Annotated in this window: 58 protein-coding genes (1 of these 58 only partly in view); 21 read left to right on the top strand and 37 right to left on the bottom strand. The window is 67.1% G+C overall.

The window, feature by feature from the left end:
• Positions 1 to 486: 486 nt before the first annotated feature.
• The 9 genes from I8J34_RS15775 to I8J34_RS15815 form a co-directional block, all read right to left on the bottom strand.
• A complete protein-coding gene (locus I8J34_RS15775) occupies positions 487 to 843 on the bottom strand; it encodes a HepT-like ribonuclease domain-containing protein (RefSeq protein ID WP_214362590.1) in 357 nt (118 codons plus the stop codon).
• Between the two features lie 9 nt (positions 844 to 852).
• Positions 853 to 1,137 carry a nucleotidyltransferase family protein gene (locus tag I8J34_RS15780; protein WP_214362591.1) on the bottom strand — a complete coding sequence of 95 codons (285 nt, stop codon included), beginning with the start codon at positions 1,135 to 1,137 and terminating at the stop codon, positions 853 to 855.
• 274 nt (positions 1,138 to 1,411) lie between these two features.
• The gene (locus tag I8J34_RS15785) at positions 1,412 to 3,766 is read right to left on the bottom strand and encodes a GspE/PulE family protein (RefSeq protein ID WP_214362592.1); all 2,355 of its coding nucleotides are present in this window, start codon (positions 3,764 to 3,766) and stop codon (positions 1,412 to 1,414) included.
• Between the two features lie 103 nt (positions 3,767 to 3,869).
• On the bottom strand, positions 3,870 to 4,637 hold the full coding sequence (locus I8J34_RS15790) for a 3',5'-cyclic-nucleotide phosphodiesterase (protein ID WP_214362593.1): 768 nt from the start codon (positions 4,635 to 4,637) through the stop codon (positions 3,870 to 3,872).
• Positions 4,638 to 4,771: 134 nt separating this feature from the next.
• Positions 4,772 to 5,563, bottom strand: coding sequence for an FHA domain-containing protein (locus tag I8J34_RS15795; RefSeq protein WP_214362594.1), 792 nt, complete (start codon positions 5,561 to 5,563; stop codon positions 4,772 to 4,774).
• A 28-nt stretch (positions 5,564 to 5,591) separates the two neighbouring features.
• Positions 5,592 to 6,332 (bottom strand): Stp1/IreP family PP2C-type Ser/Thr phosphatase, encoded by a 741-nt coding sequence (locus I8J34_RS15800; protein ID WP_230411869.1) that lies wholly within the window; start codon positions 6,330 to 6,332, stop codon positions 5,592 to 5,594.
• A gap of 284 nt (positions 6,333 to 6,616) precedes the next feature.
• Entirely contained in the window at positions 6,617 to 7,510 is an 894-nt protein-coding gene (gene sucD, locus I8J34_RS15805) for a succinate--CoA ligase subunit alpha (protein ID WP_214362596.1), read from the bottom strand.
• Positions 7,511 to 7,522: 12 nt separating this feature from the next.
• On the bottom strand, positions 7,523 to 8,689 hold the full coding sequence (gene sucC, locus I8J34_RS15810) for an ADP-forming succinate--CoA ligase subunit beta (protein WP_214362597.1): 1,167 nt from the start codon (positions 8,687 to 8,689) through the stop codon (positions 7,523 to 7,525).
• A 274-nt stretch (positions 8,690 to 8,963) separates the two neighbouring features.
• Positions 8,964 to 9,536: a DUF2889 domain-containing protein gene (locus I8J34_RS15815; protein WP_214362598.1), complete on the bottom strand. Its 573-nt coding sequence runs from the start codon at positions 9,534 to 9,536 to the stop codon at positions 8,964 to 8,966.
• 270 nt (positions 9,537 to 9,806) lie between these two features.
• Here I8J34_RS15815 and I8J34_RS15820 point away from each other — a divergent pair, with 270 nt between their 5' ends.
• A complete protein-coding gene (locus tag I8J34_RS15820; protein WP_214362599.1) occupies positions 9,807 to 11,912 on the top strand; it encodes a type IV pilus assembly protein FimV in 2,106 nt (701 codons plus the stop codon).
• Positions 11,913 to 11,925: 13 nt separating this feature from the next.
• On the opposite strand, the gene I8J34_RS15825 is transcribed toward I8J34_RS15820, so the two are convergent.
• A complete protein-coding gene (locus tag I8J34_RS15825) occupies positions 11,926 to 12,669 on the bottom strand; it encodes a Nif3-like dinuclear metal center hexameric protein (RefSeq protein ID WP_214362600.1) in 744 nt (247 codons plus the stop codon).
• Between the two features lie 53 nt (positions 12,670 to 12,722).
• On the opposite strand from I8J34_RS15825, the gene I8J34_RS15830 reads away from it, so the two are divergent.
• Positions 12,723 to 13,886, top strand: a complete 1,164-nt coding sequence (locus I8J34_RS15830) for a Do family serine endopeptidase (protein WP_214362682.1) — start codon at positions 12,723 to 12,725, stop codon at positions 13,884 to 13,886.
• Positions 13,887 to 13,898: 12 nt separating this feature from the next.
• Here I8J34_RS15830 and tatC read toward each other — a convergent pair whose 3' ends face one another.
• From tatC to hisB, 10 genes are all read right to left on the bottom strand, one after another.
• The gene (tatC, locus tag I8J34_RS15835) at positions 13,899 to 14,663 is read right to left on the bottom strand and encodes a twin-arginine translocase subunit TatC (RefSeq protein WP_214362601.1); all 765 of its coding nucleotides are present in this window, start codon (positions 14,661 to 14,663) and stop codon (positions 13,899 to 13,901) included.
• A complete protein-coding gene (tatB, locus tag I8J34_RS15840; RefSeq protein ID WP_214362602.1) occupies positions 14,660 to 15,157 on the bottom strand; it encodes a Sec-independent protein translocase protein TatB in 498 nt (165 codons plus the stop codon). The genes tatC and tatB overlap by 4 nt, the downstream gene beginning before the upstream one ends.
• Before the next feature lie 74 nt (positions 15,158 to 15,231).
• Positions 15,232 to 15,456: a Sec-independent protein translocase subunit TatA gene (gene tatA, locus I8J34_RS15845; RefSeq protein ID WP_214362603.1), complete on the bottom strand. Its 225-nt coding sequence runs from the start codon at positions 15,454 to 15,456 to the stop codon at positions 15,232 to 15,234.
• Positions 15,457 to 15,466: 10 nt separating this feature from the next.
• Positions 15,467 to 15,814 carry a histidine triad nucleotide-binding protein gene (locus tag I8J34_RS15850; protein WP_214362604.1) on the bottom strand — a complete coding sequence of 116 codons (348 nt, stop codon included), beginning with the start codon at positions 15,812 to 15,814 and terminating at the stop codon, positions 15,467 to 15,469.
• A gap of 9 nt (positions 15,815 to 15,823) precedes the next feature.
• On the bottom strand, positions 15,824 to 16,150 hold the full coding sequence (locus tag I8J34_RS15855; protein ID WP_214362605.1) for a phosphoribosyl-ATP diphosphatase: 327 nt from the start codon (positions 16,148 to 16,150) through the stop codon (positions 15,824 to 15,826).
• The gene (gene hisI, locus I8J34_RS15860; RefSeq protein WP_214362606.1) at positions 16,147 to 16,545 is read right to left on the bottom strand and encodes a phosphoribosyl-AMP cyclohydrolase; all 399 of its coding nucleotides are present in this window, start codon (positions 16,543 to 16,545) and stop codon (positions 16,147 to 16,149) included. Before hisI ends, I8J34_RS15855 begins: the two co-directional genes overlap by 4 nt.
• Entirely contained in the window at positions 16,542 to 17,300 is a 759-nt protein-coding gene (gene hisF / locus I8J34_RS15865; protein WP_214362607.1) for an imidazole glycerol phosphate synthase subunit HisF, read from the bottom strand. Before hisF ends, hisI begins: the two co-directional genes overlap by 4 nt.
• Before the next feature lie 2 nt (positions 17,301 to 17,302).
• Positions 17,303 to 18,043 carry a 1-(5-phosphoribosyl)-5-[(5-phosphoribosylamino)methylideneamino]imidazole-4-carboxamide isomerase gene (gene hisA, locus I8J34_RS15870; RefSeq protein WP_214362608.1) on the bottom strand — a complete coding sequence of 247 codons (741 nt, stop codon included), beginning with the start codon at positions 18,041 to 18,043 and terminating at the stop codon, positions 17,303 to 17,305.
• A gap of 48 nt (positions 18,044 to 18,091) precedes the next feature.
• A complete protein-coding gene (gene hisH, locus I8J34_RS15875) occupies positions 18,092 to 18,730 on the bottom strand; it encodes an imidazole glycerol phosphate synthase subunit HisH (protein ID WP_214362609.1) in 639 nt (212 codons plus the stop codon).
• 45 nt (positions 18,731 to 18,775) lie between these two features.
• The gene (gene hisB / locus I8J34_RS15880) at positions 18,776 to 19,363 is read right to left on the bottom strand and encodes an imidazoleglycerol-phosphate dehydratase HisB (protein ID WP_214362683.1); all 588 of its coding nucleotides are present in this window, start codon (positions 19,361 to 19,363) and stop codon (positions 18,776 to 18,778) included.
• A 112-nt stretch (positions 19,364 to 19,475) separates the two neighbouring features.
• On the opposite strand from hisB, the gene hisC reads away from it, so the two are divergent.
• Positions 19,476 to 20,531: a histidinol-phosphate transaminase gene (gene hisC, locus I8J34_RS15885; RefSeq protein ID WP_214362610.1), complete on the top strand. Its 1,056-nt coding sequence runs from the start codon at positions 19,476 to 19,478 to the stop codon at positions 20,529 to 20,531.
• A 200-nt stretch (positions 20,532 to 20,731) separates the two neighbouring features.
• Here hisC and hisD read toward each other — a convergent pair whose 3' ends face one another.
• The 12 genes from hisD to I8J34_RS15945 are packed head-to-tail and all read right to left on the bottom strand — an operon-like array spanning position 20,732 to position 29,787.
• Complete coding sequence (hisD, locus tag I8J34_RS15890) at positions 20,732 to 22,039, bottom strand: histidinol dehydrogenase (RefSeq protein ID WP_214362611.1); 1,308 nt, start codon at positions 22,037 to 22,039, stop codon at positions 20,732 to 20,734.
• Positions 22,036 to 22,680 (bottom strand): ATP phosphoribosyltransferase, encoded by a 645-nt coding sequence (gene hisG / locus I8J34_RS15895; protein ID WP_214362612.1) that lies wholly within the window; start codon positions 22,678 to 22,680, stop codon positions 22,036 to 22,038. The genes hisD and hisG overlap by 4 nt, the downstream gene beginning before the upstream one ends.
• A 44-nt stretch (positions 22,681 to 22,724) precedes the next feature.
• A complete protein-coding gene (murA, locus tag I8J34_RS15900; protein ID WP_214362613.1) occupies positions 22,725 to 23,981 on the bottom strand; it encodes a UDP-N-acetylglucosamine 1-carboxyvinyltransferase in 1,257 nt (418 codons plus the stop codon).
• 6 nt (positions 23,982 to 23,987) lie between these two features.
• The gene (locus I8J34_RS15905; protein WP_214362614.1) at positions 23,988 to 24,245 is read right to left on the bottom strand and encodes a BolA family protein; all 258 of its coding nucleotides are present in this window, start codon (positions 24,243 to 24,245) and stop codon (positions 23,988 to 23,990) included.
• A gap of 54 nt (positions 24,246 to 24,299) precedes the next feature.
• Complete coding sequence (locus tag I8J34_RS15910; RefSeq protein WP_214362615.1) at positions 24,300 to 25,076, bottom strand: ABC transporter permease; 777 nt, start codon at positions 25,074 to 25,076, stop codon at positions 24,300 to 24,302.
• The gene (locus I8J34_RS15915; protein WP_214362616.1) at positions 25,066 to 25,965 is read right to left on the bottom strand and encodes an ABC transporter ATP-binding protein; all 900 of its coding nucleotides are present in this window, start codon (positions 25,963 to 25,965) and stop codon (positions 25,066 to 25,068) included. Before I8J34_RS15915 ends, I8J34_RS15910 begins: the two co-directional genes overlap by 11 nt.
• Positions 25,962 to 26,258, bottom strand: a complete 297-nt coding sequence (locus I8J34_RS15920; RefSeq protein WP_214362617.1) for an STAS domain-containing protein — start codon at positions 26,256 to 26,258, stop codon at positions 25,962 to 25,964. Before I8J34_RS15920 ends, I8J34_RS15915 begins: the two co-directional genes overlap by 4 nt.
• A complete protein-coding gene (locus I8J34_RS15925) occupies positions 26,255 to 26,869 on the bottom strand; it encodes an MlaC/ttg2D family ABC transporter substrate-binding protein (RefSeq protein WP_230411870.1) in 615 nt (204 codons plus the stop codon). The genes I8J34_RS15920 and I8J34_RS15925 overlap by 4 nt, the downstream gene beginning before the upstream one ends.
• Before the next feature lie 32 nt (positions 26,870 to 26,901).
• Positions 26,902 to 27,717, bottom strand: a complete 816-nt coding sequence (locus I8J34_RS15930) for an MlaA family lipoprotein (protein ID WP_230411871.1) — start codon at positions 27,715 to 27,717, stop codon at positions 26,902 to 26,904.
• Between the two features lie 14 nt (positions 27,718 to 27,731).
• A complete protein-coding gene (gene mlaD / locus I8J34_RS15935; protein ID WP_214362620.1) occupies positions 27,732 to 28,199 on the bottom strand; it encodes an outer membrane lipid asymmetry maintenance protein MlaD in 468 nt (155 codons plus the stop codon).
• Between the two features lie 2 nt (positions 28,200 to 28,201).
• On the bottom strand, positions 28,202 to 28,972 hold the full coding sequence (gene mlaE / locus I8J34_RS15940) for a lipid asymmetry maintenance ABC transporter permease subunit MlaE (protein WP_214362621.1): 771 nt from the start codon (positions 28,970 to 28,972) through the stop codon (positions 28,202 to 28,204).
• Positions 28,969 to 29,787: an ABC transporter ATP-binding protein gene (locus tag I8J34_RS15945; RefSeq protein WP_214362622.1), complete on the bottom strand. Its 819-nt coding sequence runs from the start codon at positions 29,785 to 29,787 to the stop codon at positions 28,969 to 28,971. Before I8J34_RS15945 ends, mlaE begins: the two co-directional genes overlap by 4 nt.
• Positions 29,788 to 29,933: 146 nt before the next feature.
• Here I8J34_RS15945 and I8J34_RS15950 point away from each other — a divergent pair, with 146 nt between their 5' ends.
• The 12 genes from I8J34_RS15950 (at position 29,934) to I8J34_RS16005 (ending at position 44,666) form a co-directional block, all read left to right on the top strand.
• Positions 29,934 to 31,376 (top strand): sigma-54-dependent transcriptional regulator, encoded by a 1,443-nt coding sequence (locus I8J34_RS15950; protein ID WP_214362623.1) that lies wholly within the window; start codon positions 29,934 to 29,936, stop codon positions 31,374 to 31,376.
• 10 nt (positions 31,377 to 31,386) lie between these two features.
• Positions 31,387 to 32,982: an ExeA family protein gene (locus I8J34_RS15955; RefSeq protein WP_214362624.1), complete on the top strand. Its 1,596-nt coding sequence runs from the start codon at positions 31,387 to 31,389 to the stop codon at positions 32,980 to 32,982.
• Between the two features lie 99 nt (positions 32,983 to 33,081).
• A complete protein-coding gene (locus tag I8J34_RS15960; protein ID WP_214362625.1) occupies positions 33,082 to 34,749 on the top strand; it encodes a secretin GspD/PilQ domain-containing protein in 1,668 nt (555 codons plus the stop codon).
• Positions 34,750 to 34,888: 139 nt separating this feature from the next.
• Positions 34,889 to 36,013 (top strand): tetratricopeptide repeat protein, encoded by a 1,125-nt coding sequence (locus I8J34_RS15965; protein ID WP_214362626.1) that lies wholly within the window; start codon positions 34,889 to 34,891, stop codon positions 36,011 to 36,013.
• Complete coding sequence (locus I8J34_RS15970) at positions 36,010 to 37,722, top strand: GspE/PulE family protein (protein ID WP_214362627.1); 1,713 nt, start codon at positions 36,010 to 36,012, stop codon at positions 37,720 to 37,722. The genes I8J34_RS15965 and I8J34_RS15970 overlap by 4 nt, the downstream gene beginning before the upstream one ends.
• Before the next feature lie 19 nt (positions 37,723 to 37,741).
• On the top strand, positions 37,742 to 38,938 hold the full coding sequence (locus tag I8J34_RS15975) for a type II secretion system F family protein (protein ID WP_230411872.1): 1,197 nt from the start codon (positions 37,742 to 37,744) through the stop codon (positions 38,936 to 38,938).
• 3 nt (positions 38,939 to 38,941) lie between these two features.
• A complete protein-coding gene (locus I8J34_RS15980) occupies positions 38,942 to 40,420 on the top strand; it encodes a hypothetical protein (RefSeq protein WP_214362629.1) in 1,479 nt (492 codons plus the stop codon).
• On the top strand, positions 40,417 to 40,992 hold the full coding sequence (locus I8J34_RS15985; RefSeq protein WP_214362630.1) for a hypothetical protein: 576 nt from the start codon (positions 40,417 to 40,419) through the stop codon (positions 40,990 to 40,992). The genes I8J34_RS15980 and I8J34_RS15985 overlap by 4 nt, the downstream gene beginning before the upstream one ends.
• Positions 40,989 to 41,348, top strand: coding sequence for a hypothetical protein (locus I8J34_RS15990; protein ID WP_214362631.1), 360 nt, complete (start codon positions 40,989 to 40,991; stop codon positions 41,346 to 41,348). Before I8J34_RS15985 ends, I8J34_RS15990 begins: the two co-directional genes overlap by 4 nt.
• Entirely contained in the window at positions 41,345 to 42,586 is a 1,242-nt protein-coding gene (locus I8J34_RS15995) for a hypothetical protein (RefSeq protein WP_214362632.1), read from the top strand. Before I8J34_RS15990 ends, I8J34_RS15995 begins: the two co-directional genes overlap by 4 nt.
• A complete protein-coding gene (locus tag I8J34_RS16000) occupies positions 42,583 to 43,311 on the top strand; it encodes a type II secretion system protein (RefSeq protein ID WP_230411873.1) in 729 nt (242 codons plus the stop codon). The genes I8J34_RS15995 and I8J34_RS16000 overlap by 4 nt, the downstream gene beginning before the upstream one ends.
• Positions 43,312 to 43,331: 20 nt before the next feature.
• The gene (locus I8J34_RS16005) at positions 43,332 to 44,666 is read left to right on the top strand and encodes an adenylate/guanylate cyclase domain-containing protein (protein ID WP_214362634.1); all 1,335 of its coding nucleotides are present in this window, start codon (positions 43,332 to 43,334) and stop codon (positions 44,664 to 44,666) included.
• On the opposite strand, the gene I8J34_RS16010 is transcribed toward I8J34_RS16005, so the two are convergent.
• On the bottom strand, positions 44,648 to 46,351 hold the full coding sequence (locus I8J34_RS16010) for an ATP-binding protein (RefSeq protein ID WP_214362635.1): 1,704 nt from the start codon (positions 46,349 to 46,351) through the stop codon (positions 44,648 to 44,650). The two genes, I8J34_RS16005 and I8J34_RS16010, sit on opposite strands and share 19 nt — an antisense overlap.
• A gap of 239 nt (positions 46,352 to 46,590) precedes the next feature.
• Here I8J34_RS16010 and I8J34_RS16015 point away from each other — a divergent pair, with 239 nt between their 5' ends.
• A complete protein-coding gene (locus I8J34_RS16015; RefSeq protein WP_214362636.1) occupies positions 46,591 to 47,250 on the top strand; it encodes a type II secretion system protein in 660 nt (219 codons plus the stop codon).
• On the opposite strand, the gene I8J34_RS16020 is transcribed toward I8J34_RS16015, so the two are convergent.
• Positions 47,247 to 49,217 carry a monovalent cation:proton antiporter family protein gene (locus tag I8J34_RS16020; RefSeq protein WP_214362637.1) on the bottom strand — a complete coding sequence of 657 codons (1,971 nt, stop codon included), beginning with the start codon at positions 49,215 to 49,217 and terminating at the stop codon, positions 47,247 to 47,249. The two genes, I8J34_RS16015 and I8J34_RS16020, sit on opposite strands and share 4 nt — an antisense overlap.
• A 109-nt stretch (positions 49,218 to 49,326) precedes the next feature.
• Here I8J34_RS16020 and I8J34_RS16025 point away from each other — a divergent pair, with 109 nt between their 5' ends.
• From I8J34_RS16025 to I8J34_RS16045, 5 genes are all read left to right on the top strand, one after another.
• Positions 49,327 to 50,316, top strand: a complete 990-nt coding sequence (locus I8J34_RS16025) for a KpsF/GutQ family sugar-phosphate isomerase (RefSeq protein ID WP_214362638.1) — start codon at positions 49,327 to 49,329, stop codon at positions 50,314 to 50,316.
• Positions 50,317 to 50,324: 8 nt separating this feature from the next.
• The gene (lptC, locus tag I8J34_RS16030; RefSeq protein ID WP_214362639.1) at positions 50,325 to 50,900 is read left to right on the top strand and encodes an LPS export ABC transporter periplasmic protein LptC; all 576 of its coding nucleotides are present in this window, start codon (positions 50,325 to 50,327) and stop codon (positions 50,898 to 50,900) included.
• Positions 50,897 to 51,421, top strand: coding sequence for a lipopolysaccharide transport periplasmic protein LptA (gene lptA, locus I8J34_RS16035; RefSeq protein WP_214362640.1), 525 nt, complete (start codon positions 50,897 to 50,899; stop codon positions 51,419 to 51,421). Before lptC ends, lptA begins: the two co-directional genes overlap by 4 nt.
• Positions 51,422 to 51,476: 55 nt before the next feature.
• Positions 51,477 to 52,253 (top strand): enoyl-CoA hydratase, encoded by a 777-nt coding sequence (locus I8J34_RS16040; protein ID WP_214362641.1) that lies wholly within the window; start codon positions 51,477 to 51,479, stop codon positions 52,251 to 52,253.
• A gap of 314 nt (positions 52,254 to 52,567) precedes the next feature.
• The gene (locus I8J34_RS16045; RefSeq protein ID WP_214362642.1) at positions 52,568 to 53,128 is read left to right on the top strand and encodes a phasin family protein; all 561 of its coding nucleotides are present in this window, start codon (positions 52,568 to 52,570) and stop codon (positions 53,126 to 53,128) included.
• 333 nt (positions 53,129 to 53,461) lie between these two features.
• Here the strand turns inward: I8J34_RS16045 and I8J34_RS16050 are convergent, their stop codons facing one another.
• The 3 genes in view from I8J34_RS16050 to glyS are tightly spaced (at most 28 nt apart) and all read right to left on the bottom strand, a layout consistent with a single transcriptional unit that may run on beyond the window.
• On the bottom strand, positions 53,462 to 54,205 hold the full coding sequence (locus tag I8J34_RS16050; RefSeq protein WP_214362643.1) for a lysophospholipid acyltransferase family protein: 744 nt from the start codon (positions 54,203 to 54,205) through the stop codon (positions 53,462 to 53,464).
• A 7-nt stretch (positions 54,206 to 54,212) separates the two neighbouring features.
• Positions 54,213 to 54,746 carry a D-glycero-beta-D-manno-heptose 1,7-bisphosphate 7-phosphatase gene (gmhB, locus tag I8J34_RS16055; protein WP_214362644.1) on the bottom strand — a complete coding sequence of 178 codons (534 nt, stop codon included), beginning with the start codon at positions 54,744 to 54,746 and terminating at the stop codon, positions 54,213 to 54,215.
• 28 nt (positions 54,747 to 54,774) lie between these two features.
• Positions 54,775 to 55,317, bottom strand: partial view of a glycine--tRNA ligase subunit beta gene (gene glyS, locus I8J34_RS16060; RefSeq protein WP_214362645.1) — the 3' end only. It continues 1,542 nt past the right edge of the window; the window shows 543 of its 2,085 coding nt (coding positions 1,543–2,085); its start codon lies off the right edge, out of view — the gene reads right to left on this strand; the stop codon is at positions 54,775 to 54,777.

Consider the following 55,317-nt stretch of genomic DNA (forward strand, 5'->3'; position numbering starts at 1 on the left):
CTTGAGAGTCTTGTTCATGGTCGTACTCCTCGGAGAGAGATTTGGTCAGTCACGGATGGGATCCGCTCGGAGATAGCTATGCACCGACCGTGCCAGTTTCTCTTTCGAAGAAAAACCACAACAAATTCAATCGATTAAAAATTCGCCCGATTTTCCGCGTGAAATGCGTCACACCCGGCCCTGCCCTCAGGTGACGTTTTCCGTCACCCACGCTGACGTCATACGTCAGCGCACGGGCACCTTACGCACCAGCTTGATGTCGGTCGCGCCCGAGAGGATCTTCTCGATCCCTCGCAGGCGTGAGGTGCACGCGACTTCGTTGGCGGCAGTAGGGGGCCGGTTCAGTCGGCCGGCGATGCTTGTACGGGGGTTGGCAGGATGAATCCCGCCCGACGGAGGCTTGATTGTTCGTCGAAAGGCCGGAGTTCTCCAGCCGTCTGCGTGGCATTCCGGGTGGCGTCGGCGCCGTAGCACCGTGGATCGAGGCTACCCCCTGCGGCTCAGGGTGTCGGCCATGCGCACCAGCGCGGCCTGGAGCGGGGCGAGTTCGACGGCAACGACTTGCCAGATGGCGCTGACATCGATGCCGAGGTAGTCGTGGACGAGAATGTTCCGGAAGCCGGAGATGGCGCGCCAGGGAATTTGCGGCTCGCCCGCCTTGATCGGCTCACTGAGGCGCTGACTCGATTCGGCCAACGTCTGTAGGTTGCGGACGACCGCATCTTGTATGAGGCGGGACTCGCGAAAGCGTTGCTCGTCACCCCCGGCATATTCCGCGATTCGGGCGATACATTCGAGCATGTGCTGAAGGTATACCTTGTCGGCCTCGTTTCCGGGTTTCACCGTTTGCCTTCAGAGCTGCCTGGCTTCGTTCAGCACTCGTGCGCGCATGGCTGGATGCAGCGCCGCCTCGGTGACGAGATCCACGTGTCTGCCGAGAATATCCTGGGCGTCCATGAGCAGTGCGCCAAGGGTAAAGCCCGAGGTGTCCGGAGCGGTTTCGACGAGCAGATCGACGTCGCTCGACGCGTCGGCATCGTCTCGCGCCATGGAACCGAATACCTTGATCGAACGAACGCCATAGCGCTCGGCCAGGGCACGAAGCTCGTCTCGATGGCGTTCGATGAGTGGATGCATGACTGACGTCTCACGGGCATCTGCCCGTTCTGTTGGATGGCTTTGAGTCTAGGCGAATCCGGGAAAAAGCAAAAGGGGCGCCCTGCACCATGCGGGTGGTCACGGCCCGATCCATCGGCGAGTCGAGGATGTCGCCGCTCTCTTTCGGCCGTTCCACAGGGGAGGTTTCAGCCGGCTGGCAATGGTTCCACGGGGGTTTGGCGGGATGAATTCGGCCCTACGGTGGCGCCGCGGGCGCTTGCCCGGGAGTTCCGCTTTTTCGGGACCGGTAACGTCAGCGCACGCACACCTTGCGCACCTGTTTGATGTCGGTCACGCCGGAGAGCACTTTCTCGATCCCGTCCTGCCGCAGCGTACGCATGCCTTCGTCGAGCGCCAGCACCAGCAGGTCGGCGACGCGGGCGTGTTCCTGGATGCGCTTCTTGGCGCCGTCGGAGCCGAGCATGAGTTCGTGCAGGCCGACGCGGCCGCGGTAGCCGTTGGTGCAGTCGGCGCAGCCAACGGCTTTGTAGAGGGTGAATTGGCCGTTCTTGTTGGCGAAGTCGCGCTGCCAGCGGTGGGCGACGGCTTTGCGGGCGGCGTCGGCGTCGGCGATGAAGGGGGGCGTGCTTTTCAGGTCGAGGCAGTATTCGTCGAGCAGGCTGGAGAGTTCGTCGCTGTCGGGGTGGTAGGCGGTCTTGCACTTGGTGCACAGCCGCTTGGCCAGGCGCTGGGCGAGGACGCCGAGCAAGGCGTCGGCGAAGTTGAAGGGGTCCATGCCCATGTCGAGCAGGCGAACGATGGACTCGGGCGCGCTGTTGGTGTGCAGGGTGGAGAACACCAAGTGGCCGGTGAGCGAGGCTTCGAGGCCGACGGCGACGGTTTCGCGATCGCGCATTTCGCCAACCATGATGACGTCGGGATCGGCGCGCAGGAAGGCGCGCATCATGGTGGCGAAGTCGATGCCGGCCTTGCGGTTGACCTGCACCTGGCGCAGGCCTTTCTGGGTGATTTCGACCGGGTCTTCGACGGTCCAGATCTTGGTCTCCGGCGTGTTGATATGGCCGAGGATGGAGTGCAGCGTGGTGGTCTTGCCGGAGCCGGTGGGGCCGCAGACGAAGAAGATGCCGTAGGGCTGGGCGATGGCGCTTTCGAGTCGCGCCAGGTTGTGCGGCGACAGGCCGAGCTGGTCGAGCGGGATGGGTTCGCTGTTGGCGAGAATGCGCATCACCACATCTTCCATGCCGCCAGCCGTGGGGATGGTGGCGACGCGTAGCTCGATGTCGAGCGCGGCGTACTTGCGAAACTTGATCTTGCCGTCCTGCGGCTTGCGGCGCTCGGAGATGTCGAGGTCGCACATGATCTTGATGCGCGTGACGAGCGGGCTGCGGTAGCTGGCCGGCACTTCGATGTAGGGCACCAGGGTGCCGTCCTTGCGGAAGCGGATAAGCGTCTTGACCTTGCCGGGGCGTGGCTCGATGTGGATATCGGAGGCGCCCTGCTTGTAGGCGTCGACGATGATCTTGTTGACCAGCTTGACCAGTTCGTTGTCGGAGGCGGCCGAGAGATCCTCGGCCACCGAGCCGTCCTGCTCTTCGTCGGCCAGGTCGGAGAGCAGGTCATCGACCGAGCCGAGGTCGAGGCTGGCCTCGAAGAACTGATCGACCGTCTTGCGGAAATCGCGATGCGTCGTGGCGCGAAAGGCGATCTTCTTGTTCGGGAAGACGTTGTGCGCCACCCGCGAGGCGCGCGTCTGCTCGGGGTCGGTGGCCATCACGATGATGCCTTCCTCGGTTTCCTCGAGGGGCAGCCAGTGGCTTTGTTCGACGAAGTCGCGCTTGATGTTCTTGAGCAGATCGACTGGTTTGATGCGATCGCCGCGGTAGGGCTCGTAGGGCACATTGAAGCAGCGGGCCACGGCGTCGCCGATGTCGGCGAGCGACAGGCCCATGTCGTCGATCAGCACATCTTCGGTGGAGACCTTCCGGTCGCGCGCCTTGAGGCCGGCGGCTTCGAGTTCCTGGGCGGACAGCTGGCCGTCGGTGACCAGCAGGTCGTAGCGCGAGCGCGGTTTGCCCTGGACGCGGACGCGTTGGGCAAACGCCACGCCCAGCGTCTGCGCCAAGCCCAGCAAGCCCTCTTCGGCAATCGGGGAGAACGGCTTGCCATCGGTGGCGTTGATGAGCTGCAACACGCCCAGCAGATCGCTGCCTTCGGGCGCGAGTATCGGCGCCACCAGCATCTGCCGGCTATGGTAGCCGGTCACCTCGTCGACTTCCTTGCGGAATTCGAGGCGGGGCGAGATGCGCTTGAGCGCGGCGGCGTCGTACACATCGGGCAGGTTCAGCATCTTCTTGGAGAAGGCCACGTAGCCGGCGATGCTGTTTTCGGAGATTGGCAGGCGGATGCTGTTGACCGTATGCAGACCGGTCTTCACCTTGGAAACGATCGCGGTGCGCGCCTCGTCGAGCGTGTAGATGGTCAGCCGCTCGGCGCCGAACAGGGCGCACAGGTCGGCCGACAGCTCGAAGATGATTTCGTCGATGTTCTGGGTGGCGTGAATCCGGTTGGTGACCGTCTGCAAGCCTTTGAAGAAGGCGAGACGGCTGCCCACATCCCCGCTCGAGGGGCTTTTGCCAGCGACTTTCATGGTGCTCGATCCCTGCACGATGTCATGGTCCCGACCGGCGCGAACGCGACGGCCCCTGTCATTCTAGCGGCATCCGGCGCGATCGCGGCAGGACCGGCGCAGCTCAGAAGCTCAGCACCTGATCGTTGGCCAGCATCGTCGGCCGCAGGTGGCCGCCGTAGACGCCGATTTCCGCCATCGTCCGCTCGGCATGTCCCGGCTTGAGATGGCTGATGTGCACCTGCGGCCGGCAGGTGAGCGCATCCAGAAAGTGGGCGAGCAGACTGGGGCAAAGGTGTCGCGAGGCCATCGCCAGGCCGTGCATCACGTCGGAAAAGGCGGTCTCGACGACCAGGTGACGCAGCGCCGGCTGGCGGTTGATGGCATCGATGAGCGGCGGATGGTAGGTGGTATCGCCGGTGTAGATCAGCTGGCCCTCGCCGCTGTCGAGGCAATAGGCTGCCGCCGGCACCGTGTGCAGCGCCGGCAGCGAGGTGATCCGGCGCCCGTCGAGCGCCACGCTCTCGCCGACCTTGAGCACCTGGAAGCGCATGAACGGCCGGTGCCGGTCCGGAATGGCGCTGAAATCCGGCCACACCAGCCAGTTGAAGATGTGGGAGCGCAGGATCCGGATGGTTTCGACCGTGCCGTACACGGTGATCGGCGCACGCCGGTCGTTGCCCACTGTGTCGACCAGCAAGGGAATGAAGCCGATGTGATCCAGGTGGGCATGGGTGATGAAGACGTGATCGATCCGCAGCAGTTCGGCATAGTCGAGCACGCCGACGCCGGTGCCGCAATCGATCAATATGTCGTCATCGACGAGAAATGCGGAAGTGCGCATCTCGTGACCGCCGATGCCGCCACTACACCCCAATACCCTGAATTTCATTGCTGAAGCCCGCGCCCGGCGGCCGTCCCGCCTATCGGGAATACCCCGGATCCATGGAGGCTAGCATCGTGGCTGCGCGCTGACCGAGAACTACGTCACGGCGCCATCCGGCATCCGGCGTCGACGCGGGAGACTCAGGTGCCGCTTTTCAGGAAAAACTCCATCTTCACCCCGGCGATCTCGATGATGTCGTGATCGTTCAGGCGATGAGCTTGCGCGCCGAGCGGCGTGCCATTGACCACCGGGAAGGTCGAGCCTTCCACATGGGTGATGAAATAGCCGTGAGGCCGACGGGTGATGACGGCCACCTGAACGCCGGGCTTGCCCAGCGTGGTCAGCGATTTTTTCAGCTCCAGTTCGCGCCCCGTGTTCGGGCCCGACAACACCTGGATCATCCCGGCCGCCGCATCATCGGCAGGCGCCGCGGAGGCAGGCTTCGGCGAGGTCCGGCTCACGGCCCCTGCCCGATCGAGGATCTGGGTCGACTCGGGATCGACCGACACCATCGCGTCATCGGTACCGACCACGGTATCGGTCGCAGGCACATCCGGCACCGACACCTCCACCTCGGGGTCGGCCATGACGGGCTTGAGCGCTGCGGTATCGACGAAGTCGGTCAGCGGGCCGGACGCGGACGCCTGTTCGACGACGAACTTGATCCGGTATTTGCCCAACTCGACCACATCATTGTTCTGCAGCGCGCATTTCTTGACCGGCTGGCCGTTCACATAGGTGCCGTTGGTGCTGTTCCGGTCTTCGAGGAACGCATCGTCCAGGATCGCGGTGATCACCGCATGCTCGCCGCTGATGGCCAGATTGTCGATCTGGATGTCGTTGTGCGGCTTGCGCCCGATCGTGGTCCGCTCCTTGGTCAGCGGGATTTCCTTGAGCACCAGCCCATCCATGCTGAGGATCAATTTCGGCATCGTGTCACGTCCTGTCCGGAGGTTCCGGCTACGTCCTGCGCGCCGGGAACGGCCGCAGCACCTTGATCAAAACTACGGTGATGTTGTCACGACCACCCCGGTCGTTGGCAAGCTGAACCAGATGATCTGCCGCCAGCGCCAGATTGGCGGACAAGGTTTCGCACACCAGGGCAATGTCTTCGTCGTCGAGCATGTCGGTCAGGCCGTCCGAGCACAGCAGGTAGACATCCCCGACCCGCGCCTCGTGCAGGGCCACATCCGGCACCACGGCAGCTTCCACGCCCAGCGCGCGGGTCAGCAGACTGCGGCCCGGTGCGACCCGAGCCGCATCGGCACTCATCATGCCGCCATCGACCTGCTCCTGCAACAAAGAATGGTCTCGCGTCAGCTGAACCAGTTCATCGGGCCGATAGCGGTACATGCGCGAGTCGCCGACATGCGAGACCAGCACGGTGTTGTCGTGAAAGCGCGTGGCCACCACGGTCGAGCCCATACCGTGAAGCGCCCGGTCCTTGCGGGCCGCGGCGATCACTTCGGTATTCGCGCGCATGGTCGCCTGGCGCAACTCGGCGAGCATCTCGGAGACACTGGCCGCCTCGCTGGCACGCAGGCGGCCGGCCACGCTATCGGCCACCAGCCGGGCGGCCACATCGCCACCCTGGTAACCGCCCATGCCATCGGCCAGCACGGCCCAGTGCGATGCTTCATCGAAGAGGCAGACGTCCTCGTTGCGCTGACGCATCCGTCCCGTGTCGGTACGCGACGCCATCTGCAACGCGCCCGTCTCCTGGTTCTGGACCTCCATCAACCCGCCTCTCTATCGGCCATTCCCGACCGTTCACCTGGTTCCGACGCAGCCGGCAACGGCTGTCACAGCTCATGACTACGGCATCGGTGCGCAAGACTTCACGTCCGCCCTTCGGCGAGGGCCACACATTTTCACATACCCCGCCCGACGGGGCAGCGAAAAACATAACGAAAGTAAGAGAACGCTCCGCACTCGGCCAAGAAAAACGCCGGCACTCGCCGGCGTTTTTCCGAGCGCAAGATCGCTCAGAGCATGGCTTTGAGCAGCTTGCCCATCTCGGAGGGGTTGCGGGTCACAGTAAAGCCGCACTCTTCCATGATGGCGAGCTTGGCATCCGCCGTGTCTTCGCCGCCGGAGATCAGCGCGCCGGCATGGCCCATGCGCTTGCCGGCCGGTGCGGTGACCCCTGCGATGAAACCGACCACCGGCTTCTTCATGTGCTCCTTGCACCAGCGCGCGGCTTCCGCCTCGTCCGGACCGCCGATCTCACCGATCATGATGACTGCATCGGTGTCGGGATCGTCGTTGAACATGCGCATCACGTCGATGTGCTTCAGGCCGTTGATGGGGTCGCCACCGATACCGACGGCAGACGACTGGCCGAGGCCGAGATCGGTCAGCTGGGCAACCGCTTCGTAGGTCAGCGTGCCGGAACGCGACACGACGCCGATACGGCCCTTGCGGTGGATGTGGCCCGGCATGATGCCGATCTTGATTTCCTCCGGCGTGATCAGACCCGGGCAGTTGGGGCCCAGCAGCAGGGTTTCCTTGCCGCCGGCGGCCACTTTCTGCTTCATCTTGTTGCGCACTTCGAGCATGTCACGAACCGGAATGCCTTCGGTGATGCAGATGGCCAGATCGAGGTCGGCCTCGCAGGCCTCCCAGATGGCAGCCGCGGCGAACGGGGGCGGCACGTAGATCACCGACACGTTCGCGCCCTGCTGCTCCTTGGCATCCTTCACGGTGCCATAGATGGGCACGCCTTCGAAGTCCTCGCCGGCGCGCTTCGGGTTCACCCCGGCCACGAAGCAGTTCTGGCCGTTGGCGTAGTCGCGGCACATGCGCGTGTGGAACTGGCCGGTCTTGCCGGTAATACCCTGCGTGACGACGCGGGTGTCCTTGTTGATGAGAATCGACATGCTTGTATCCCCTTACTTGCCCGCAACCGCGGCAACGATCTTCTCGGCAGCTTCGGCCATGGTGTCCGCAGCGATGATGGGCAGGCCGGATTCGGCCAGGATCTTCTTGCCCAGATCCTCGTTGGTGCCCTTCATGCGCACGACCAGCGGCACCGTCAGGTGCACTTCCTTGGCCGCGGCGACCACGCCGGTGGCGATGGTGTCGCAACGCATGATGCCGCCGAAGATGTTGACCAGGATGCCCTTGACCTTGGGGTTCTTGAGCATGATCTTGAAGGCTTCGGTCACCTTCTCGGTCGTCGCGCCACCACCCACGTCGAGGAAGTTGGCCGGCTCGGCGCCGTACAGCTTGATGGTGTCCATGGTCGCCATGGCCAGACCGGCGCCGTTGACCAGGCAGCCGATGTTGCCGTCGAGGCTGATGTAGGCCAGATCGTACTTGGACGCTTCGATCTCGTCGGCGTCTTCTTCGGCCAGATCGCGCAGCGCGACGATGTCGTCATGGCGATACAGCGCGTTGGAATCGAAGTTGAATTTGGCGTCCAGCGCCTTGATGTTGCCGTTGCCTTCGAGGATCAACGGGTTGATTTCCGCCAGCGAAGCATCTGTTTCCATGTAGCAGGTATACAGCTTCTTGAGCGTATCGACAGCCTTGTCGAGCGATGCGGCAGGCACGCCGATGCCATTGGCCAGCTCGGTGGCTTGCGCGTCGGTCAGGCCGACGAGCGGGTCGACGAAGACCTTGATGATCTTCTCGGGGGTCTTGGCCGCCACTTCCTCAATGTCCATGCCGCCTTCCGAAGAAGCCATCATGGCCACCTTCTGGGTCGCGCGATCGGTCAGCGCGGCCACATAGTATTCTTTCTGGATGTCGGCGCCTTCTTCGATCAGCAGACGGCGAACCTTCTGGCCTTCCGGGCCGGTCTGGTGCGTCTTCAACTGCATGCCGAGAATTTCGTCCGACAGCGCCTTCACCTCATCCACGGAGCGCGCCAGCTTCACGCCGCCGCCCTTGCCGCGGCCACCCGCGTGGATCTGCGCCTTGACGACCCACACCGGTCCGCCCAGCTCTTCGGCCGCTTTGACCGCTTCGTCCACCGAGAAACATGCGATGCCACGCGGGGTGGTCACGCCGAACTTTCTCAGCAGCTCTTTTGCCTGATACTCATGAATCTTCATGGTTGCCCTTCGATGGAAGCCGCATCTCCACACGGAGATCACGGACATTTAGGTTGAACGGGTCAATTCGGGGCCCACACCCCACGACACCCACCGATCTCCCTCGTTCGGCAGGCACCGCTGCACCGGCAAGAATGCGCCGATGCGTGCGACACACATCCGCAACGCGCACGAATTTACGCAAGGCGAAAGCCCCGGAATTATAGCCGAATTCGCGCAGGCCGCGACGCGTCACCGGGCCATGCCGCCAAGCCCCCGGTATGCCGCGCCCCGGCTAGACGTCGCCGTCGACCGCGTCGGGCGAGGGCGCGCGATACCAGGCCGGATAGTATTGCCGCACCGTCTCGCTGTCGGTCGCCAGCGCGTGGCAACGGTCCAGCTGGAACGGCTTTTCCGTATCGTTGACATTGTCTTGCATGAAGGTGGCGAAGGTCTGCACCGCCGCCGTCGGCAGGCTCAACAACAGCTCGGAGATGTGGCTGCAGCCAGCGGTCGCAAAGAAGCGGGCACGAACGGCCTCGCGAAACCCGCGCATGAGGTTCAGCCCGACCAGGGCGTCATAGGCCGGAGCGATGCGCTCGCAACTGCCCGGATACGGCACCCACTCCGATTCGGCGTGGGCGTCCAGGATGGTGAAGTTGCGGTCGATCAGCACCGATACCCGCATCCGGTGCACCGGGTCGCCCTTCTTGCGCATCCCCGACGCCAACGGATAGTCGACATCCTTGACGTCGACCAGCACCGCGTCGAGCTCGACCAAACCGTCGTCCCGGAAAAACCCCTCGATCTCGATGCGCCGCACCTGGGCGCGCTGGCGGCCAACCCCGCCGGACAATTTCGCGTTCATTATAACGTACGCAATCGTATGGAAACGCCCTCATGATACCGCGGGAACTCGGCAGTGCCGTGCCCCATGCCTCCTCCGCAGACCAAAGGCGGCGGGCCGCCATGCCGACACGCCCCGCCAAGCCCCCGCACCGGTGCCAAAAGCCCACAAAACTGTGTGCCTTTTCGTGCATCGGCGCATACAAAGGGCCCATTTGAAGGCAAGTTCATTACAATGTGCTTCAAATTAATTCGCGATCATTCGAATTCATAAGGCTTTTCCGATCGAACGATGAACTCGCCGCTTCGCCCGACCTTGCTCTTGCTGTGGACGCTGGCCGTCTTGCCGGCGACGACGCACGCCATCGGCTTCGGCGAGATCATCAGTCAGTCCGCCATCGGCGAGCCGTTTCGCGCCGAGGTCAGGCTCCACGGGCTGCGCCCCAACGAAAGTGCCAACTGCTTGCGCACTGTGCCCGGCCCCGACAGCTCGGACGGCATTCCAGCGGTGCTCAACACCCAGATCGCCATCGACATGCGCGCGGGCAATCCCGTGGCTGTCGTCACACGCCGCCAGGCGGTGCACGACCCCATCGTCCGCCTGACTCTCGAAGAAACCTGCAGCGCCCGGCTCAAACGGACCTACACCCTCCTCCTGCCCTCGCCGATCGCCGCCCCCGTCCCACCGGTCGCAGCCCGCGCGACGCCCGCCCCCTCCCCGACAGCGACCGACGCCAAACCGGCCCCGGTCACCACCGCTGCGCTCGGCGGCGCCTGGACGCTGACGGCAGACGCCTCCATCAACCAACTGGCCCGGCAGCTCTTTCCGGCGAGCCGTGAAGACCGGATCGGTTTCATCCGGGCCACCCGCGCCCTGAACCGGGCCGACCGCAGCATCCGCTCGTCCCGGCAGACGCTCGCCGCCGGCTCGACGCTGCAATTGCCGACACGCGAAGCCATCGCGGCCGCCCATCCGGCCCCCGTCGAAGCAGCCGCACCGGCCGCAGCCCCGACCCGGGCGCGACCGCCCGCCCCTGCGCCCGACACGGCACCGCCCGCCGACACGCCACCGCCCGCAGCCGCGGCGGACGCGCCGCCCAACGGCGACCGCCTCTCGCTCTCCGGCGACACCGCCGGCCTCGACGGATTCAAGCTCTCACAGCAACTGGGCGATCCGGGCCTGATCGATCGCACCACCGAGGCCGAACGCGAACTGCTCAGACGCGAGCAGCAGCTGATCATGAAGCTCGACGAGCAGATCACCGCCCGCCTCGAGCTCACCGACCGGATCGCGCGCATCGAAGAAATCCAGCGCGCCCTGGCCGCCCAACTGGGCTCGTCGGCAACGAGCGTCGCCGACGCCACCACCGCTCCGGCCGCGGCACCCGCTCCAGCACCGGCCCCGACCGAAGCCCCCTCCGCCCCCGCGACGTCCGCCTGGCAGACGCTGCTCGACTGGCTCCCCCTGGCGCTGGCCGGCCTGCTGGCAACCTTGCTTGCCGCCTGGTTAGTGCGCCGGCGCCGTAGCGCTCCGGTCGCCGACAACGCGCCGGACGAAACGCCGACCACGCCGCCCCGGGCTGAAGCGCGCGCCATGCCGGTGCCTCAGGCCGGCGAGAGCTTCGATTTTTCGCCCGTCGAATGGGACGGATCCATCCCCGCCGAACTCCAGCACAGCGTTGCGCCGATCGCCATCGAAGAGGCCGACCTGTCGGCCGAGCATGAATCGGCGGTCGAACTGGCCGACATCATGATGTCTTTCGGCCGCATCCAGGGGGCCGCCGAAACGCTGGCCGAGTTCATCCGCAGCAACCCGAAGCAGGCGGTCACCCCGTGGCTCAAGCTCCTGGAAGTCTATCGGGCGGCCGACATGCGCGACGATTTCGAGGTGATTACGCGGCAACTGAACAAGACTTTCAACGTCAAGATCGTCGGCTGGGACGAATTCGACACGGTTCGACAGACCACCGACTCGGTCGAGCAGATGGCACACATCGTCAAGATGCTCACCGACACCTGGATGACCGTCGATTGCCAAGCCTATATCCAGCGCCTGCTGCGCGATAACCGCGACGGGGCGCGACAGGGCTTCCCGATCGCGGTGGTCGACGACTTGCTGATGCTGATGGCGGTTCTGGAAGACCGTCTCGGCCCCTATCAGCATGACGACGCCGAACTCGACGAAACGCCGATCGACCTCAGCACCCCCCTCGACGACACGCCCCCCGAAGAGGCCGAGTCCCCCGCCGACACCGACGCCCCGGCGTCGAAGAACACTCCCTTGCCCGACCTCGATTTCCACCTTGATTCGGGCGACACCCCAGTCCTGGGTGACAACGACACCAATCTGTCCGAAACCCACCCGCTGGGCGAGCTCGGGCGCAAAGATCAGGAGTAGCTTCGCCCCGTCCTCACACGGGGTTGTCGACGTCGACGAATTCGCATGTCAGCCCGAGGCCCGCGAGATGTTCGCCCAGCGCCTGCACGCCGTAGCGCTCGGTCGCATGATGGCCGGCTGCGATATACGGCACCCCGGACTCCCGGGCCAGATGCACCGTCGGCTCCGAGATCTCGCCCGACACAAACAGGTCGCATCCGGCCGTGATCGCCGATTCGAACATCGACTGTGCCGCCCCGGTGCACCAGGCCACCCGCCGCACCGTCCGCGCGCCATCGCCCACCAGCAGCGCCTCGCGATTCAGGCTGCGGCTCAAGGCCTGCGCCACCGCTTCTGCCGACATCGCCTGCGCCACCTCGCCGATCTGTCCCACCGACTGCTCCCCAAAACTGCCTGTCGCCGTCCAGCCCATGCGTCGGGCCAACTGCGCGTTGTTGCCAAGCTCGGGGTGCACATCCAGCGGCAGGTGATAGGCCAGCAGGCTGATGTCGTGGGTCAGCAAGGTACCCAGCCGCCGCTTGCGCAGCCCCACCACCCGGGCATCCTCGCCCCGCCAGAAATAGCCGTGATGCACCAGAACGGCATCGGCGCCGCGGGCCACGGCGGCATCCAGCAAGGCCTGGCTCGCCGTTACCCCGCACACGATGTGCCCGACCTCGGCCCTTCCTTCCACTTGCAAACCGTTTGGGCAATAATCCTTCATTGCCGCCACATTCAGCAGCGAATCCAGGTAGCGCTGCAGTTCACTCAATTGCATATGCCCATTCTCCTTCCCGTCGGCCGGACGCTCTTCGCGCGCCTCCGCCCATGATGCACCGACTGTGGCTGACTTTCGCACAGGCGGTCACCGTTGCCGTGGCGATCGTCTTCGTGCTGATGACCTTCAAGCCCGAATGGCTCGCCCCGGCGCCGACCACCGTCATCGCCGTTCAGGGCGAAGCGCCCGCCGGCACCCCGAGCGCAGTTCCCGCATCGCCAGGCTCCTATGCCAGCGCGGCGCGCAAGGCGCTGCCGTCGGTGGTGCACATCTTCACCAGCAAGGAAATGCAGACCCCGCGCAGCCCCTTCCTGGATGATCCGATTTTCCGCCATTTCTTCGGCGACCGCCTCGGCCCGCGCCCGGAGCAACGCACGTCCGGCCTGGGCTCGGGCGTCATCGCGAGTTCCGACGGCTACATCCTGACCAACAATCATGTCATCGAAGCGGCCGACGCCATCGAGGTGGCGCTCAACGACGGCCGCAAGTTCGAGGCCAAACTGGTGGGCCGGGACCCTGAAACCGACCTTGCCGTCCTGCGCATCGAAGCCGGCGTCGACCTGCCGGCGGTCACCTTTGCGCCGACCGAGTCGCTGACCGTGGGCGATGTCGTCCTGGCCATCGGCAACCCGTTCGGCGTCGGCCAGACCGTCACCATGGGCATCGTCTCGGCGCTGCAGCGCAGCCACCTGGGCATCAGCACCTTCGAAAACTTCATCCAGACCGACGCAGCCATCAACCCGGGCAACTCCGGCGGCGCCCTGGTCAATAGCGAAGGCGCGCTGGTCGGCATCAATGCGGCCATCTATTCGCGCTCGGGCGGCTCGCTCGGCATCGGCTTCGCCATCCCGGTGACCTTTGCCAAGGATGTGATGGACCAGATCATCCGCACCGGCCGCGTGACACGCGGCTGGATCGGCGTCGAGATCCAGGACATCACCCAGGAATTGGCCGAATCGTTTGGCTTGCCGGATACCAAGGGCGCCCTCATCGCCGGCGTGATGCGCGGCGGCCCGGCCGACAAAGGGGGCATTCAGCCCGGCGACGTGCTGGTGGCGATCGAGGCCCAAGCCATCCCCGATCCGCAGCGCATGCTCGAACTGGTGGCGGCGCTGCCGCCGGGCGCCAGTGCCCGCTTTCTGGTCCGGCGCAAGGGGCGAGAGCTGGAACTGCCGGTCAAGATCGGCCGCCGCCCCACCCTGCCGCGCCCGCAGTAGGGCCGCGACGCCTCAGCTGCGCGTCACTTCGCTGCCCGGCTCGACCGCCTCTTCCGGCGTGGGCCGCGCGACGAAGCGGGCGCAGATGATCCCCAGTTCGTAGAGCAAGCACATCGGCACCGCCAGCATGAACTGCGAGATCACGTCCGGCGGCGTCACCACGGCAGCAATGACGAAGGCGCCGACGATCACGTATGGCCGCGCTTCTTTCAGTTTGGCCTGATTGACGATGCCGAACTTGGCCAGCAGCACCACGGCCACAGGCACCTCGAAGGTCAGCCCGAACGCGAGAAACAGGGTCATCACGAAGGAGAGATACTGCTCGATGTCCGGCGCGGGCGTGATGCTCTTCGGGGCAAACTCATTGATGAAACCGAACACCATCTTGAACACGAAGAAGTAGCAGAACGCCATGCCGAGCAGAAACAGCACCGTGGTCGCCAGCACCAGCGGAATCGCCAGGCGCTTTTCGTGGGCATAGAGACCGGGGGCGATGAAGGCCCAGGTTTGGTACAGCACCACCGGCAGCGCACAGACGAAGGCGACCATCAGCGTCACCTTGACCGGCACGAAGAACGGCGTGACCACCCCGGTGGCGATCATGCGCGTGCCTTGCGGCAGCGACTGCATCATCGGCAGCGCCAGCAGATCGTAGATCTGGCCGGCCCACGGCATCAGGCAGACGAAAACCACCAGCACCGCGGCCACCGCCCGCAGCAGGCGGTCACGCAGTTCGATCAGGTGGGCAATGAAGGTTTCCTGTCCGGAGTCGGTCATGCCTTCGGCTCCTTGGAGGCAGGTGCGGCGGGCTCGGCATCGAGCCCCAGCGCCAGTTGGTTGTCATCGCGCTCGGGCGGTCTGTGGTTGGCGGCGATGTCGTCGGCCACGGTCTGGGCGATGGCCCGCTCGGCGTCCTTGATCGCCTCTTCGTCGGTCGCATCGGGCGATTGGGTCGCCGTGCCGGCCGGCGCCTCGGCAGTGCTCTTGACCGACTTGGCCGCATCATCCAGATCGGCCTGCACCGCAGCGGCCTGCCCGCGCAAACCACTTTCCAGGTCCCGCGCCGAGTCGGTCATTTCTTTCTGCAGCTTCTTGAGGTCTTCCAGGTGCATTTCGCGCTGGATGTCCGACTTCACGTCACCGACATAGCGCTGCAGCCGTCCCAGCATATGGCCGACGGTGCGCGCCACCTTCGGCAGGCGCTCCGGGCCGATCACCACCAGACCGACAATGGCGATGATCATGAGTTCGGTGAAACCGATATCGAACATGGCGTCCCTGCACAGACGAAAGCAAAAACAAGGGGCCTACTCAGCGAGGCCCCCCGTGTCAGACCCGCGATCGGTCAAGAATTGTTGATCTTTTCCTTGGCTTCCGCATTGATGGTCTTGCCATCGAGCTGCTCGGGCTTGGCCGGCTCGCTGCCGCTCTCGGCTTCACGCACGCCTTCCTTGAAGCCTTTCACCGCACCGCCCAGGTCCTGGCCGATATTGCGCAGTTTCTTGGTGCCGAAGACAAGCATCACGATGACCAGAACGATCAGCCAGTGCCAGATACTGAATGAACCCATCAATAACTCCTCAACGCTTCAACATGGGTGGCAAGACATCCGGCCCACCAACGAAATGGATGTGCAAATGATACACCTCCTGCCGACCGACCCGCCCCGTGTTGACCAGGGTGCGGAATCCGTCGGTGCAACCGTGCTCGATCGCCAGGCGCGAACCGGTCTGCAGCAGCTTGCCCATCAGCAGGGCGTCCTCGGGCCGGGTATCGGCCAGTGAGGCGATGTGCTGCTTGGGGATCGCCAGCAGGTGCACCGGCGCCACCGGATTGATGTCATGGAAGACGACCATGTCGTCATCCTCGAAGACCTTCTTCGCCGGAATGGCGCCAGAGGCAATTTTGCAGAAGATGCAGTCGGACATAAGCGTGGTTTACCCTGCCGTGCGTGATTTCTTTTCATCGATGCCGGAGACGCCCTCGCGGCGACGGAACTCCGCCAGCACGTCGTCGACGGTAAGGCCGAAGTGTGACAGCAGCACCATCGTGTGGAACCACACGTCGGTCACCTCCCACACCAGGTGCAGGCGATTGCCGTCCTTGGCCGCCATGATCGTCTCGGCCGCCTCTTCGGCCACCTTCTTGCAGATGGCGTCGGTGCCCTTGGCGTAGAGACTGGAGACATAGGACGCATCCGGACTCGCCGCCTTGCGTTCGGCCAGGGTGGCGGCCACCCGGTGCAGCACTTCGATATCGATCATCCGTAAATCTCCTTCGGGTCTTTCAGAACCGGGTCGGCCGCTTCCCAATGCCCGGACTCGCCGAGGCGCTGGTAGAAACAGCTCTTGCGTCCTGTGTGGCAGGCGATGCCACCGGCCTGCTCGATCTTGAGCAGCACCACGTCGTTGTCGCAGTCGGTGCGGATCTCGAGCACCTTCTGGGTGTGGCCGGATTCCTCGCCCTTGTGCCACAGCTTGCGCCGCGAGCGCGACCAATACACCGCCTCGCCGCGCTCGGCGGTCAGCGCCAGCGCCTCGCGGTTCATGAAGGCGAACATCAGCACGTCGCCGGTGGCGGCATCCTGGGCGATCACCGGCACCAGGCCGTGGTCGTCCCACACGATGTCGTTGAGCCAGCGGTTGGGCAGTTCGATCATAGCCGGACCTCGATGCCGCGCTCGCGCATGAAGGCTTTCGCCTCCTGCACGGTGTGCTGGCCGAAATGGAAGATGCTGGCCGCCAGCACCGCGTCTGCGCGGCCTTCGGACACACCTTGTGCCAGGTGCTCCAGCGTGCCGACCCCGCCGCTGGCGATGATCGGGATGCGCACCGCGTCGGAGATGGCGCGGGTCAGGCCGAGGTCGAAACCGTTCTTGGTGCCGTCGCGGTCCATGCTGGTGAGCAGGATCTCGCCGGCGCCCAGCGCTTCGATGCGCCGCGCCCAGTCGATCGCGTCCAGCCCGGTGTTGCGGCGGCCGCCGTGGGTGAAGACTTCCCACTTGCCCGGCGCCGTCTGCTTGGCGTCGATGGCCACCACGATGCACTGGCTGCCGACCTTGCCACTGGCTTCGGCAACGATGTCGGGGTTGGTGACCGCCGCGGTGTTGATGCTGACCTTGTCGGCGCCGGCATTGAGCAGGCGGCGCACATCGGCCACCGTGCGCACGCCACCGCCCACGGTCAAAGGAATGAACACCTGCTCGGCCACCTGTTCGACCACATGCAGGATGATGTCGCGGTCGTCGGAGCTGGCGGTGATGTCGAGAAAGGTGATCTCGTCGGCGCCCTGCTCGTCATAGCGCCGCGCCACTTCCACCGGATCGCCCGCATCGCGCAGTTCAACGAAATTCACGCCTTTGACGACGCGGCCGGCACTGACGTCGAGACAGGGGATGATCCGTTTTGCGAGCATGTCTAGTCTGCCAGTTCGTCGGCACGGGCTTGCGCGGCGCGGAAGTCCAGCGTGCCCTCGTAAATGGCCCGACCGGTGATCGCCCCGACCACGCCTTCGCTCTCGACAGCGCACAAGGCTTCGATATCGGTCACCGAGGCGATGCCGCCGCTGGCGATGACCGGAATGTGCAGGGCCTGGGCGAGCCGCACCGTGGCCTCGACATTCACGCCCGACAACATGCCGTCGCGGCCGATGTCGGTGTAGATCACGCCTTCGACCCCGTAGTCCTCGAATTTCTGCGCCAGGTCCACCACGTCATGCCCCGTCAGTTTCGACCAGCCATCGACCGCCACCTTGCCGTCCTTGGCGTCCAGGCCGACGATGATGTGACCGGGGAAGGCGCTGCAGGCATCCTGCAGGAAGCCCGGGTTCTTGACCGCGGCGGTGCCGATGATCACATAGCTGATGCCGTCGTCGAGGTAGCGCTCGATGGTGTCGAGATCACGGATACCACCGCCGAGTTGCACCGGGATGTCATCGCCCACGGCCTCGACGATCATCTTGATCGCCTCTTCATTGACCGGCTTGCCGGCAAACGCGCCATTGAGGTCGACCAGATGCAGGCGACGTGCGCCCTGGGCCAGCCAGTGCCGGGCCATGGCTGCCGGATCGTCGGAGAACACGGTGGCATCGTCCATTTCGCCCTGTTTCAGGCGGACACAATGACCATCCTTGAGGTCGATAGCAGGTATGAGCAGCATACGAGTGAGTCGTCTAGGCGTAAGAGAAATCGGCGTGGCGCCCTGAACTCAGGGCGTCCAGTGCATGAAATTGGTCAGCAGCTGCAGGCCGGCGCGGGCGCTCTTTTCGGGGTGGAACTGCACCGCAAAAATGTTATCCCGTGCCACCGCACTGGTAAAGCGCAGGCCGTAGTCGGTATGCGCGGCGGTCACCGCAGCATCGGCCGGGTCCACATAGTAGCTGTGAACGAAATAGAAACGATCGCCGTCGGGGATGTCGCGCCACAGCGGGTGTTCGCCATGGTGCCAGACTTCGTTCCAGCCCATGTGCGGCACCTTCAGACGCTGCCCGGCGGCATCGACCATCTTGGCCTCGGGAAAGCGGCGCACCTGGCCGGCAAAGATGCCCAGCCCGGCCACGTCGCCCTCTTCGCTGTGCTCGAACAGCATCTGCTGACCGATGCAGATCCCGAGGAAGGGCTTGGTCGCCGCCGCGGCCACCACCGCCTGGTGCAGGCCGCGCGCCTCCATCTCGGCCATGCAGTCGGGCATCGCGCCCTGGCCGGGAAACACCACCCGCTCGGCGCGCATCACCACCTCCGGATCGTCGGTGACGCGCACGGCGGCGCCACCGGCCACATGGACGATCGCCTTCTCTACCGACCGCAGGTTGCCCATGCCGTAATCGATGACGGCCACATCAGTCATGGTGGTGCTCACAGAACAGGTTGAAAAAGGAAGCGGAACGCCGGATCAGAGCGCGCCCTTGGTCGAGGGCACGACGCCGGCCAGGCGAGGATCGACCTCGGCGGCGGCACGCAGCGCGCGGCCGAAGGCCTTGAAGATGGTCTCGCACTGGTGGTGGGCGTTGTCGCCGCGCAGGTTGTCGATATGCAGCGACACGCCGGCATGATTGACGAAGCCCTGGAAGAACTCGCGCGCCAGATCGACATCGAAATTGCCGATGCGCGCCCGGGTGTATTCGACGAAATAATGCAGGCCGGGGCGGCCGGAGAAATCGACCACCACCCGCGACAGCGCCTCGTCGAGCGGCACGTAGGCATGGCCGTAGCGGCGGATGCCCTTCTTGTCGCCCAGCGCCTTGGCAAAGGCCTGGCCCAGGGTGATGCCGACATCCTCGACGGTGTGATGGTCGTCGATGTGCGTGTCGCCCTCGCAGGTGATGGCCAGATCGATCACGCCGTGGCGGGCGATCTGGTCGAGCATGTGATCGAGAAAGGGCACGCCGGTGTTCAGCTCGGCGGCGCCGGTGCCGTCGAGATCGATGCGCACCGAGATCTTGGTTTCGAGGGTGTTCCGGGTAACGTCCGCTTGCCGCATGGTGATGGCCTCCGGACGCTTGCGCACCCGGCCAATACTGATGGTTGAGGCGGCCATGATACCATCGCCCACGCCGAGTTTGTCTCTTTCACTGCCCGCCAAAACCCACGCCATGAGCCGATTCTGGAGCGACACCGCCCGCCGCCTGACCCCCTATGTCCCGGGCGAACAGCCCCGCATGGACAAGCTGGTCAAACTCAACACCAACGAGAGCCCCTACGGCCCCTCGCCACGCGCCATCGAGGCCATTGCACGGGCGGCCAGCGAAGATCTGCGCCGCTATCCGGACCCCAATTCCGAGGCGCTCAAGGCAGCGCTGGCCCGCTACCACAGCGTGACGCCGGCACAGATTTTCGTCGGCAACGGCTCGGACGAGGTGCTGGCCCACGCCTTCATGGCCCTGCTCAAGCACGATGCGCCGCTGCGCTACCCGGACATCACCTACAGCTTCTACCCGGTGTATTGCGGGCTGTTCGGCATCGAGGCCGCGCCGATCCCGCTCACCGACGCGCTCGAGATCGACCCGGCGGACTATGTCGGCGGCGCCGGCCCGATCATCTTCCCCAACCCCAACGCACCCACCGGCCGGCTGCTGCCGATCGCGGCCATCGAGCAGATCCTGGCCGCCAATCCGGACGTGCCGGTGGTGATTGACGAAGCCTACATCGACTACGGTGGCGAAGCGGCCATCCCGCTGATCGACACGCACCCCAACCTGCTGGTCACCCGTACCTTTTCCAAGTCGCGCGCACTGGCCGGGCTGCGGGTCGGCTACGCGGTGGGCAGCGCCGAACTGGTCGAAGGCCTGGAGCGGGTCAAGAACAGCTTCAACTCCTACCCGCTGGGCCGCCCGGCGCAGGCCGGCGCGATTGCCTCGGTCGAAGATGAACCGCACTTCCGCGACAGCTGCGCGCGCGTCATCGCCAGCCGCGAGTGGCTCGGCCGCGCGCTGACCGAACTGGGCTTCGAGGTGCTGCCCTCCGGCGCCAACTTCGTCTTCGCCCGCCACCCCAACCATACCGGCGTGGCGCTGGCGGCGGCCCTGCGCGAACGGGCGATCATCGTGCGCCACTTCAAGCTGCCGCGCATCGACGACTACCTGCGCATCACGGTCGGCACCGACGAGGAATGCGCGGCGCTGGTCGAGGCCCTCAAAGAGCTGGTGTAAACCCGCCGGCGTTAACGGACAACAGGCCGCATGCAGCGGCCTGTTGGATGATCGGGGCACGCCGAATCAGCGCGTCGTAGCCCGGATGCAGGCCGAAGGCCGGAATCCGGGAACAGCGGCTGAGCCGGCAAAGCGCCCTGGGTTCGACGGGCGCAGGCGAATCAGCCGCTGTTCCCGGATTTCGCTGCGCTGCATTCGGGCTACGCTTTCACCCGATATCGCGCCGACGCCGCGTGCGCCTGCAGGCCCTCACCGTCGGCGAGCGTTGCCGCGATCGGGCCGAGCGTCTGCGCGCCGGCCTCGGACACCTGGATCAGGCTGGTGCGTTTCTGAAAGTCATAGACGCCCAGCGGCGATGAGAAGCGTGCGCTGCGCATGGTCGGCAGCACATGGTTGGGCCCGGCGCAGTAGTCGCCCAGCGCCTCGACCGACCAGTGGCCGACGAAGATCGCGCCGGCATGGCGGATCTTGCCGATCCAGGCCTCGGCGTCTTCCATCGACAACTCGAGGTGCTCGGGCGCGATGCGGTTGGCGATGGCACAGGCTTCGTCCAGATCGCTCACCTTGATCAACGCACCGCGATTGGCCAGCGAGGTGGCGATGGTGTCGCGACGCGGCATGTCCGGCAGCAGCTTGGCGATGGACGCGGCCACCGCGTCGATGAAACCGGCGTCGGTGCACAGCAGGATCGACTGCGCCAGCTCGTCATGCTCGGCCTGGGCGAAGAGATCCATGGCCACCCAGTCCGGGTTGCCGCTGCCGTCGGAGATGACCAGCACTTCGGACGGCCCGGCCACCATGTCGATGCCTACGGTGCCGAAGACACGCCGCTTGGCCGAGGCCACATAGGCGTTGCCCGGCCCGACGATCTTGTCCACCTGCGGAATCGTCTGCGTGCCATAGGCCAGCGCGGCCACGGCCTGGGCGCCGCCGATGGTGAACACCCGGTCCACCCCGGTGATCGCCGCGGCCGCCAGCACCAGCGGATTGCGCTCGCCGTCGGGTGTGGGCACCACCATGATCAGCTCGCCGACCCCGGCCACCTTGGCAGGGATCGCGTTCATCAGCACCGAACTGGGGTAGGACGCGCGCCCGCCGGGCACATACAGACCGACGCGGTCGAGCGGCGTGACGATCTGGCCCAGCCGCGTGCCGTCGGCCTCGGTGTAGTCCCAGGATTCGACGATCTGGCGGCGGTGATAGGCCTCGACCCGCTCGGCCGCCGTCTTGAGAGCGGCGCGCTGCGCCTCGGGCAAGCCGTCGAGCGCCGCCTGCAGCGCCGCTTCCGGCAGCTCCAGCGCCGCCATGTGGTCGACGTCCAGCCGGTCGAAGCGGCGGGTGTACTCGATGACAGCCGTGTCGCCGGTGTTGCGCACCGCGGCGAGGATGTCGGTGACAGCGTTCTCGATGCGCGAGTCGGTCCCGCTCTCGAAGGCCAGCAAGGCATCGAGGGTGGACAGGAACTCCGGCTCGCGGGCATCGAGGCGGCGAATCTGTGGCGAGTTCATGGTTTCACGGCTCCGGCAAAAGCATCGATCACCGGCTGCAACAGTTCGCGCTTGACCTTGAGCGCCGCCTGATTGACCACCAGCCGCGAGCTGATGTCCATGATGTCCTCGACGGCTTCGAGGTGGTTGGCACGCAAGGTGTTGCCGGTGGAGACGAGATCGACGATGGCATCCGACAGGCCAACCAGCGGCGCCAGCTCCATCGATCCGTAGAGTTTGATCAGATCCACATGCACGCCCTTGGCGGCGAAATGCTCGCGCGCCGACTTGACGTACTTGGTGGCCACACGGATCCGGCTGCCCGGCCGGGACGCGGCCGCGTAGTCGAAGCCCTCGGGCACCGCCACGCACAAGCGGCAGCGGGCGATGTTCAGATCCAGCGGCTGGTACAGGCCGGCGCCGCCATGCTCGATCAGCACGTCGCGCCCGGCGATACCCATGTCGGCAGCGCCGTATTGCACATAGGTCGGCGTATCGCTGGCACGCACGATGACCAGCCGCACCTCGGGCCGGTTGGTGCCGATGATCAGCTTGCGCGACTTCTCGGGGTCGTCGGTCGGCGTGATACCCGCGGCTGCCAGCAGCGGCAGCGTCTCTTCGAAGATGCGTCCCTTGGACAGGGCGATCGTGATGCCGGACACAGGGATTCCTTGAATTCGTCCAAAAACCGGATGTTACCGGAGCCTCAGGCCACTCGCCTGACCTGCGCGCCGAGCGCGGAGAGTTTCTGCTCCAGGTGCTCGTAGCCACGGTCGAGGTGGTAGATGCGCTCGATCAGGGTCTCGCCCCCGGCCACCAGGCCGGCCACCACCAGGCTGGCCGAGGCGCGGAGGTCGGTGGCCATCACGGTGGCGCCGTCGAGGCGCGCCACGCCGGTGACCACCGCGGTGTTGCCGTCGATGCGGATGTCGGCGCCCAGGCGCTGCAACTCCACCGCGTGCATGAAGCGGTTCTCGAAAATCGTCTCGCGGATCACCGCCGTGCCCTCGGCCACGCAGTTGATGGCCATGAACTGGGCCTGCATGTCGGTAGGGAAGGCGGGGTACGGCGCGGTGCGCAGGCTCACGGCCTTGAGCCGCTCGGGCGCGCGCAGGCGGATCTCGTCGCGCTCGACATCGATCTCGCAGCCGGCGTCGAGCAGCTTGTCGACCACGATGTCGAGGTAGGCCGAAGAGGTGCCGGTGAGGCGGATGTCGCCGCCGGTGGCTGCCGCGGCACACAGGTAGGTGCCGGTCTCGATGCGGTCGGGCATGATCTGGTGGGTCGCGCCATGCAGCGCGTCGACGCCCTGCACCCGGATCACGTCGGTGCCGGCGCCGGAGATGCGCGCGCCCATGGCCATCAGGCACTTGGCCAGATCCACCACCTCGGGCTCGCGCGCGGCGTTTTCGATCACCGTCTCGCCCTCGGCCAGGCAGGCGGCCATCATCAGGTTTTCGGTGCCGGTCACGGTGACCATGTCGGTGAACAGGCGCGCGCCTTTCAGGCGGGTGGCTTCGGCATGGATGTCGCCATGCTCCACCTTGATCTGCGCGCCCATCGCCTGCAGACCCTTGATGTGCTGGTCCACCGGCCGCGCGCCAATGGCGCAACCGCCGGGCAGGCTGACCCGCGCCTCGCCGCTGCGCGCGACCAGCGGGCCGAGCACCAGGATGGAGGCGCGCATGGTCTTGACCCGCTCGTAGGGGGCGACCGGGTTGCTCAGAGCGCTGGCGTCGAGCGTGACGGTGCCGGCAGCCTCGTCGCGGTCGACCTTGACGCCCATCTGGGCGATCAACGCCAGCAGGGTGCGGATGTCCTGCAGCTGCGGCACATTGGTGAAGCTCACCGGCTCGCGGGTGAGCAGTGCGGCACAGAGAATCGGCAGCGCGGCGTTCTTGGCGCCGGAGATGCGCGCTTCACCGGTCAGGCGGGTGCCGCCGGTAATCAGCAGTTTGTCCATGCGCGCTTACAGCCCCAGTTCCTGACGCACCGTCGCCCATTGCTCGGGCGTGTAGGTCTGCAGCTGCAGGGCGTGGATCTCGTTGCCCATCAGCGAGCCGAGCGTGGCATACACAGCTTGGTGCTGGCGCACCTTGGGCTTGCCGGCGAACTCGGCGCTGACCACCACGCCGGAGAAATGGACGCCGTCGTCGCCTTGGATTTCGACGAAGTCGCAAGGCAGGCCTTGCTGGATCAGGCGGGAGATTTCGGAGGCTTCAAACATGTGTGTACTTCCTGCGGCGGTCGATCAGACCGCGAATGGTAAGGCATCGCGCGCTCAGGCGCGCAACTTGTAGCCGCGCGCGAGCATCGACAGGGTGAGGACGGCCAGGACCACGAAACAGGCCGACACCACCGCCAGACTGATCCACGGCGACACGTCGGACTGGCCGAAGAAGCCGTAGCGGAAACCGTCGATCATGTAGAAAAACGGGTTCAGATGCGACACCGTCTGCCACACGGGCGGCAGGGAATGGATCGAGTAGAACACGCCCGAGAGCATGGTCAGCGGCATGATCAGGAAGTTCTGAAAGGCCGACAGCTGGTCGAACTTGTCGGCCCAGATACCGGCGATCATGCCGAAGGAGGCCAGGATGGCGCCGCCCATCAGCGCGAAGGCGATGATCCAGCCCGGCGCCACCACCGGCAGCGAAACCATCAGCAGCGACACCGCGATCACCCCCACGCCGACGAAGGCGCCGCGCACGATGGCGGCCAGCACATAGGCGGCGAAGAACTCGCGATAGCTGATCGGCGGCAGCAGCATGAACACGATGTTGCCGGTGATCTTGCTCTGGATCAGCGAGGAGGAGGTGTTGGCGAAGGCATTCTGCAGCACCGACATCATCACCAGCCCCGGCACCAGGAACACGGTGTAGGGCACATCGCCATAGACCGTGACATGGCGGTCGAGCACATGCGAGAAGATCAACAGATACAGCACCGCGGTGAGCACCGGCGCGCCCACGGTCTGGAAGGACACCTTCCAGAAACGCAGGATCTCCTTGTACAGCAGGGTGCGGAAGCCGGCGAAGCGAACGGTCTCAGGCGTCATGCATCACCCCCATGAACACCTTTTCGAGATCGGGCTCGCCCAGCACCATCTCCTCGACCCGGCCGCCAGTGAGGCGGATACGCGAGAGCATGTCCTCGACTTCGCCATAGGCTTCGAAGGGAATCTCCACCCAGCCATCGCCGGTATCGCGCGCACCGGGCAGGAAGTCCAAGCCGATCGGCTCGGCCAGTCGCACACGCAGCGCGTGCGAGCTGAAACGTTTGAGCAGGTTGTCGGTGGTATCCAGCGCCACCACCCGCCCCGCCTTGAGCATGGCGATGCGGTTGCACAGGGTCTGCGCCTCTTCGAGGTAGTGGGTGGTCAGCACGATGGTGTGGCCGTCGGTATTGAGCCGGCGAATGAACTGCCACAGCCCCTGACGCAACTCTACGTCCACACCGGCAGTCGGCTCGTCGAGCACGATCACCGGCGGGCGGTGCACCAGCGCCTGCGCCACCAGCACCCGCCGCTTCATGCCGCCCGAGAGCATGCGCATGTTGGCGTTGGCCTTGTGGGTCAGATCCAGGCTGGCGAGGATCTCATCGATCCAGGTGTCGTTGCGGCGGATGCCGAAATAGCCGGACTGCAGGCGCAGCGCCTCGCGTACGGTGAAGAAGGGGTCGAACACCAGCTCCTGCGGCACCACGCCGAGCTTGCGCCGCGCCTGGCGGTAGTCGGCCACCACGTCATGCCCCATCACCGCCAGCTCGCCCTCGTCGACCCGGGTGAGGCCGGCCAGCGCGGAGATCAGCGTGGTCTTGCCGGCGCCATTGGGGCCGAGCAGGCCGAAGAACTCGCCCTGGCGCACCTCCAGGTCCACACCGTCGAGCGCCTTCAGCGCGCCGTAGCGCTTGTGCACGCCGGCAATGCGGATGGCCGGCGAGCTCATGCGGAGGCGCTGTCGGCGAGCGGGAGCAGATCGCTCACCCCATAGAGGTCGGCCAGGCTGGTGAGCCCGTCGGGCAGGCCGACGATGTCGATAGACTGCTTCTGCCGCTTGGCCTCGCGGCACACGTCGAGCAGCAGGGCCAGACCTGCCGAGTCGGCCTGCGGCACCTCGGACAGGTCGATCCGGCGCGCCCCCTCGGCCACGGCGCGGCGCGCGGCATCGCGCATCTCGCCCGCGGTTTCGAAGGTCAGCTGCGTCGTCGGGCGCCAGCTGCGCGGCGCGTCCTGGCTCACTTGGCGCCACCTGCCAGGGCCGCGTTCTTGGCCTCCAGCGCCTTGATCAGGCCGTCGATGCCGTTGCTGCGGATCTCGCTGGCAAAGGAGCTGCGGTAGTTGGTCACCAGCGATACGCCGGCGACGACCACGTCGTAGACCTTCCAGTTGTCGCCCTGCTTCTCCAGCGCGTAATCGATATCGATCGGCTTGGCACCGGCCTGGCGCACTTCGGTGCGCACCGTCACATCGGTATCGCTGGGCTTGGCCCGCAGCGGCTTGAAGTCGATCTGCTGGTCGCGGTACTGCGTCAAGGCATTGGAGTAGGTGCGCACCAGCAGGGTGCGGAAGGCACTGGTCAGCCGGTCGCGCTGGGCCGGCGTGGCCTGGCGCCAGTCGCGGCCGACGGCCAGCGAGGTCATGATGCGGAAATCGAAATGCGGCAACACCTTCTCGTCGACCAGCGCCACTGCGCGCGAGGCATCGCCCGACTGGATGGCCTCGTCCTTGCGCACGATCTCGAGCACCTCGTCCATTACCGTGCGCACCAGGGCATCGGGCGACGGCGCCGCCCAGACACTCATACTTGCCAGCCACACCAGACCAGCCACCAACACGTTACGTCCAAACATCGTCATTCTTTTTCAACTCTCTGTAGCATCGATCAGTGGCGGGGCTCGGTCAGCCCCGCCAGTTCCAGGCGCATTGCCCCTTCGGCCACGCCGTCGGCCTGGGTGGCGTAAATCGCAGGGCGCTCCATTGCCGGCGCGCGCGCATCGTCGAAACGCTCCCGCGGCGGCTGGCCGTCGTAGATTTCGTAGCGTCGCTGCTGAAGATAGAAGTCGCGGATATAGGCGTACTTGTCGAGGCTGCCCTGCGTCGCGGCACGGTCGGCGCCGAGCAGGCTGGCGCGGGCATGCACCATCTTCAGGCCGGTCGTGGTGTTGCGCGCGGCGATGTCGGCCGGCTGGACCCAGCTGTTGCCATACAGGTCGGCAGGCAATGCGACGGCATCGCGCAGGGTGCGCGGGCCGAAGAAGGGCACCACGAAATAAGGCCCGTCGCTCACGCCCCACACGGCCAGGGTCTGGCCGAAGTCTTCGTCGCGCTTTTCCATGCCCATCTCGGTGGCGACATCGAAGACGCCCAGGATGCCGACCGTGGTGTTGATCAGCACCCGCCCGATGTCGGCGGCGCCATCGCCGCCCTTGCCCTGGAGCAGGTTGTTCAGGCCGGTCCACAGATCTTCGATATTGCCGAAGAAGTTGCCCACGGCGGCCTTGACCGGCAGCGGTGCCACTTCGTCGTAGCCGATCGCCAGCGGCTTGAACACGGCCTTGTCCACCCCTTCGTTGAAGGAATACATGGCACGGTTGTAGCCTTCCCACGGATCGCGCGGATCACCCGCCGTGGCACAGCCGGCCACGGCCACGGTGGCCAGCAGCGCCGCCAGCGCCCGGCGCATTGGTGTCTTACCCATCGTTTTCGCTCCCATTACGGCTGCGGCGCCTCGGCGGCCTTGTTGAACAGGAATTGACCGATCAGTTTTTCCAGAACGACCGCCGACTGGGTAATCTTGAGCACATCGCCCGCTTTCAGCATGCGTTCGTCGCCGCCCGGCTCGAGCCCGACATACTGCTCGCCGAGCAGACCCGAGGTGAGGATGGCGCCGATGGTGTCGCGCGGGAACTCATAACGGCTTTCCACCGCCATGCTCACCACCGCCTCGAAGCGCTCGTTGTCGTAGCGGATGTCGGCCACGCGGCCGACCACCACGCCGGCCACCTTGACCGGCGCCCGCACCTTGAGGCCGCCGATGTTGGCGAAACGGGCCTCGATCGTATAGCTCTCGGTAAAACTGGCGGCCGACAGGTTGCCGACCTTGAGCGCGAGAAACAACAGGGCGGCACCGCCCATCAGGACAAACAGACCAACCCACAGGTCAATGGTCGAGCGGCTCATGACTAGCCTCGGAACATGAAAGATGTCAGTACGAAATCCAGCGCCAGGATGGCCAGCGCCGAACTCACCACGGTGCGGGTGATGGCCCGCGAAACCCCTTCGGCGGTGGGCTCGCAATCGTAGCCCTCGAAAACGGCGATCAAGGAGACCGCCACGCCGAACACGAAACTCTTGATGACACCATTGACGATGTCATAGCGGATGTCCACCGCCGCCTGCATTTGCGACCAGAAGGCGCCGTCGTCCACCCCGATGAAGGCCACGCCGATCAGCCAGCCGCCCAGGATGCCCATCGCGGAAAACAGCGCAGCCAGCAGCGGCATGGAGATGACGCCGCCCCAGAAGCGCGGCGCCGCCACGCGGGCGATGGGATTCACCGCCATCATGTCCATCGCCTTGAGCTGCTCGGTGGTCTTCATGAGGCCGATCTCGGCGGTCACTGCCGAACCGGCCCGGCTGGCGAACAGCAGCCCGGCCACCACCGGCCCCAGCTCGCGTGTCAGCGACAAGGCCACCAGCACACCGAGCGCCTCGCTCGAACCATAGCGCTGCAGCGTCTCGTAGCCCTGTAGGCCGAGCACCAGGCCGACGAACAGGCCCGACACCAGAATGATCAGCAGCGACAGCACGCCGCTGAAATAGATCTCGCGCAGCGTCAGGTGCAGGCGCAGGAAAGACTGCCCCGAATAGCGCAGCAGCAGGAACAGGAAGCGCGAGGCGAAGCCCAGCCGCCAGACGCCGTCGATGACCCTCGCGCCGATATTGCGAATCATTGCCCGCCCTCGCCCATCAACAGCTCGCCGATCGGCGCCGCCTTCATGTGGAAGGGCACCGGCCCGTCCGGCTCGGCGTGCACGAACTGGTGCACGAATTCGTCCTTCGACTCGCGGATCTCGTCCGGCGTGCCCTTGGCCACGATGCGCCCGTCGGACACGAAATACACGTAATCGACGATCGACAGCGACTCCACCACATCATGGGTGACCATGATCGAAGCCGCACCCAGCGCATCGTTGAGGCGGCGGATCAACTGGCCGACCACCCCGAGCGAGATCGGATCCAGGCCGGCAAACGGCTCGTCGTACATGATCAGCATCGGGTCGAGCGCAATCGCCCGCGCCAGCGCCACCCGCCGCGCCATGCCGCCGGACAGCTCCGACGGCATCAAGGCATGGCCGCCGAGCAGGCCGACCGCCTGCAGTTTCATCAATACCAGATCGCGCAACATCGACTCGGGCAGATCGGTGTGTTCGCGCAGCGGAAAGGCCACGTTTTCGAACACCGACATGTCGGTGAACAACGCGCCGAACTGGAACAGCATGCCCATGCGGCGGCGCAAGGCGTACAGCGCCTCGGTGCCGAGCTGGCCCATGTCCTGGCCGTCCACCGTCACGCTGCCGGCCGAGGCCTTGAGCTGGCCGCCGATCAGGCGCAGCAGCGTGGTTTTGCCACAACCGCTGCCGCCCATGATCGCCACCAGCTGGCCCCGATGGACGGTCAAATCGATGCCCGACAGGATTTCGCGCTTGCCGTAGGCGAAATGCACCTGCCGCAGATCCACCAGCGCTTTTTCTTCGCGATGTGCCACGAAACGCTCTGATATCGTTGAAAAAGCGGCATTCTACCAGAGCCTCCGAAACATGCCGTCAAGATGCGGCAGTGCATCACGACGGCACTGTGTCGATTCCGCTACACTGAGCCGTCGGCCGCCTTCGCTCCGGAACCCCTTTGCCCATGTCCCAGCTGCCCGCCCTGCTGATCGTCGACGACGATGCGCTGATCGTCGAAACCCTCGGCGCGCTGCTCGACGCGGAGTTCGACATCTATGCCGCCCCCACGCGCCGGCAAGCCATTGACCTGGTGCGTGCGCTACCCGCCGCCCCGCCGCTGGCACTGGTCGACCTCGGCCTGCCGCCGGTGCCGCATCGCGCCGACGAAGGCTTCGCCCTGATCGGCGACCTGCTGGCCCATGCGCCGCACATGCAGATCATCGTCCTCTCGGGCCAGAGCGACGAGGGCAACGCCCGCCACGCGCGCACCCTCGGCGCGCTGGAGTTCGTCGCCAAACCGGCCGACCCGGCCTATCTGCGCAAGATCCTGCATGACGCGCTCGATGCCGGCAGCGCCCCCGAGGCCCCCGCCGCCACGGAAGGCCTGATCGGCCAAAGCCCGGCCATCCAGATGGTGCGCGACCGCATCGGGCAATTCGCCGACGCCCCCTTCCCGATCCTCATCGAAGGCGAATCCGGCGCCGGCAAGGAACGCGTGGCCCGGCAGCTGCATGCCGCCAGCGCCCGCCGCCAGCGCCCCTTCCTGACCCTCAACTGTGCCGCCATCGCCCCGACGCTGATCGAAGCGGCGCTGTTCGGCCATGCCCGCGGCGCCTTCACCGGCGCCGCCGGCCAGCGCGCCGGCTATTTCGAAGAGGCCGGCGACGGCAGCCTGCTGCTCGACGAGATCGGCGAGTTGCCGCTCGAACTGCAACCCAAGCTGCTGCGCGTGCTCGAGAACGGCGAGTTCCAGCGCGTCGGCGAAACCCAGACCCGCTTCAGCCGCGCCCGCGTCCTGGCCGCCACCAACCGCGACCTGCGGGCCGAAGTCCATGCCGGCCGCTTCCGGGCCGACCTCTATCACCGCCTCAGCGTGTTTACGCTCACCGTGCCGCCGCTGCGCGACACCGGCGACGACCGCCTGCGCCTGCTCGACCACTTCCGCGCCCACTTCGCCGCGCAGACCGGCCAGCCGGCCTTCGCCCTCGACCCGGCGGCCGGCGAGCAGTGGTTGTGCTACGACTTCCCCGGCAACGTGCGCGAGCTCAAGAACATCGTCATCCGCCTGCAGACCAAGCACCCCGGCGCCGTCGTCACGGCCTCGCAGCTGGCCGACGAGCTCGACCGGGACCATCGCGACAGCCGCGCCGGCAGCCCACCGCCGGCCACCGAGAGCCGTTTCGACACCATCATCGCCGACGCCATGCGGCGCCTGCGCGAACCGGCCGGCTTCAGCCTCGACGACGCCCTGAAGGAACAGGAACGCGGCTATGTCGAAGCCGCGCTGCGCATGGCCGACGGCAACGTCAGCAAGGCCGCGCGCCTGCTCGGCATCAACCGCACCACGCTTTACAACCGGATGGACTCTCTCGGCCTGCCACGGCCGCAGGGCAGCGCCGTCCAGTAGATAGACCGCCATGTATCTCGATCACTACGGCCTGCGCGAAGCCCCCTTCCGCCTCACCCCGCTCACCGACTTCTTTTTCTCCGGTGCCCAGCGCGGCGCCACGGTCGACGCGCTGATCTACGCCGTGCTGCACGACGAAGGCATCGTCAAGGTCAGCGGCGAAGTCGGCGCCGGCAAGACCATGCTGTGCCGGGTGCTGATCGAACGTCTGCCGGCCACGGTCGACAGCGTCTATCTGGCCAATCCCTGCCTGGCGCCGGACGATCTGCTGCAGGCGGTCGCCGCCGAACTGGGCCTGTCGGTCACGCACGAGCGCGCCGGCGCGATCCTCGGCGCGATCCAGGACGACCTGATCCGCCGGCATGGCGCAGGGCGCCGCGTGGTGGTGCTGATCGACGAAGCCCATGCCATGCCGCCGGCCTCGCTGGAGCAGATCCGCCTGCTCTCCAACCTCGAAACGGGGCGCCACAAGCTGCTGCAACTGGTGCTCTTCGGCCAGCCCGAGCTCGACACCCTGCTCGCCGGCCGCGACATGCGCCAGCTCAAGGACCGCATCACCCATCACTTCCGCCTCAGCCCGCTCACCCCGGACGAAGTGGCCGCCTACCTCGAGTTCCGCATGCATGCCGCCGGCTATCGCGGCCCGGCGGTGTTCAGCCCGGCCGCAACCCGCCACATTGCGCGGATCGCCGAAGGCCTGAGCCGACGCATCAACGTGCTGGCCGACAAGGCCCTGCTTGCCGCCTACAGCCAGAATCGCCATGTCATCGCCCCGGCCCATGTCACCGCCGCCGCCCGCGACGCCGAATACCAGAAGCCGCGCCCCCGCCACCGCCTGTGGCCGCTGATCGCCGCGGCCGCCGCCGGAGCGGCGGCGGCCGTCGTCATCCCGCGCTGGCTGGACGAGGCCGCGCCGGACGCCCCGACGATCGCCGCCGCACCGGCCGCCCCCCTCGACGCCCCGACCGCCCCCGAAGCCCCGGCGACCGCCCCCGAAGCCCCGGCGACCGCCCCCGAAGCCCCGGCTGCCGCGGCCGCCGCAGCCGATACACCGCCCGCTCCGCCCCCCCAGGTCGCCCAGGCAGCGCCACCGGCGCCCCCCACGGCGGCCCAGCCGCGCCGGGCCGCAACCCCGTCGCCGCCGCAGCCGCCAGCCACCACCACGCTCACCGAGACTCCGGCCGACACACCCGCCGCGCTGGCCACCGTGGGCGAGCAGCCGGCCCCGGCCACCGTGGTCGCCGCAGCCACCTCGTCGGCAAACGCATCGGCAACCCCCGGCTCGGCCTTCGGCCCGCTGGCGCTGGACGCGCTGGCGGCCCAGCGCACCTGGATGGCCGCCACCCCCGACAGCCACTGGTTCATCCAGCTGCACACCAACACCGACCTCGACTACACCGATCTCGAGCGCCAGATCGACGCCGCCCATCGCGCGCTACCGGCCGAGACCATCCGCATCTACAGCACCCGGCTCGGCGACCGCCACCGGGTCGGCGTCATCATCGGCAGTTACGCCAGCGAGCAGGACGCCCTCGACGCCCTCGGCACGCTGCCGCCGGGCTATCGAAAAAACGCCTACATCCGTCAGGTCGCCCGTCTGCGCTGACGGTGCCGCATGCCAAACGCGTGCCACGGCCGCGCACGAAGGGATTGAAGTTCAAGCACAAACGTTTAACATGGCCTGGATCTCCCTGACGGCACCTGAATGAACACTCGCCCCGCGCTGGCCCTGATCCTGCCCCTCCTGCTCGCCGCATGTGCACAGGCCCCCCGGCCAGCGGCGCCCCGGGGGCATCTGCAGGCCGACGATGCCAAAGCGTCGACCACGCCGATCACGGCGCCCATTCCCGCACCGGTCCAGCACAGCTTCTCCCTGCCGCCGCCCAAGCCCGCCCCCAAGGCAGCCACCTATTCGGTGGTGGTGCGCGATGTCGATGTGCGCGAACTGCTCTTCGCCCTGGCACGCGATGCCGGGCTCAATGTTGACGTCCACGCCGGGCTGAGCGGCCGCGTCACGCTCAACGCCATCAACCAGACCCTGCCGCAGCTGCTCGATCGCATCGCCCACCAGGTGGACATGCGTTACGAACAGAACGGCCCCAACCTCGTCGTCATGCCCGACGCGCCGCTCCTGCGCGCCTACAAGATCGACTATGTCAATCTGAGCCGCGCGGTCACCGGCACGGTCGCCACCAACACGCAGATCGCCACCCAGTCCGCCGCCACCGCCAGCGGCGCCCCGCAGGGTGGCGGCAACATCTCCAGCATCCGCATCGAAAACACCTCGCAGAACCAGTTCTGGGCCTCGATTGAAAAGAACATCCAGGACCTCCTCAAGGAAACCGACAAGGTCCTGCCCGCCACCACCGCCACCGACACCCCGACCGGCGGCTTCCGCGAGGCCGCCTCGGTGATCATCAACCGCGAGACCGGGGTCATCAACGTACGCGCCACCGGCCGCCAGCATGCCCGGGTGCGGGACTTCATCGACCGCGTGGTCGCCTCGGCCCGCCGCCAGGTGATGATCGAAGCGACCATCGTCGAGGTCGCCCTCAACGACGGCTACCAGCAAGGCATCGACTGGTCGCGCCTGGGCGGCAAGACCTGGGGCATCGGCGCGCCCAGCCTGGGCACCAACGTCGGCAGCTCGCAAACGCCATTCTCCATCACCTACCTGAGCGGCAACCTGTCGATCGACATCGATCTGCTCGAAGCCTTCGGCACCGTCAAGGTGCTCTCCAGCCCGCGCCTGGCGGTGCTCAACAACCAGACCGCGATGCTCAAGGTGGTCGACGAGTTCGTCTACTTCAACGTCAAGGCCGAAACCGTGTCGACCGCCAATGTCGACAGCCGAACCACCTTCACCACCACGCCGCAGTCGGTGTCGGTCGGCCTGGTCATGTCGATCACCCCGCAGGTGGCCGAGTCCGGCGAAATCACCCTCAACGTGCGGCCGACCATCTCCAGCATCTCCGACCTCAAGGAAGACCCCAACCCCAACCTGGCCGCCGCCAACATCAAGAACCTCGTGCCGCAGATCCGCACCCGCGAGATCGAATCCGTGCTGCGCCTGCGCAGCGGCCAGGTGGCCGTACTCGGCGGGCTGATGGAAGACCGTATCGACTACAAGACCGGGCGCATTCCGCTGGTCGGCGCCGTGCCGCTGCTGGGCGAAGCCTTCACCTCGCGCGACAACACGGTGCAGAAGACCGAGCTGGTGATCTTCCTGCGCCCCATCATGGTCGGCGACAGCCCGCTGCCCGCGGCACTGGCCGAGCATCTGCCCGATGCCGGCTTCTTCGCCCGCAACCCGGTGCCCGGCGGCCGCAATTTCGACGGCGACCCCATCGCCGTGCCCGCCGTCCGGCCATGAGCGCGCACGCACGGCCGCCCACGCGGCGCAGCGTCCTCCCCCCGGGAGGGGGGTGCCGGGGTTTGACCGAACACCATGCCGCGCCGGCGGAACGGGCCGGCGGCGTCACGCCGCGCCATTGCCCCGGGAGGAACTTCCGGTGAGCCTGTTGATCGACGCCCTGCGCAAGGCCGAGCAAGACCGCGCCCAGAGCCGCGACGCCAAGGCCGGCCCGTCGCTCGACGAGCTCAGCCTGGAGCCCCTCGACCCCGTCGTGGCCCCCGTGGCCGGGCCCCTCTCCGCACCGTCGGCCGACCAGGCCGCCGCGGCCAACCTGTTCGCTGCCAAACAGTCCGATGGCACCCACGACCGGCTGCGCACGATCGTCATCCTCGGTCTGCTCGGCGCCTGTGCCGTCGCCGCCTACCTGTGGTGGCAATGGCCCGCCCAACGGCCGGCCATCACCCCGCCGCCGCTGAGCCTGCCCGCCACCCCGCCGCCGAGCGCGCCCCTGGCAAGCGCCGACAGCCCTCAGGCCACGCCAGCCGCACCGGTCGAGACCCCTGCCGCCGCACGCCGCGACGACCCGCCGCCCCCTCCGCCGCTGGCGCAGCGTGGCGCACTGGGCCAGCGCGCCGCCCCAGTCGCACCGACCGACCCCGCCGACGCCGAACGCACGCCGCACTTCCAGCGCACCCAGGCACCTGAACCTACCGTCCCCACCGCCCTGGCCGCGGCCTACCGGGCCTACAGCGCCGGCGATCTGGCCACGGCGCACCGGCACTACCTGGCCCATCTGCACGCCGACCCCAACAACACCGATGCGCTCAATGGCCTGGGGGCCATCGCCCTGCACACGGGCCAGTCGGAGCAAGCCGCGCAGTGGTTCCGGCAGGCGCTCGCCGCCGACCCCGACAACACCAGCGCCATCGCCGGTCTGGCCGCGCTCGGCAACCGCCCGGCCGACGAGCGCGAGGCCGTTCTGCGCCGGGCCCTGGCCCAACAGCCCGAGGCGCCCGGCGCGGCCTTTTCGCTGGGCAATGTGCTGGCCGGGCAAGGCCGCTGGGCCGAAGCGCAGCAGGCCTATTTCCAGGCGCATCTGCAAGATCCGCAAAACCCCGACTACCTGTTCAATCTCGGCGTCAGCCTCGATCAGCTCGGCGAACGCCGGCTGGCGCACGACTACTACAGCCGGGCGCTGGCGGCGGCCGATCAGCGCCCGGCCGAGTTCGATCCGGCCCCGGTGCGGGCCCGGCGCGATGCGCTGGCGGAGGCGCTGCCATGAACGCCCCCAAGTCGCTCGCCCATACCCCGCTGGGCCAGACCCTGCTCGGCACCGGCCTGATCAGCGAGGACCAACTGCGCATCGCGCTGCAGGAGCAGGGCCGGGTCGACCGGCCGCTCGGCCGCCTGCTGATCGAGCTCGGTTTCGTCTCCGAAGCCGCCCTGCGCGACGCCCTCTCCGAGAGCCTGGGCAAGCAGAGCGTGGATCTGTCGAGCACCATCGCCGACGCCGACGCGCTGGCCCTGGTGCCGCAGGAGCTGGCCAAGCGCCACCGGCTGCTGCCGCTGCATTTCGACGGCAACGAAAACCGGCTGACCGTGGCCATCGGCGACATCAACGACGTGGTCGCGCTGGACGCCTTGCGCGGCCTGCTGGCCGAAGACATCATCATCGAGACGCTGCTGGCCGGCGACTCGGAAATCGTCCGCGCGATTGACCAGTACTACGGCCACAAGCTGTCGATCGACGGCATCCTGCACGAGATCGAAACCGGCGAGATCGACGTGCGCTCGCTGGCCGCCACCACCGACGAATACAGCCAGCCGGTGGTGCGCCTGATCGACGCGCTGCTGGCCAACGCGGTCAAGCGTGACGCCTCGGACATCCACTTCGAGCCGGAGGCGGCGTTTCTGCGCATCCGCTACCGCATCGACGGCATCCTGCGTCAGGTGCGCTCGCTGCATAAATCCTACTGGGCGGCGATGGCGGTACGGGTCAAGGTCATGGCCGGGCTCAACATCGCCGAGACCCGCGCGCCGCAGGACGGGCGCATCTCGCTCAACATCAGCGGCCGGCCGGTCGACTTCCGGGTCTCGGTGCAGCCGACCATCCATGGCGAGAACATCGTGCTGCGCGTGCTCGACCGGCAAAAGGGCATCGTCGATCTCGACGATCTCGGCCTGTCGGAGGCCCAGCTCGACCTGCTCAAGCTGATGATCGCCCGCCCCGAAGGGCTGATCCTGGTCACCGGCCCGACCGGCAGCGGCAAGACCACCACCCTGTACTCGATCCTCAGCCACATCAACGCCGAGGGGGTCAACATCATGACCCTCGAAGACCCGGTCGAGTACCCCATGAGCATGATCCGCCAGACCTCCGTGTCCGAAGCCGTCAAGCTCGACTTCGCCGACGGCGTGCGCGCCATGCTGCGCCAGGACCCGGACATCATCCTGGTCGGCGAGATCCGCGACAGCGAAACCGCCCGCATGGCCTTTCGCGCCGCCATGACCGGCCACCAGGTGTATTCCACCCTGCACACCCACTCGGCCATCGGCGCCATCGCCCGCCTGCTCGACATCGGCATCTCGCCCGAACTGCTGGCCGGCAACATCATCGGCATCGTCGCCCAGCGCCTGGTGCGCAAGCTGTGCGTGCACTGCCGCGAGCCCTATACGCCCGAAGCCTGGGAGGTGCGCCTGATCGGCCTGCCGCAGGAGCGCGGCGCCCCGATGCTGCATCGCGCCAAGGGCTGCCCGCGCTGCGAGTTCCAGGGCTATCGCGGCCGCACCGCGCTGATGGAGCTGGTGCGCATGGACAGCGACATGGACGAGCTGGTGGCACGCCGCGCCAGCGTGCGCGAGATCCGCAACGCGGCGCGCGCCAAGGGTTTTCGCGCGCTGGCCGAAGACGGCATCCGGCAGGTGCTCGACGGCGTCACCTCACTGGACGAACTTGCCCGCGTGGTCGACCTGACCGAGCGGATGGCCTGAGCCGGCACGACCGATGGTGATGTTCGCCTACAAAGCGGTCTCCCCGGACGGGCGCCAGGTGCGCGGCGAGATGGACGCGGCCAACGAGGTGGACCTCGAAATGCGCCTCAAGCGCATGGATCTGGACTTCATCAACGGCCGGGCGCTCAAGGGCGCGCGCGCCTGGCACAACGCGCGCATCCCGCGGCGCGAGCTGATCAACTTCTGCTTCCACCTCGAACAGCTGACCCGCGCGGGCGTACCGATTCTCGAGGGCCTGTCCGACCTGCGCGACTCCACCGAGCATGCACGCTTTCGCGAGGTGGTCGCCGGGCTGGTCGAGAGCATCGAAGGCGGGCGCAACCTGTCGGAGGCGGCCGAAGACTATCCGCAGGTCTTCGATCCGGTGTTCTGCGCCCTGCTGCGCGCCGGCGAAACCTCCGGCCAACTGCCGCGGGTGCTGCGCGAGATCATGGAGAGCATCAAGCGCGAGGACGAGCTGGCCGCCTTCGGCCGCCGCGTGGTGATCTACCCGATCATCGTCACCTGCATCATCCTCGCCGCGCTGGCCGTGGCCCTGCTGTTCCTGGTGCCTCAGCTGGGCAGCCTGTTCCGCCTCGCCGGCCAGCAGCTGCCGCTGCAGACCCGCCTGCTGATCGGCGCCTCCGAATTGCTCGCCGACTGGTGGTGGCTGCTCCTCCTGCTGGTCGCCGCCGCCGTCACCACCGCCCGCCTGATGATCCTCGGCAGCCCCTCGGCCCGACGCAGCTGGGACGGCCTGATGCTCGCCGTGCCGCTCATCGGGCCGATCCGCGGCAAGATCATCCTGGCCCGCTTCGCCGGCCTGTTCGCCATGATGTACGGCGCCGGCATCCCCATCGTCACCGCCCTCCAGTCGGCCGAAACCGTGGCCGGCAACACGCTGGTGGCCGACGCCCTGAGCCGCGTGCGCGAACGCATCGCCGAAGGCCACAGCGTCTCCGGCGCCTTCGCCGCCACCCCGCTGTTCCCGCCCCTGGTGGTGCGCATGCTGCGGGTCGGCGAGAACACCGGCGCGCTCGACGCCGCCCTGGCCAACGTCCACTACTTCTACGACCGCGACGTGCGCGAGGCGGTCGAACGGCTGCAGGCGATCATCGAACCCTTGCTGATGATCATTCTCGGTGCGATCCTGCTGGGCATCATGATGGCCGTGCTGGGCCCCGTCTACGACATCATCACCCGGCTACCGATCTAGCGCATGCCGACACGCCACCTGCTCTATCTCGATGCCAACGCCCTGTCCAGCTTCCGCTGGCAGCAGGGCCACATCGTGCCAACCGGCCACTACACGGCCGACGAAGCCGGCATCAAAGCCTTCGCCGACGCCGTCCGGCGGACGAGCGGCGGCCTCTACACGCTGCTGGTCGACGTGGTCGACGAAGGTTTTCACGCCGACACCCTGCCCAGCGTGCACGGCCCCGACCGCGCCGCCATGCTCCAACGCAAGCGCAGCCAGACCTTTTTCGGCACGCCCCTGAGCGGCGCGCTGTCCATCGGCCACGACCGCAGCGGCCGCCGCCATGACGAACACTTCCTGTTCCTCGCCCTGACCCGACCCGCCATCGTCGAACCCTGGCTGCAGGTGCTGCGTGTCGCGCACGCCCCGCTCACCGGCATCCACACCGTCGCCCTGCTGCTCGATCGCCTGGTCCAGCGCCTGGCCGCGCCCGCCGAACGTTGCCTGCTGGTCACTCTCACGCCGGCCGGCATGCGCCAGACCTTCATCGACCAGGGCCATCTGCGCTTCAGCCGCCTGGCCCCCGGCCTGCACGACATCGATGCCGATACCGCCAGTCGATGCGCCGGCGAGATCCTCAAGACCCACTCCTACCTGGTCAGCCAGCGCATGCTGCCGCGCAACAGTCCGCTGCCGGTGTATCTGCTGTGCGATGCAACCGCTTACCGGCACCTTGCACCGACCCTGGACCGCGCCGACGAGCGGCGTTACCTGCATGTCGAACTGGCCCCCCTGGCGCAGCGCATCGGCCTGCAATCGCCGCTCAAGGGCAGCGATGCCCTGCCCCTGCTGCTGCACTGGATGGCACGCGAGAGCGGCCTGCTGCAACTGGCGCCCGCCATCGAGCGCCGTGCCTTCCGCCTGTGGCAGACCCGCCAGGCGATCGTCGGCACCGGCGTCGCCGTGTTTGCGGCAGCGCTGCTGTTCGCCGGCAAACTGTGGTACGAGACGGCCTCCGTCAAGGCCGACACCATGCAGCTGCGCATCAACACCGTGACCCTGCAGGCCCACCTGTCACGGCTGCAGGCCGAACAGCCGCCGCTGCCGGTCTCCCTCGACGACTTGCGCCGCGCCCTCGAGGGTTTCGACCAGCTGCACAGCCACTCCGCCTCGCCGCGGCCCTGGTTGGCGCACCTGTCGGCGGCCCTCGATGCGCAACCCGATCTGACCCTGACCCGCATCCACTGGCAGTCTGAAGAAGGCCGCCGCAGCGGCGACGCCCAGCTCAGCCTGCCCGTGGCCATGGCCAGCGATCGCCGCGCCATGGTCGACCTCGCCGAGCGCTTCCTCGCCGATCTGGCCCGCCCACCGGCCACGACCGCCCGCGTCACCCGCATGCCGGTCGAGCTTCAGTCCGACCGCGCCTTTCGCAGCAGCACCACGGCCGACACGTCGGCACCGGTGCTCGAAGTCAGCTACAGCCTGCAGGCCGAGCCATGATCCGCACCCAGGACCTGCGCCTGCTGCGCTGGCCCCTGCTGCTGGCGGCGATCCTGATCGCCACCGGCGCCACGGCCGTATGGCTGGCCCAGGTCCGCGCCGAGGCGGCCGAGCGCGCGCATGCCGGCGCCCGGCAACACTACACCGCCGCCAACACCCGCCTGCTGCAGGCCCGCACCGACGAGCACACCCTGCGCGACGCCCTCGCCCGCTACGACGCCCTGGCCCGACAAGGGGTGATCGGCCCGGAGCGGCGTCTCGACTGGGTCGAAACCCTCGACGCAGCGCGCCGGCGCCAGGGCATCGACACCATCAGCTACGAAATCCTGCCCCAGCAACCGGTCGACAAGGACGCGGGTGAGCGCCTGCGCTGGATGGAAAGCCGCATGCGCCTGACGCTGCAAGTGCGCCACGCCGGCGTACTGCTGGGCCTGCTCGATGCCCTGCGCGAGGTCGACAGCGCGCTGGTGCTGCCGCACGCCTGCCGGCTGGCGCGGCGCGCCGATGGCGCCGGCCTGGACGGCGAATGCGAACTGCGCTGGCTGACGCTGCAGGCGGGAGCCCCCTCATGAGCGCCCGCCGCGGGCCGATGCTGGCCGCCCTGCTCCTCGCCGCCTCGACCGCCCCCGCCTTGGGCGCCGAGGCGCCGCTCGGCCGCCTGTTCTTCACACCGGAAGAGCGCGCCGCGCTGGATCGCAACGAGTCGCCGACCGAGGCACGCACGCTGCCGCGGGTCGACGGCATCGTCCAGCGCAAGGGCGCGCCGGCCACGGTGTGGATCGACGGCCAGCCGCGGCGCGACGTGCCGGCCGGCACCCGTCGCGCCCGGGTCGTCGGCCCCGACGGCCAACCGGTCTGGCGCACGGTCGGCGAGCCGGCCGACGCCACAGACGGGCCGACCCTGCACATCCAGCGGCACGACCGATGACGCCCCGCCAACACGGCCTGATCCTGCCCGCCCTGCTGGTGCTGCTGCTGATCGGCAGCCTCGCCGCCGTGCTCGGCAGCGGCACGCTGGCCCGCAACGTCGAAACCCGCCGGCAGGCTCACACCATGGCCGCGCTGGCCCAGGCCCGCGCCGCCCTGATCGGCTACGCGCAGAGCTATCACCTGACACATGCCGGCCAGAGCGTCGGCTATCTGCCGTGCCCGGACACGGACTCAAGCAGCGGCGACGGCAACGCCGCGCCGGTGTGCGGCAGCCAGGACAATTTCGCCATCGGCCGCCTGCCCTATCGCACCCTCGGCCTGCCGCCGCTGCGCGACGGCGAGGGCGAATGCCTGTGGTACGCCGTGGCCGGCGCCTTCAAGAACAACCCCAAGTCCGACCGCCTCGACTGGGACAGCGCGGGCCAGTTTCAGATCCGGGACGGCCAGCGCAACCTCATCGCGGTCGCCTTTCCGGACCAATGGGCTGCGGCGGTCGTCTTTGCCCCCAGCCGACCGCTGGCCGGGCAACTGCGCAGCAGTTCGGCCCGTCGCTGCAGCGGTGACGCCGACGCAGCCGCCGCCTTGCAAGCCTATCTCGAAGGCGCCACTACTGCACCGAGCGCCCTGACGCCTGTCCTCCTGATGCGCGGCCAACCCGATGGGACGGCCAACAACGACCGGCTGGCCTGGATCTCGGCCGACGACATCTTCGACGCCCACCTCGTCGCGCGCAGCGACTTCGCCAGCCTGATCGACGGCATCAACACCGGCCTGAGAACCACCTTCACCCAGATGGCGACCAGCCCCGTTCCGCACCTCGCCCCGGCCCCGTCCGATGCCAGCGCTACCGGCGTGGTCGACATCGGCGGCTTGCCCGCGCCCTACAGCGCCGCCGCGCTGGAGCGGCCGCTGACCCCCGACGAATCGGCCGTCAACGGCGCACTCGCCGCTGCCGCCCCCTGGCGCGACCAGTACCGCTACCTGCGCTGCGGCGACGGCAGCGCCTGCCTCGACTGGGACGACGGTTCCGGCATCACCAAACCTTGCTCCGCCATCATTGCCTTTGCCGGCCACCGGCTACCGGACCAGAATCGGGCCGATGGCATCGCCGCCGACCCGGCCGCCTTTTTCGAGGGGCCGAATGTCCAGGCGCTCGCGCTGGCCGCGCCCTTTACCGGACTGGCCAGCTACGCCGGCAGCCAGCCCACCGTCGACGTGATCCAATGCGTACCATGAGCGCCAATCCATCGCACCGTCAGCACGGCTTCACCCTCGCCGAACTGGCCATCGTCCTGCTGATCCTCACCGTGCTGGCCGCCGCCCTGGTAGTACCCTTCCGCGCGCGTCTGGAAGCGGACCGCCGCGAGCAGACCCGCCGCATGCTCGACGACATCCACGCTGCCCTGATCGGCTTCGCCATCGTCCACGGCCGCTTGCCTTGTCCCACCACCCGGCGCAATCCGCTCGATACGCGCTATGGCGAGGAGGAGATCGACGGCGCCACCAACAAGTGCGTGGTCGGCAGCGAAGGCATGCTGCCGTGGCGCACGCTGGGCCTGCCTGGCTTCGATGCCTGGGGCCATGCGCGCAGCGTCGAAGCCGATCCGTGGGCGGGTCAGTTCCGCTACCGGGTGGACCTCGACTTCAGCAGCGCCCAGCCCGGCGTGAAGATCAAGGCCGATACGGACTACGCGAGCACGATCAAAGTCATTGACCATGACGGCAACGAGATCACCGTGTCGTCATACAGCGGCACCGAGTCCCTCAAGAACACCTTGGCCGTCGCTCTCGTCTATTCCACCGGCCCCGACCTCACCCCCAACGGCGCCAACGCCAGCTACGAAGCCGTTGGCGATGCCACCTACGAAACCGGCGAGCCGACCACCGCCTTTGATGATATGGTTGTCTGGATCGCCCGCCCGCTCTTGATCGCCCGCATGGCGCAGGCCGGCGCCTTGTAGCCCAGACCTTGGCAACGCCCATGGATTCCACGGACGAGTTGTCCTACTACGCTCAAAGCTTCGCGACGCGCCTGCGCAATGCCGGCGTGCGCCCGGGCGACGACGAGCAGACCCGCCTGGGCAAGTCCTTGCTGGTTTTCGCCACCGGCCTGATGAGCATCGCCTCGGGGCTGTGGCTGCTGCTGTACTGGCTGAGCGGGCCGAAGCTCTCCTCGACCCTGCCCTTCCTGTTCCAGGTCCTGCTGGCGGCCAATCTCGCCTACTACATCCACAGCGGCAACTTCACCTGGTTTCGCTTCAGCCAGTTCGCCTTGTTCCTGTTCTTCCCCTTCGTGGCGCAGTGGAGCATGGGCAACTTCATCACCGGTTCGGGCGTCATCCTGTGGGGGCTGATCGCGCCGATCGGCGCGGTCTTCGTGATGGGCTTGCGCGAGTCGATGCCCTGGTTCTTCGCCTACGTGTTCTTCACCGCACTCACCGGCCTCTTCGACTACCTGCTGGTGGATGTCAGCGGGCCGCTCGATGCTGCCGCCGCCGCGGTGTCGCTACGCACCTCGGTGCTGTTCTTCGCGCTCAACTTCATCGCCATCTCGGGCATCGTCTATGCGCTGGTGCGCTTTGCCCTCGAAGAGAAGCGCAAGCTGCAGACACGCCTGGAAGAGGCCATGAGCCTGCTGCGCTCCGAGCAGGAACGCTCCGAACGGCTGCTGCTCAACGTGCTGCCCGGCGCCGTGGCCGAGCGCCTCAAGATGAGCGACGAAACGGTGGCCGACGACTTCTCCAGCGTCTCGGTGATGTTCGCCGACATCGTCAACTTCACCCAGATCGCCAGCGGCCTGAGCGCGCCGCAGGTGTTCGCCATGCTCAACGAAGTGTTCTGCTGTTTCGATGCGCTGGCCGAGCAACGCGGGCTCGAGAAGATCAAGACCATCGGCGACGCCTACATGGTCGCCGGCGGCCTGGACGGGCGTTGCAAGGATCCGTGTGCTGCCATCGCCGAGCTGGCGCTCGACATGCGCGACAATCTGCCCCGGCTGTCCGCCAAGGTCGGCGTACCGCTGGCGCTGCGCATCGGCATCGGCACCGGTCCGGTGGTGGCCGGCGTGGTCGGCCGCAAGAAGTTCATCTACGACCTGTGGGGCGACACGGTCAACGTGGCCAGCCGTCTGAGCGGCGATGGCGCGCCGGACACCATCCATTGCGACCGCCGCACCCACATGCACCTGTCACAGCGCTTTGCCTTCGACGAGCGCAGCATCCTGCGCATCAAGGGCAAGGGCGAGGTCATCACCTACCGCCTGCTCGGGCACATGCCGCAGGGCAGCCACCCCCCGCATCACTCCGCCGCCGCCTGATCGAGGCGGAAGCGCACGCTGCCATCCCGGTTGCTGTCCAGGCGCAGCGCGTAGCCAGCCTCCTCGGCCAGGCGTGCCACCTGATACAAACCCATCCCCAACCCGCTGTGCGAGGCCACCGGCGCGCGCGTCAGCTGCCCGGCCAGCGGCGACGGGATCTGCGGCCCGTCGTCCTCGACCTCCAGCACCGGCAGCCCTGCCGGCACACGCAGGCGTACCGTGATGTTCAGCGCCGGATTGAGCAGGCGCTTGTCCAGCGCGTTCTGGATGAGGTTGTCCGCCACGCTGTTGAACACCGGCAACGACACCCGCAGGGCACCGGCATCGTCGCTGAGCACGAAGCGGATGTCGCTCGTCGCATGGCGCGCGCAGCATTCCTGCCACCACTGCGCCGCCGGCACGGTTTCGCCGGGCAGCGAGTCCGGATGGCGCAGCTTCTCGAGCGTCTGCGCCAGGCGTCGGGTAATCAGCGGCAACTGGCGCGACACCAGCGCCCGCAGCGCCGCCTCGTCCACCGTCGGCCGGGACGCGGTGTAGCACAGCGTGTTGAGCGATTGCAGCAGGTTCTTGACGTCATGGGTCAGGCGGGCGCCGGTCTCGTGGATGGCCCGCAGGTAGGACAGCGTCTCGAGCTGGCGCGCATGGCGCTTCTCGCGGCAGAACTCGGCCAGCATGCGCACCATCAGGTTGAAATGCCAGCTCAGGGCCGGGCTCGGCGCACGTCGCAGGTAGAGCGTGACGGTCAGCCCTTCCTGCGTGATCTGGCGCGCCACGGCGGCGGTGACGCCGAAGTCGCCCTCGCCTTCGGCCAACCGCCAGTGCCCGCCGCACACGCCGGGGACTCGCAGCATCCGCTGACAGGCCTGCTCGGCCAGCGCGTCGGGCGTCTCGACCACCAGCGACACGCTCGCCAGCTCGTGCAACCACTCCTCGAAGGACAGGCCGACCGACAGGATGCGCCGGGCAAACACCATGCCCAGCTGCGGACCGCCGCCGCCCGGCTGCCACGCCCAGGCCAGCACGAACAACACCACGGCCATCGCAAACAGCGCCGACACCAGCGCCACCAGATAGGGCAGATGCTGCAGCCACATGAAGGCAAAGCCGCCCAGCGTCGACAAGGCCAGCACCATGAACAGCAGGATGGTCGACAGGAAATCGATGGCCTCCGCCCGCCGCCCGCTGCCGGGCGGCGCCGGCAGCCACATCACCACCATGATCAGCACCGGCAGGACACTCAAGGCCAGCGCGTCGAAGAGCGGGCGCTCCGCCACCGCCACCGGCACCATCCGGGGCAGAACGATGATGAACAGGCTGCACACCAGGTAGGCCACCGCCAACTGATAGGGCAGCCGCCCACGCGCGGAGATCTCGACAAACGCCCCGCCGCCGACCACCCCCGCCAGCACCATCAGCCACACCGCCAGCACGCCCCATGACATGCCCACCAGGAACAGCGCGATCACCACCATCATGACCAGCAGGTCCCGCCAGGCCAGGCGGTGGGCGCCGCGCACCACCGGTTGCCAGATCAGGAACACGCCGAGGTGTGCCAGCAGCAGCGTCCGCCCGACCAGCGACTCGACCCCTTGCAACATGCCCAGATGCAGCACCGCCAGCGAGGCCGCGAGCAGGCGATTGGGGGCATGGCCGAGCCAACGCCACGGCGCCCGCCAAGCTGTCATCGTTGCCGCCTTGTGAGTGCTCATGCGCGCCATTGTAGTGAATGTGCGCCGAGGCGACAGATCGGGCCGGCCCCGGCCCGCCAGGTGACGACTTCGTGACACTACGTGTCGAGATATTGACACCTTCCGTCAACATCTGGTCAACCGCCGCCGGCAAAACCGTCGTCCCCCGCCCCCGATCCGGCCCAACGCCAAGGCACGCAACTTGCTTGAAATTCAACGGGATTTTGGAGACCCTCATGAAACAACGCAGCCTCAGACGCACCCAACGCGGCTTCACCCTGGTCGAGATCGCCGTCGTCCTCGTCATCATCGGCCTGCTGCTCGGCGGCGTGTTGAAGGGGCAGGAGCTGATCAACAGCGCCAAGGTGAAGAGCCTGGTCCAGGAATTCAACAGCGTGTCGACGATGGTTTACGGCTACCAGGACCGCTTCCGCTTTCTGCCTGGGGATGATCCGCAGGTGGCCGCTCACGTGGGCGGCACCCCGGCAACCACACCGGCCAACAGTACGGGCAACAGCCGCATCGACGGCGCATGGAACTCTTCCACGTCGACCGATGAGTCCTTCCTGTTCTGGCAACATGTCCGACTCGCCGGTCTGGCGTCCGGCTCCACCGTCGTGGCCGACGCCAACTACCGGGAACTCAACGTCGAGAATGGTCCCATCGGGGTCAGTAGCCAGAATCCAACGTCGAACGGCGCCGCCTTCCCCGGTCAGTTCTACATCTGCTCGGGCGGCCTCTCCACCCGCTTCGCCCGCCAGATCGACACCACCATGGATGACGGCGTCACCAACACGGGCGCCGTGCGCACGCTCCAGGCCGACGGCACCTTCATCAACCTGACGGCGGCCAACGAAGGCGACGGCAACTTCTACACCGTCTGCGCCGCCTACTAAGCCCCCCGCATCAACCGCTGCTCGGCCAGTTCCAGATTCCCCGGCACGCCGAGCAGCACCACCACATCACCGGCCTGGATCTCGGTTTCCGGCCCTGGGCTGAGGCCGCGGATATTGCGCCGGCGCACAGCCGAGACGGTGACGTTGAGCACCGCCAGATCCAGCTCACCGATGGTCCGTCCCACCGATCCGGCCCCGGGCGGAATGGCCACCGAATGCAGCCGCATCTGCTGCGACTCCGGTCCGTCGAAGGCATCGTCGGCACCATGGAAAAGGCCTTGCATCAAGGCATAGCGCTGGCTGCGGATCTCGCGGATGCGGCGCAGCACACGATTGATCGGCACCCCGATCAGCGCCAGCGCATGCGAGGCGAGCATGATGCTGCCCTCGAAGGCCTCGGTCACCACCTCGGCCGCCCCCGCGTCCGACAGCTTGGCCATCTCGGCCTCGTCCACCGCCCGCGCCACCACCGGCAAGCCGGGCCGGATCGCCTGCACATGGTGGATCACCCGCAGCGCCGCATCGACACCTGAAAACGACACCACCACCGCGCTGGCGCGCATCACGCCGGCCGCCTGCAAGGTCTCGTGGCGGGCCGCATCGCCATAGACCACCGTGTCGCCCGCGGCCCCCGCCTCGCGCACCCGCTCCGGGTCCAGGTCGAGCGCCACATAGGCCACGCCCTCCTGCTCGAAGAAGCGCGCCAGATGCTGGCCGCTGCGCCCGTAGCCGCAGATCACGATATGGCCGGTGGTGTTCAGGCTCTGTGCGGCGACCCGGGTCAGCTCCATCGAGCGCATCAGCCATTCGGACGCCACGAAGCGCATCACCAGCTTGTCGCTCACCTGCACGATCAAGGGCGCCACCAGCATCGACAGCACCAGCGCCGCCACCGTCACCTGCAACAACACCGGCGAGAACAGCGCCAGGCCATCGATCTGCGAAATCAGCACGAAACCGAACTCGCCGCCGGCGCACAGCCACAGGCCGGTGCGCATGGCGGTGCCGGGCGAGGCGCCGAAAGCCCGCGAAGCGCCGGCCGCCACCGCCAGCTTGAGCAGCAGCAGCGCGACGACCATCCCGAGCACCAGCGGCAGGTGCACCAGGATCTCGCCCACGTCGAGAAACATGCCGACGGTGACGAAAAACAGGCCGAGCAGCACATCGCGGAAGGGCTTGATGTCCTCCTCCACTTGATAGCGATACTCGGTTTCCGAGATCAGCATGCCGGCCAGGAAGGCCCCCAGCGCCAGCGACAGCCCGACCAGCTCACTCAGCCAGGCCAGGCCGAGGGTGATCAGCAGCACGTTGAGCATGAACAGCTCGCCCGAGCGCCGCCGCGCCACCAGCGTGAACCAGGCGCGCATCAGGCGCTGGCCGAAGACCAGCACCAGCGCCAGCATGGCGGCCGCCTTGAGCGCCGCCACCGACAGCGTCGCCACCAACGCCTCGCCCGGCTGCGACAGCGCCGGGATCAGGATCAACAGCGGCACCACGGCGATATCCTGGAACAGCAACACGCCGATCACCTCGCGCCCGTGGCGCGATTCGAGCTCCATGCGATCGGTGAGCAGCTTGGAGAGGATGGCGGTGGACGACATGGTCAGGATGCTGCCCAGCGCGAAGCTCGCCAGCAGACCGATGCCGAAGGCCCAGCCCAACAAGGTGGCCAGCGCGATCGAGCCGGCCACCTGGGCCGCCCCCAGGCCGAACACGATGCGCTTCATCGCCACCAGGCGCGGCAGCGAGAACTCCAGGCCGATCGAGAACATCAGGAAGACGACGCCGAACTCCGCCAGATGGCGCGCGCCATCGGCGTCTTCCATAAGATTCAGCGCATGCGGGCCAAGCGCGGCGCCGACCAGCAGATAGCCCAGCACCGGCGGCAGGTTGATGCTGCGAAACACGCCCACCACGAGCACCGCGGCCGCCAGCAACAACAAAACCAATTCCAGGGTATTGACCATGCGTCTCCAGCCGCTCGTTCTCGATCCTCGGGGCATCCGGCCGGAAGGGCGCCGACGGCCTTCTGATATACTTTTCGCCCAAGTTTAACCGCATTCCCCGACCCGCCCAATGTCCCGTCCCGTCCCGTTTTCGCCGGAAGACTGCCTGACGCAGGCCCGCCGCGTGCTCGCCATCGAAGCCGCCGCGGTGGCGGCCTTGGCCGGGCGTCTCGACGCGAGCTTTCCGCGCGCGATCGAGCTCATCCTGGCCGCCCAGGGGCGCGTCATCGTCACCGGCATCGGCAAGACCGGCCACATCGGCCGCAAGCTGGCCGCCACCCTGGCGAGCACCGGCACCCCGGCCTATTTCGTCCATGCCGCCGAGGCGGCCCACGGCGATCTGGGCATGATCACCTCGGCCGACGTGGTCATCGCACTGTCGCACTCGGGCAGCAGCAGCGAACTGCTCACCATCGTGCCGCTGGTCAAGCGCCAGGGCGCGCGGCTGATCGCCATGACCGGCCATCCGGACTCCCCGCTGGCGCGCGAGGCCGACGTCCATCTCGACGCCGGTGTCAGCGAAGAGGCCTGCCCGCTCAATCTGGCGCCGACCGCCAGCACCACCGCGGCCCTCGCCCTGGGCGACGCGCTGGCCGTGGTGTTGCTCGACGCACGCGGCTTCGGCGAAGCCGACTTCGCCCGCAGCCACCCCGGCGGCGCCCTCGGCCGGCGCCTGCTCACCCATGTGCGCGACGTCATGCGCAGCGGCGCCGCGCTGCCGCTGGTGAGCCCCGAGGCCAGCGTCTCCGAGGCCTTGCTGGTGATGTCGCGCGGCGGCATGGGCATGGCCATCATTGCCGACGCCGCGGCCCACCCCGAGGGCATCTTCACCGACGGCGACCTGCGCCGCGCCCTGGCCGGCACCGGCGACATCCGCCACACCCCGCTCACCGAGCTGATGACCCGCCATCCGCGCAGCATCGGCCCCGACGCCCTGGCCGCCGAGGCCGCCGCCTTGATGGAGCAGCACCGCATCAACCAGCTGCTCGTGGTCGCCCCCGACGGCGCCCTGGTCGGCGCCCTCAACATGCACGACCTGATGCAGGCCAAGGTCATCTGAGCCAACGCATGCGCCTGAGCCCCCAGCACCTCTACCCGATCATCGCGCTCACCGTCCTGGCCGGCGGCAGCCTGTGGCTCGACCGTGTCAGCCAGGATCCGGCCCAGCCGTCCGATCCGGCCGCCCGGCGCGGCCCGGACGTGATCGTCGACACCATGTCCCTGACCCGCTTCGACCTCACCGGCAAACCGCAATACACCATCGATGCGCGGCAAATGACCCACTACCCGGCCCTGGCGCAATCGCATCTGGACGAACCGGTGGTGCACTACCGGCGCGATGACGCCCGCCTGCGCCTGACCGCCGACAGCGGCATCGCCCGCGACGATGGCGAGCGGGTCGACCTCAGCGGCCAGGTCCGCGCCGCGCGCACCCTGCCGAACAAACCGGTCGCGACCTTCGCCTCCCAATCCCTGGTGCTGTGGCCGAACACCGAACAGGCCAAGTCGATCGACCCGGTGGTGCTGACCCAGGACGGCGCCGAGGTCCACGGCAACGGCATGACCGCCAACAATCTGTTCGGCGACATCACCCTCACCGGCGGCGTCGTCGCCAACCTGCCCATCAAGCGGAAGCAACCATGAACGCTCGCCTCTGTCTGCTCGCCCTCACCGCCAGCCTGTGGGCCGGCCACGCCCTGGCCGAACGCGCCGACCGCAACAAGCCGGTCAATATCGAGGCCGACAAGGTCACGGTGGACGAGCGTAAGAAGGTCCATCTGTTCGAAGGCAAGGTCGTCCTCACCCAGGGCACGCTGGAGATCCGCGGCGACACCCTCACCGTCACCCAGGACGACGAAGGCTTCCAGAAGGGCGTGGCCACCAGCCAAGGCGACGGCCTGGCACGCTTCAAGCAAAAACGCGACGGCAGCGGCGACTATGTGCATGGCCGGGCCGAGCGCATCGAGTACGATGGCCGTACCCAGATGACGCATCTGTATGTCCGCGCCCATGTCACCAGCGGCAAGGACGAAGTCCAGGGCGAGTTCATCGAGTACGACGGCTACACCGGCCAGTATGTCGTCACCAACAGCAGTTCGAAGTCGGCCAACGGCTCTGGCCGGGTACGGGCCGTCATCCAGCCGAAGACCCCCGCGCCGGAGTAACCCGCGGCAACCACAACACGGGGCCGATGCCCCGATGACGACAAGGAGATGTGCAGTGAGTTACGAGAACATCCTGGTGGAGACGCGCGGTCGCGTCGGCCTGATCACCCTGAACCGCCCCAAGGCACTCAACGCCTTGAACGACACGCTGGTCGATGAAATCAGCGCGGCGCTCGACGCCTTCGAAGCGGACGACGGTATCGGCGCCATCGTCGTCACCGGGTCCGAAAAGGCCTTCGCCGCCGGCGCCGACATCGGCGCGATGGCCAAGTTCTCCTACATGGATGCCTACCTGACCGACTACATCACCCGCAACTGGGAACGCATCAAGACCTGCCGCAAGCCGATCATCGCCGCCGTCGCCGGCTACGCGCTGGGCGGCGGCTGCGAAATGGCCATGGCCTGCGACGTCATCATCGCCGCCGACACCGCCAAGTTCGGCCAGCCGGAAATCAAGCTCGGCATCCTGCCCGGCGCCGGCGGCACCCAGCGCCTGCCGCGCGCCGTCAGCAAGGCCAAGGCCATGGACATGTGCCTGACCGCCCGCATGATGGATGCCACCGAAGCCGAGCGCGCCGGGCTGGTCTCGCGCATCGTGCCGGCCGACAAGCTGCTCGACGAAGCCCTGGCCGCCGCCGAGACCATCGCCGGCTTCTCACTGCCGGTGGTCATGATGATCAAGGAATCGGTCAATCGCGCCTACGAGTCCGGGCTGTCCGAAGGGCTGCTGTTCGAGCGCCGGGTGTTCCACTCCGCCTTTGCCCTCGACGACCAGAAAGAAGGCATGGCCGCCTTCGTCGAAAAACGCGCCCCGCAGTTCAAGCACCGCTAAGTCCCCTCGGGGCGGCCATCGGTCGCCCCGCCTCTCCGGCGCGCCCGCGCCCGTCACATCGCTGTCACAACCGGCTGACACACTGCAACGGCCGCTAACCGTGCACGCCCGTATCGGCTAACGGCGCGTTCTCCCGCCTTGCGGAGCGCCCGGATGTCACGAATCGCCAAATCCATGTTTTGTAACAACATCTATCCGACAGCCGGCGTTGTGCGTCGCAACAATTCAGTTGACATCGGAATCTCACCCCCTATAATTCGAACCATGACGCATTGCAACAAATCGCTGTGTCCCATTTAACTCAGGAGAAACACATGTTCGCTACCCCCGAGCAATTCGCCGCCACCAACAAGGCCAACATCGAATCCGTGCTGACGCTGGCCAACGCCGCCTTCGCCAGTGCCGAGCGTCTGGCCGCACTGAACCTGAACACCGCCCGCGTCTTCCTGGAAGACGGCGTGGCCAACACCAAGGCCCTGATGGGCGTCAAGGATGTGCAGGAGTTCGTGACCCTGCAGAGCACCCTGGCCCAGCCGGCTGTCGAAAAGATGGTCGCCTACGCCCGCAGCGTGTACGAGATCGCCACCCAGAGCCAGGACGAAGTGTCCAAGCTGGTCGAAGGTCAGATCGCTGAAGTGAACAAGGGTGTTGCCGACGCGCTGGACAAGGCTGCCAAATCCGCCCCCGCCGGTTCCGACGTGGCCGTGGCCGCCGTCAAGTCCGCCATCGCTGCTGCCAACTCCGCCTACGACAGCATGAACAAGGCTGCCAAGCAGGTTGCCGAGATCGCTGAAGCCAACGTTGCCGCTGCCACCAGCGCCACCGTCAAGGCTGTGGGCACCGCCCAGAAAGCCGGCACCAAGAAAGCTGCCTAATCGGCTGACTTGATGTCGAGAAGACCCCGCCGCGGCGGGGTCTTTTTTTGCCTGTCCGCCCCCGGATCTCAGGCACCCAGGCCACACCCGCGGGCGGCCGCGAAGCCGTGACCGGGGCGCTCACCCCGCGCGCTGCAGGCGGCAGCGGCGGACAACCCCCTTTGCTCGCGCCATCCAGGAAACAAGAAGGAATACGCCAAGCCCACCGGGTCGCGGCTGAGATTGCCGCTCGGTGCGCGCCAAGCCCGGAGCACCTCAACCGAACGCCGGCGACGCGCACTTACCGGAACAGCCGGATGCGTCGACGCGTCCGGCTGCAGGCGAAGGCGGCACTCAGGCCGTCCCCTGAACCGCCTCGTCAGGATAGTGCGACGGGAACAGGCGCCGCATTTCCCCCTCGATCCAGGCCTCTGCACGACGATTGACCTCGTCCGGCGCCAGACCGGTCGGGTCGATGGCCGGCCCGATGCTGACCACGATCTCGCCCGGTTGTTTGACGAAGGCGTTGCGACGCCAGCAATCGCCCGCGTTGTGGGCGATCGGCAGCACCGGCACACCGGCCTTGATGCTCAGCCAGGCGCCGCCCGGCTTGTAGCGCCGCGTGGTGCCCGGGGCGACGCGCGTGCCTTCCGGGAACACCACCACGTAGAACCCTTCGCTCAAGCGCGCCTTGCCCTGCTCCGTCACCTGGGTCAGCGCGTCCTTGCCGGCAGCGCGATCGATGGCGATGTTCGGCATCTTGCCCAGCCCCCAGCCGAAGAACGGCAGGCGCAGCAGCTCGCGTTTGAGCACGAAGCAGATCGGCGGCAGGATGCGCTGCAGCGCGATGGTTTCCCAGGCCGACTGGTGCTTGCACAGCACCACGCAGGGCGATTCGGGAATATTCTCGGCGCCGATCACCCGATGGCGGATCCCCAGCAGATAGCGAATGAACCACATGGCGATGGTGGTCCAGCCGCCGATCAGGCGGTAGCGCAGCTGCGGCGGCAGCGGCGTGCTGAGCATGCCGACCAGCGCGAACACCGGCGTGATGAAGACCAGCACGATGGCAAACAGGGTTGAGCGAATCAGGGGCATGGCCAGGTCAGTCCAGCAAGGCATCCGCGACGGCGGACAGGTCGGGGAAGATCAGAGTGTCGGGTGGCAGATCGGGGTCTTCGCGGGTCCGCTGGCCCTTGCCAGTGAGCACCAGATAGGTCTTGCAACCGGCGGCCTGCCCGGCCTGCAGGTCGCGCAGGCTGTCGCCCACCATCGGCACGCCGGTCAGGTCGACGTTGAAACGCGATTCGATCTGCCGGAACAGGCCCGGCTTGGGCTTGCGACAGTCGCAGGTGGAATCGGCGGCATGCGGGCAGAAAAAGATCGCGTCGAGTCGGCCGCCGACCTGGGCCAGCGCCTCGACCATCTTGGCGTGAATGGCGTTGAGCGTATCCATGCCGAACAGGCCGCGACCGACGCCGGACTGGTTGGAGGCCAGCACCACGCGCCAGCCCGACTGGTTGAGGCGCGCGATGGCCTCGAGCGAGCCGGCGATCGGCACCCACTCGTCGGGCGACTTGATGAACTGGTCGGAGTCCTGGTTGATGACGCCGTCCCGGTCGAGAATGATCATGTTCATGCCACCGCCTCCCGGCGAACGAAACGCCTCACACCGACAACCGCGACAGGTCGGCGACCCGGTTCATCTGGCGCGCCAGCGCGGCCAGCAGCGCCAGCCGGTTGGCGCGGATCAGCGGCTCCTCGGCCATCACCATGACGTCTTCGAAGAAGCGGTCCACCGCCGCGCGCAGGCCGGCCAGCAGCCGCAGCGCCTCGGTATCGTCTTCGTTGTCATAGCAGGCGGCCAGTTGCGGCGACAGCGCATTGAGCTGCTCGAACAAGGCCTTCTCGGCCGGCTCCTGCAGCAAGGTGACGTCCGGCGCGCCCGGCGGCGTGTCGGTTTTCTTGAGGATGTTGACGATGCGCTTGTTGGCCGCGGCCAGCGCTTCGGCCTCGGGCAGCGCACGGAAAGCGGCCACCGCGGCCAGCCGTGCCGGCACCCGGTCGATGCGCATCGGGTTGAGCGCCAGCACCGCGTCGATCTCTTCGCCGGCGTGGCCGGCTTCGCGCAGCAGATGGCGCAGGCGGTCCTGCATGAAGACGAGCAACGGCTCGGCCACCGGTTCGGTGAGCGTGTGCGCGTCGAAGCC

The organism is Denitromonas iodatirespirans, assembly GCF_018524365.1.
GTDB lineage: Bacteria > Pseudomonadota > Gammaproteobacteria > Burkholderiales > Rhodocyclaceae > Nitrogeniibacter > Nitrogeniibacter iodatirespirans.

Bases quoted from the DNA above. Each gene is read 5' to 3' on its own strand.
- I8J34_RS15780 (WP_214362591.1), bottom strand. From the start codon at position 1,137: ATGCATCCACTCATCGAACGCCATCGAGACGAGCTTCGTGCCCTGGCC.
- I8J34_RS15785 (WP_214362592.1), bottom strand. From the start codon at position 3,766: ATGAAAGTCGCTGGCAAAAGCCCCTCGAGCGGGGATGTGGGCAGCCGT.
- I8J34_RS15790 (WP_214362593.1), bottom strand. From the start codon at position 4,637: ATGAAATTCAGGGTATTGGGGTGTAGTGGCGGCATCGGCGGTCACGAG.
- I8J34_RS15795 (WP_214362594.1), bottom strand. From the start codon at position 5,563: ATGCCGAAATTGATCCTCAGCATGGATGGGCTGGTGCTCAAGGAAATC.
- I8J34_RS15800 (WP_230411869.1), bottom strand. From the start codon at position 6,332: ATGGCGTCGCGTACCGACACGGGACGGATGCGTCAGCGCAACGAGGAC.
- sucD (WP_214362596.1), bottom strand. From the start codon at position 7,510: ATGTCGATTCTCATCAACAAGGACACCCGCGTCGTCACGCAGGGTATT.
- sucC (WP_214362597.1), bottom strand. From the start codon at position 8,689: ATGAAGATTCATGAGTATCAGGCAAAAGAGCTGCTGAGAAAGTTCGGC.
- I8J34_RS15815 (WP_214362598.1), bottom strand. From the start codon at position 9,536: ATGAACGCGAAATTGTCCGGCGGGGTTGGCCGCCAGCGCGCCCAGGTG.
- I8J34_RS15820 (WP_214362599.1), top strand. From the start codon at position 9,807: ATGAACTCGCCGCTTCGCCCGACCTTGCTCTTGCTGTGGACGCTGGCC.
- I8J34_RS15825 (WP_214362600.1), bottom strand. From the start codon at position 12,669: ATGCAATTGAGTGAACTGCAGCGCTACCTGGATTCGCTGCTGAATGTG.
- I8J34_RS15830 (WP_214362682.1), top strand. From the start codon at position 12,723: ATGCACCGACTGTGGCTGACTTTCGCACAGGCGGTCACCGTTGCCGTG.
- tatC (WP_214362601.1), bottom strand. From the start codon at position 14,663: ATGACCGACTCCGGACAGGAAACCTTCATTGCCCACCTGATCGAACTG.
- tatB (WP_214362602.1), bottom strand. From the start codon at position 15,157: ATGTTCGATATCGGTTTCACCGAACTCATGATCATCGCCATTGTCGGT.
- tatA (WP_214362603.1), bottom strand. From the start codon at position 15,456: ATGGGTTCATTCAGTATCTGGCACTGGCTGATCGTTCTGGTCATCGTG.
- I8J34_RS15850 (WP_214362604.1), bottom strand. From the start codon at position 15,814: ATGTCCGACTGCATCTTCTGCAAAATTGCCTCTGGCGCCATTCCGGCG.
- I8J34_RS15855 (WP_214362605.1), bottom strand. From the start codon at position 16,150: ATGATCGATATCGAAGTGCTGCACCGGGTGGCCGCCACCCTGGCCGAA.
- hisI (WP_214362606.1), bottom strand. From the start codon at position 16,545: ATGATCGAACTGCCCAACCGCTGGCTCAACGACATCGTGTGGGACGAC.
- hisF (WP_214362607.1), bottom strand. From the start codon at position 17,300: ATGCTCGCAAAACGGATCATCCCCTGTCTCGACGTCAGTGCCGGCCGC.
- hisA (WP_214362608.1), bottom strand. From the start codon at position 18,043: ATGCTGCTCATACCTGCTATCGACCTCAAGGATGGTCATTGTGTCCGC.
- hisH (WP_214362609.1), bottom strand. From the start codon at position 18,730: ATGACTGATGTGGCCGTCATCGATTACGGCATGGGCAACCTGCGGTCG.
- hisB (WP_214362683.1), bottom strand. From the start codon at position 19,363: ATGCGGCAAGCGGACGTTACCCGGAACACCCTCGAAACCAAGATCTCG.
- hisC (WP_214362610.1), top strand. From the start codon at position 19,476: ATGAGCCGATTCTGGAGCGACACCGCCCGCCGCCTGACCCCCTATGTC.
- hisD (WP_214362611.1), bottom strand. From the start codon at position 22,039: ATGAACTCGCCACAGATTCGCCGCCTCGATGCCCGCGAGCCGGAGTTC.
- murA (WP_214362613.1), bottom strand. From the start codon at position 23,981: ATGGACAAACTGCTGATTACCGGCGGCACCCGCCTGACCGGTGAAGCG.
- I8J34_RS15905 (WP_214362614.1), bottom strand. From the start codon at position 24,245: ATGTTTGAAGCCTCCGAAATCTCCCGCCTGATCCAGCAAGGCCTGCCT.
- I8J34_RS15910 (WP_214362615.1), bottom strand. From the start codon at position 25,076: ATGACGCCTGAGACCGTTCGCTTCGCCGGCTTCCGCACCCTGCTGTAC.
- I8J34_RS15915 (WP_214362616.1), bottom strand. From the start codon at position 25,965: ATGAGCTCGCCGGCCATCCGCATTGCCGGCGTGCACAAGCGCTACGGC.
- I8J34_RS15925 (WP_230411870.1), bottom strand. From the start codon at position 26,869: ATGTTTGGACGTAACGTGTTGGTGGCTGGTCTGGTGTGGCTGGCAAGT.
- I8J34_RS15930 (WP_230411871.1), bottom strand. From the start codon at position 27,717: ATGGGTAAGACACCAATGCGCCGGGCGCTGGCGGCGCTGCTGGCCACC.
- mlaD (WP_214362620.1), bottom strand. From the start codon at position 28,199: ATGAGCCGCTCGACCATTGACCTGTGGGTTGGTCTGTTTGTCCTGATG.
- mlaE (WP_214362621.1), bottom strand. From the start codon at position 28,972: ATGATTCGCAATATCGGCGCGAGGGTCATCGACGGCGTCTGGCGGCTG.
- I8J34_RS15950 (WP_214362623.1), top strand. From the start codon at position 29,934: ATGTCCCAGCTGCCCGCCCTGCTGATCGTCGACGACGATGCGCTGATC.
- I8J34_RS15955 (WP_214362624.1), top strand. From the start codon at position 31,387: ATGTATCTCGATCACTACGGCCTGCGCGAAGCCCCCTTCCGCCTCACC.
- I8J34_RS15960 (WP_214362625.1), top strand. From the start codon at position 33,082: ATGAACACTCGCCCCGCGCTGGCCCTGATCCTGCCCCTCCTGCTCGCC.
- I8J34_RS15970 (WP_214362627.1), top strand. From the start codon at position 36,010: ATGAACGCCCCCAAGTCGCTCGCCCATACCCCGCTGGGCCAGACCCTG.
- I8J34_RS15975 (WP_230411872.1), top strand. From the start codon at position 37,742: ATGTTCGCCTACAAAGCGGTCTCCCCGGACGGGCGCCAGGTGCGCGGC.
- I8J34_RS15980 (WP_214362629.1), top strand. From the start codon at position 38,942: ATGCCGACACGCCACCTGCTCTATCTCGATGCCAACGCCCTGTCCAGC.
- I8J34_RS15985 (WP_214362630.1), top strand. From the start codon at position 40,417: ATGATCCGCACCCAGGACCTGCGCCTGCTGCGCTGGCCCCTGCTGCTG.
- I8J34_RS15990 (WP_214362631.1), top strand. From the start codon at position 40,989: ATGAGCGCCCGCCGCGGGCCGATGCTGGCCGCCCTGCTCCTCGCCGCC.
- I8J34_RS15995 (WP_214362632.1), top strand. From the start codon at position 41,345: ATGACGCCCCGCCAACACGGCCTGATCCTGCCCGCCCTGCTGGTGCTG.
- I8J34_RS16000 (WP_230411873.1), top strand. From the start codon at position 42,583: ATGAGCGCCAATCCATCGCACCGTCAGCACGGCTTCACCCTCGCCGAA.
- I8J34_RS16005 (WP_214362634.1), top strand. From the start codon at position 43,332: ATGGATTCCACGGACGAGTTGTCCTACTACGCTCAAAGCTTCGCGACG.
- I8J34_RS16010 (WP_214362635.1), bottom strand. From the start codon at position 46,351: ATGACAGCTTGGCGGGCGCCGTGGCGTTGGCTCGGCCATGCCCCCAAT.
- I8J34_RS16015 (WP_214362636.1), top strand. From the start codon at position 46,591: ATGAAACAACGCAGCCTCAGACGCACCCAACGCGGCTTCACCCTGGTC.
- I8J34_RS16020 (WP_214362637.1), bottom strand. From the start codon at position 49,217: ATGGTCAATACCCTGGAATTGGTTTTGTTGTTGCTGGCGGCCGCGGTG.
- I8J34_RS16025 (WP_214362638.1), top strand. From the start codon at position 49,327: ATGTCCCGTCCCGTCCCGTTTTCGCCGGAAGACTGCCTGACGCAGGCC.
- lptC (WP_214362639.1), top strand. From the start codon at position 50,325: ATGCGCCTGAGCCCCCAGCACCTCTACCCGATCATCGCGCTCACCGTC.
- lptA (WP_214362640.1), top strand. From the start codon at position 50,897: ATGAACGCTCGCCTCTGTCTGCTCGCCCTCACCGCCAGCCTGTGGGCC.
- I8J34_RS16045 (WP_214362642.1), top strand. From the start codon at position 52,568: ATGTTCGCTACCCCCGAGCAATTCGCCGCCACCAACAAGGCCAACATC.
- I8J34_RS16050 (WP_214362643.1), bottom strand. From the start codon at position 54,205: ATGCCCCTGATTCGCTCAACCCTGTTTGCCATCGTGCTGGTCTTCATC.
- gmhB (WP_214362644.1), bottom strand. From the start codon at position 54,746: ATGAACATGATCATTCTCGACCGGGACGGCGTCATCAACCAGGACTCC.